Source organism: Coleofasciculus sp. F4-SAH-05 (assembly GCF_040222985.1).
GTDB lineage: Bacteria > Cyanobacteriota > Cyanobacteriia > Cyanobacteriales > Coleofasciculaceae > Coleofasciculus > Coleofasciculus chthonoplastes.
In genome coordinates, this window is record NZ_JAVKBY010000116.1 from 1 (window position 1) to 52,105 (window position 52,105).

The 52,105-nt window shown below is 43.8% G+C and carries 38 protein-coding genes and 2 pseudogenes; 30 read left to right on the forward strand and 10 right to left on the reverse strand.

Translation table 11 applies throughout. From position 1 onward, the window contains the following. Positions 1 to 116: 116 nt before the first annotated feature. The 6 genes from RIG27_RS14015 to RIG27_RS14040 all read right to left on the reverse strand — a co-directional run bounded on the left by RIG27_RS14015 (position 117) and on the right by RIG27_RS14040 (position 8,522). Positions 117 to 1,145 (reverse strand): hypothetical protein, encoded by a 1,029-nt coding sequence (locus RIG27_RS14015; RefSeq protein WP_446346045.1) that lies wholly within the window; start codon positions 1,143 to 1,145, stop codon positions 117 to 119. Continuing rightward, positions 1,129 to 2,307 carry a glycosyltransferase family 4 protein gene (locus RIG27_RS14020; RefSeq protein ID WP_446346047.1) on the reverse strand — a complete coding sequence of 393 codons (1,179 nt, stop codon included), beginning with the start codon at positions 2,305 to 2,307 and terminating at the stop codon, positions 1,129 to 1,131. Before RIG27_RS14020 ends, RIG27_RS14015 begins: the two co-directional genes overlap by 17 nt. Beyond that, the gene (locus RIG27_RS14025; RefSeq protein ID WP_446346049.1) at positions 2,307 to 3,248 is read right to left on the reverse strand and encodes a class I SAM-dependent methyltransferase; all 942 of its coding nucleotides are present in this window, start codon (positions 3,246 to 3,248) and stop codon (positions 2,307 to 2,309) included. Before RIG27_RS14025 ends, RIG27_RS14020 begins: the two co-directional genes overlap by 1 nt. Before the next feature lie 10 nt (positions 3,249 to 3,258). Then, complete coding sequence (locus RIG27_RS14030) at positions 3,259 to 5,877, reverse strand: glycosyltransferase (RefSeq protein ID WP_446346051.1); 2,619 nt, start codon at positions 5,875 to 5,877, stop codon at positions 3,259 to 3,261. Then, positions 5,874 to 7,094: a class I SAM-dependent methyltransferase gene (locus tag RIG27_RS14035; protein ID WP_446346053.1), complete on the reverse strand. Its 1,221-nt coding sequence runs from the start codon at positions 7,092 to 7,094 to the stop codon at positions 5,874 to 5,876. Before RIG27_RS14035 ends, RIG27_RS14030 begins: the two co-directional genes overlap by 4 nt. A 138-nt stretch (positions 7,095 to 7,232) precedes the next feature. Further along, the gene (locus tag RIG27_RS14040) at positions 7,233 to 8,522 is read right to left on the reverse strand and encodes an ABC transporter ATP-binding protein (protein ID WP_446346055.1); all 1,290 of its coding nucleotides are present in this window, start codon (positions 8,520 to 8,522) and stop codon (positions 7,233 to 7,235) included. A 266-nt stretch (positions 8,523 to 8,788) separates the two neighbouring features. Here RIG27_RS14040 and RIG27_RS14045 point away from each other — a divergent pair, with 266 nt between their 5' ends. Continuing rightward, the gene (locus tag RIG27_RS14045) at positions 8,789 to 11,260 is read left to right on the forward strand and encodes an O-antigen ligase family protein (protein WP_446346058.1); all 2,472 of its coding nucleotides are present in this window, start codon (positions 8,789 to 8,791) and stop codon (positions 11,258 to 11,260) included. Positions 11,261 to 11,321: 61 nt separating this feature from the next. On the opposite strand, the gene RIG27_RS14050 is transcribed toward RIG27_RS14045, so the two are convergent. Both RIG27_RS14050 and RIG27_RS14055 read right to left on the reverse strand, forming a co-directional pair. Next, entirely contained in the window at positions 11,322 to 13,343 is a 2,022-nt protein-coding gene (locus RIG27_RS14050) for a polysaccharide biosynthesis protein (RefSeq protein WP_446346060.1), read from the reverse strand. A 39-nt stretch (positions 13,344 to 13,382) separates the two neighbouring features. Further along, positions 13,383 to 14,237 carry a hypothetical protein gene (locus RIG27_RS14055; RefSeq protein WP_446346062.1) on the reverse strand — a complete coding sequence of 285 codons (855 nt, stop codon included), beginning with the start codon at positions 14,235 to 14,237 and terminating at the stop codon, positions 13,383 to 13,385. 289 nt (positions 14,238 to 14,526) lie between these two features. Between RIG27_RS14055 and RIG27_RS14060 the strand changes: the two genes are divergently transcribed. From RIG27_RS14060 to RIG27_RS14080, 5 genes and pseudogenes are all read left to right on the forward strand, one after another. Next, complete coding sequence (locus tag RIG27_RS14060; protein ID WP_446345013.1) at positions 14,527 to 14,994, forward strand: DUF29 domain-containing protein; 468 nt, start codon at positions 14,527 to 14,529, stop codon at positions 14,992 to 14,994. 140 nt (positions 14,995 to 15,134) lie between these two features. Then, on the forward strand, positions 15,135 to 15,926 hold the full coding sequence (locus RIG27_RS14065) for a DUF4058 family protein (RefSeq protein ID WP_446346064.1): 792 nt from the start codon (positions 15,135 to 15,137) through the stop codon (positions 15,924 to 15,926). A gap of 373 nt (positions 15,927 to 16,299) precedes the next feature. Then, on the forward strand, positions 16,300 to 16,743 hold the full coding sequence (locus RIG27_RS14070; protein ID WP_446346115.1) for a DUF29 domain-containing protein: 444 nt from the start codon (positions 16,300 to 16,302) through the stop codon (positions 16,741 to 16,743). 870 nt (positions 16,744 to 17,613) lie between these two features. Beyond that, the gene (locus tag RIG27_RS14075) at positions 17,614 to 18,309 is read left to right on the forward strand and encodes a Uma2 family endonuclease (protein ID WP_446346117.1); all 696 of its coding nucleotides are present in this window, start codon (positions 17,614 to 17,616) and stop codon (positions 18,307 to 18,309) included. A gap of 147 nt (positions 18,310 to 18,456) precedes the next feature. Further along, positions 18,457 to 18,702: pseudogene (locus tag RIG27_RS14080) on the forward strand (UPF0175 family protein); the annotation flags it as partial. A gap of 547 nt (positions 18,703 to 19,249) precedes the next feature. On the opposite strand, the pseudogene RIG27_RS14085 reads toward RIG27_RS14080, so the two are convergent. Further along, positions 19,250 to 20,699 (reverse strand): annotated as a pseudogene (locus RIG27_RS14085) (NF041680 family putative transposase). A gap of 83 nt (positions 20,700 to 20,782) precedes the next feature. On the opposite strand from RIG27_RS14085, the gene RIG27_RS14090 reads away from it, so the two are divergent. Together RIG27_RS14090 and RIG27_RS14095 are read left to right on the forward strand one after the other, a co-directional pair. Then, positions 20,783 to 21,139, forward strand: coding sequence for a hypothetical protein (locus RIG27_RS14090; RefSeq protein WP_446346066.1), 357 nt, complete (start codon positions 20,783 to 20,785; stop codon positions 21,137 to 21,139). A 160-nt stretch (positions 21,140 to 21,299) separates the two neighbouring features. Further along, a complete protein-coding gene (locus RIG27_RS14095; protein WP_446346068.1) occupies positions 21,300 to 21,440 on the forward strand; it encodes a hypothetical protein in 141 nt (46 codons plus the stop codon). Between the two features lie 85 nt (positions 21,441 to 21,525). Here the strand turns inward: RIG27_RS14095 and RIG27_RS14100 are convergent, their stop codons facing one another. Further along, entirely contained in the window at positions 21,526 to 21,732 is a 207-nt protein-coding gene (locus RIG27_RS14100; protein ID WP_446346070.1) for a hypothetical protein, read from the reverse strand. A 378-nt stretch (positions 21,733 to 22,110) separates the two neighbouring features. Here RIG27_RS14100 and wecC point away from each other — a divergent pair, with 378 nt between their 5' ends. The 22 genes from wecC to RIG27_RS14210 all read left to right on the forward strand — a co-directional run bounded on the left by wecC (position 22,111) and on the right by RIG27_RS14210 (position 51,826). After that, positions 22,111 to 23,328, forward strand: a complete 1,218-nt coding sequence (wecC, locus tag RIG27_RS14105) for a UDP-N-acetyl-D-mannosamine dehydrogenase (protein ID WP_446346072.1) — start codon at positions 22,111 to 22,113, stop codon at positions 23,326 to 23,328. Next, positions 23,325 to 25,469, forward strand: coding sequence for a bi-domain-containing oxidoreductase (locus RIG27_RS14110; RefSeq protein WP_446346074.1), 2,145 nt, complete (start codon positions 23,325 to 23,327; stop codon positions 25,467 to 25,469). Before wecC ends, RIG27_RS14110 begins: the two co-directional genes overlap by 4 nt. Positions 25,470 to 25,540: 71 nt before the next feature. Further along, entirely contained in the window at positions 25,541 to 27,445 is a 1,905-nt protein-coding gene (gene asnB / locus RIG27_RS14115; protein ID WP_446346076.1) for an asparagine synthase (glutamine-hydrolyzing), read from the forward strand. Positions 27,446 to 27,556: 111 nt separating this feature from the next. Then, on the forward strand, positions 27,557 to 28,873 hold the full coding sequence (locus tag RIG27_RS14120) for a flippase (protein ID WP_446346078.1): 1,317 nt from the start codon (positions 27,557 to 27,559) through the stop codon (positions 28,871 to 28,873). Continuing rightward, positions 28,863 to 29,603: a class I SAM-dependent methyltransferase gene (locus tag RIG27_RS14125; protein WP_446346080.1), complete on the forward strand. Its 741-nt coding sequence runs from the start codon at positions 28,863 to 28,865 to the stop codon at positions 29,601 to 29,603. The genes RIG27_RS14120 and RIG27_RS14125 overlap by 11 nt, the downstream gene beginning before the upstream one ends. Continuing rightward, positions 29,557 to 30,696 carry a methyltransferase domain-containing protein gene (locus tag RIG27_RS14130; protein ID WP_446346082.1) on the forward strand — a complete coding sequence of 380 codons (1,140 nt, stop codon included), beginning with the start codon at positions 29,557 to 29,559 and terminating at the stop codon, positions 30,694 to 30,696. Before RIG27_RS14125 ends, RIG27_RS14130 begins: the two co-directional genes overlap by 47 nt. After that, a complete protein-coding gene (locus RIG27_RS14135; RefSeq protein ID WP_446346084.1) occupies positions 30,693 to 32,225 on the forward strand; it encodes a glycosyltransferase in 1,533 nt (510 codons plus the stop codon). The genes RIG27_RS14130 and RIG27_RS14135 overlap by 4 nt, the downstream gene beginning before the upstream one ends. Next, entirely contained in the window at positions 32,222 to 34,534 is a 2,313-nt protein-coding gene (locus tag RIG27_RS14140) for a heparinase II/III family protein (protein ID WP_446346086.1), read from the forward strand. Before RIG27_RS14135 ends, RIG27_RS14140 begins: the two co-directional genes overlap by 4 nt. 12 nt (positions 34,535 to 34,546) lie before the next feature. Next, on the forward strand, positions 34,547 to 35,896 hold the full coding sequence (locus tag RIG27_RS14145) for a hypothetical protein (protein ID WP_446346088.1): 1,350 nt from the start codon (positions 34,547 to 34,549) through the stop codon (positions 35,894 to 35,896). A 39-nt stretch (positions 35,897 to 35,935) separates the two neighbouring features. Continuing rightward, complete coding sequence (locus RIG27_RS14150) at positions 35,936 to 37,243, forward strand: hypothetical protein (RefSeq protein ID WP_446346090.1); 1,308 nt, start codon at positions 35,936 to 35,938, stop codon at positions 37,241 to 37,243. A gap of 20 nt (positions 37,244 to 37,263) precedes the next feature. Next, positions 37,264 to 38,391, forward strand: a complete 1,128-nt coding sequence (locus tag RIG27_RS14155; RefSeq protein ID WP_446346092.1) for a glycosyltransferase — start codon at positions 37,264 to 37,266, stop codon at positions 38,389 to 38,391. A 51-nt stretch (positions 38,392 to 38,442) separates the two neighbouring features. Next, positions 38,443 to 38,775: a hypothetical protein gene (locus tag RIG27_RS14160; RefSeq protein ID WP_446346094.1), complete on the forward strand. Its 333-nt coding sequence runs from the start codon at positions 38,443 to 38,445 to the stop codon at positions 38,773 to 38,775. Next, entirely contained in the window at positions 38,772 to 40,391 is a 1,620-nt protein-coding gene (locus RIG27_RS14165; protein ID WP_446346096.1) for a Gfo/Idh/MocA family oxidoreductase, read from the forward strand. Before RIG27_RS14160 ends, RIG27_RS14165 begins: the two co-directional genes overlap by 4 nt. Continuing rightward, positions 40,363 to 42,534 carry a bi-domain-containing oxidoreductase gene (locus RIG27_RS14170; RefSeq protein WP_446346098.1) on the forward strand — a complete coding sequence of 724 codons (2,172 nt, stop codon included), beginning with the start codon at positions 40,363 to 40,365 and terminating at the stop codon, positions 42,532 to 42,534. Before RIG27_RS14165 ends, RIG27_RS14170 begins: the two co-directional genes overlap by 29 nt. Next, positions 42,531 to 44,462 carry a heparinase II/III domain-containing protein gene (locus RIG27_RS14175; RefSeq protein WP_446346101.1) on the forward strand — a complete coding sequence of 644 codons (1,932 nt, stop codon included), beginning with the start codon at positions 42,531 to 42,533 and terminating at the stop codon, positions 44,460 to 44,462. Before RIG27_RS14170 ends, RIG27_RS14175 begins: the two co-directional genes overlap by 4 nt. Before the next feature lie 194 nt (positions 44,463 to 44,656). After that, the gene (locus RIG27_RS14180) at positions 44,657 to 45,901 is read left to right on the forward strand and encodes a glycosyltransferase family 4 protein (protein ID WP_446346103.1); all 1,245 of its coding nucleotides are present in this window, start codon (positions 44,657 to 44,659) and stop codon (positions 45,899 to 45,901) included. Continuing rightward, on the forward strand, positions 45,856 to 46,767 hold the full coding sequence (locus RIG27_RS14185; RefSeq protein WP_446346105.1) for an SDR family oxidoreductase: 912 nt from the start codon (positions 45,856 to 45,858) through the stop codon (positions 46,765 to 46,767). The genes RIG27_RS14180 and RIG27_RS14185 overlap by 46 nt, the downstream gene beginning before the upstream one ends. 365 nt (positions 46,768 to 47,132) lie before the next feature. After that, a complete protein-coding gene (locus tag RIG27_RS14190) occupies positions 47,133 to 48,131 on the forward strand; it encodes an MraY family glycosyltransferase (RefSeq protein WP_446346107.1) in 999 nt (332 codons plus the stop codon). 453 nt (positions 48,132 to 48,584) lie between these two features. Beyond that, entirely contained in the window at positions 48,585 to 48,917 is a 333-nt protein-coding gene (locus tag RIG27_RS14195; protein ID WP_446346109.1) for a type II toxin-antitoxin system Phd/YefM family antitoxin, read from the forward strand. Further along, positions 48,914 to 49,231 carry a type II toxin-antitoxin system RelE/ParE family toxin gene (locus tag RIG27_RS14200; protein WP_446346111.1) on the forward strand — a complete coding sequence of 106 codons (318 nt, stop codon included), beginning with the start codon at positions 48,914 to 48,916 and terminating at the stop codon, positions 49,229 to 49,231. Before RIG27_RS14195 ends, RIG27_RS14200 begins: the two co-directional genes overlap by 4 nt. A 437-nt stretch (positions 49,232 to 49,668) precedes the next feature. Beyond that, complete coding sequence (locus tag RIG27_RS14205; protein ID WP_446346113.1) at positions 49,669 to 50,574, forward strand: CoB--CoM heterodisulfide reductase iron-sulfur subunit B family protein; 906 nt, start codon at positions 49,669 to 49,671, stop codon at positions 50,572 to 50,574. A 547-nt stretch (positions 50,575 to 51,121) separates the two neighbouring features. Next, positions 51,122 to 51,826, forward strand: coding sequence for a response regulator (locus RIG27_RS14210; RefSeq protein ID WP_446346119.1), 705 nt, complete (start codon positions 51,122 to 51,124; stop codon positions 51,824 to 51,826). The last annotated feature ends 279 nt before the right edge of the window (positions 51,827 to 52,105 follow it).

Genomic DNA, 52,105 nt, shown 5'->3' on the forward strand with positions numbered 1-52,105 from the left:
TGCTGGGCTTTACTCCTACTACCAGTTCTATGATTGATAAAATTTTGGCTGTAGCTCTTGATTTAATCAATCCTAAACATTTAAGAAATTGGTTTGCTCATTGTTGTTACTGTACCTCATAGCAGCGCGAAGCGCTGTATAAAGGAGTAAAAGCATAATACAGAAACATAGGCTATCTGCAAAGCTTGCATAGATAATACGTTTACTTTTTTACGTAAAACTATTAAAATAATTGGGATAGCGAAGATTAATGAATATACAGGGGAATTGGAAATTAGTCCCACTTCCAAATTAAACATATGATAAGAAAATTGATTAAAGAATGTTTGGGGATTAATAAAGTTGCCCTTTTGTGAACCCACGAATATATCTCCCCCAAACAAATAGGGAGTCACTATCCATAGGAGGTAGACAAGTGCAACGGCAAAAAAATCACGCTTACTGAGTCTATTGTAATGATTTAAAACTAGATAAATAACCCAGGCGACTGAAATAATTAAATAAGTGTGATGCAAAAATTCCAGCGTAGCTATGGTTAATAGCGAATACCCTAAATAAGCGCTTTTGTCTGTTCTCAAGAACTTACAATAAAAATATAAACTCAGTAAAACTAATACTGTACCCGGTACGGAGGGATAGATGGTAATTGAAGAACTGGCAAAAGGTACAATAAAGGCAAAGGCTAAAGAACTTCCGTAAGCCAAGTACTGTTTGTCTGGGGCTAATAGAAAACACATTATTTTGTTGATTAGATATATGCTAACCGCTAAAAGCGAAGCCAGAAAAAAGTATATACCGGGCAGTCCAGCAATTAGATAGAATGGGAGGAGCAATAAACTAAACCAATAGCTGTGTACAGGAAATAAGATACCTTTTTGATATTCTCGCACATGCATGTCTAAAGTAGCATATTGACCAAAATCCAGATAATCTTGCTCGATATAATTATTAAGGAGATTGAGATCATGGTCTTTGATTAGACTGATAGTCGCTAAGACATAATGAGGCTCATCACCTGTGGGAGTTCTATGACTTGCAAAAGAATAGTAAAAATATACAATCAATACAATCAATGCAATAATGAATGAAGCAAATGGTTTAACTTTGGTTCGGTACAGCTTATTAATTTTAGTTATAGCAGTCATCTTGAGGAATTATACTTAAATAATCACAATCTATCTTAGACCAAACATAATGGCTTTTGACAAAGCGTTGCCCTTGTAATCCCAACTGAGAGCTGACGGAGTTTTGGATCATGCCTACAGCCACGATAAATTCATCCTTATTCTTATACCAAAGTCCCCCTTGCGCCCGCCTACACTGTCCCACTAAAACATCACATTGCCCATTAACTAAAACAGGTTTACCCAAAGCCCAAGCTTCTAACAAAACCAGGGAAAGACTTTCATAAGGCGATGACATAACTAAAGTATCACAAGCCGCGATCGCATTCCACTTAGTTTGCTCATCCACAAACCCCAAAGCGAGGATATCTGGATGCTGAGGAATCGGCATAGTGGGCTTTCCCAGTAAGACTAACTTTCTGGGTTTTGTCTCCTGCGATCGCAACTCGATAAAATAGCGAAATAGCTCCTCGCATCCCTTAGACGGATCGATTCTGCCAATATACAACAAAAATGGCTCGTCAATCTTATAGTTGTGCCGAAACGCTGCTGTACTATAAACATCGGGGGGTTCTACCGCCACTCCCACAATTGCTCCTTCACAGTTAGCATGAGGAAAGCGGGCTTGGAGCAAATCCCGTTCTTCCGGCGTATTAAAGATAAACCCACGCGGTTTCTCAAATAACCCATCCCACATACTCAGATATAGCGTCCACTCATTATGAGCTAAAGGCGCTAAATACGCTTTTTGAGCCACCCAGGGTAAGATAAAATAAGTCGTCGCATATAAATACGTGAAAAAGATAAACGCATCATACTCATCTTGACACGCTTTGACATAGTTGATCAGGTCAGGTGACCAAGGTCCTTGAGCTTGCATCCAAGCTTCCTGCTCCTTTAGCGAGACGGTTTTGAGCCGAGAGTAAATTTTATCAGATAACCGATTGAAACTGGCAATATCTCTGGGTTTTGCTACCGGAAACCGCCGCACTTTGACACCCAATACGTCTGAAATTCCTGGCGAATAGTAATTCTGCCACGTCATATAGTCCAAAGCACAAGTTGTCAGGATTTCTAAATCCCAATACTTAGACATCCTTTGGGCAATTTTAAGGCAAAGGGATTCTGCTCCCCCATTAACCTCTAATCCGCAGCGTTGAACAACAAAGGCGACTTTAGGCATTACTCTAGCTGATCGTCAGGATAACTCCGGTATAAAAAAGCAGGCTTTTTCGTCCTGGCTTTTTGCTGGTTTATTGCTCGCACAAAAATATATTGACCTAAATCCAGTTCTCGATGCTTCAAAAAAGGTTTTAATTGAGCGACTGAACAGTAATGATTGGCATTGTTTTTATGAACATCCGCCGTCAACATCGAGTCCATTGTAAAACCCATATAATCCAGTAACAAATTCAACTCGTGCTTATTATATTCTCGATTGTGTCTGCCATAATAACCATAACCCGAATAGGGGTCGTAAATATTAGCCCCAGCAATCATTTTACTAACGTTTTCTAAACGGCTGACATTGGGAGTTGTCAATATTAGCACACCATTTGGCTTTAATACTCGTTTGATTTCCTGGATAACGGCGACCGGATCTATGAGTAAGTGTTCGATAATTTCACAAAATAGAACGACATCAAATTCACCATCTTTAAATGGGAATTTTTCAGTTTCTATGTTGAAATGGAACGATTCAAGTTTTAGGGAACAATGTTTGCTTGTGTAAAAATCTGTGTAGCCTACTTCTTGGACAATGTCCTCTTTAATATGAGAACCAAAATAGTTGGCTAAAACTAATTCGAGTTGAGTAAATGTTTTGAGCAGCAGAGTGGTGAAATAGGGGTTAGCACCTAATTCTAAGCACTTACCCGATAAATCCCGGACTAATCCGTAGGTATACACAAATCGTCTAAAGTCTTGGTTGCAGTAATTCGCCATTTCTTGAGGAGGAGCATCAGCGACTAAAACCGACTTTAAATAATCCCGGAGTTCCGTCTCACTCACTCCTTCAGGCAGAGGTAATTCGGGGTTCAAAGGAAAGACAGTGTTTCCTGTTCTATTTGATGAGTTTTGAAGTTTATGTTTAATTTTTTTTGCCGCTCTAATAATTTGGTTCATTGATAAAGATTTATTGATTTTCTAATTCAACACATAGATTAAGTATCTTTTGATTCACTTCATTTGGGAGAAAACTATCTCGTCTTTTCTGTTGAGCTTTGATTATAGTCTTTCGCAATCTCCAATCTTTGACCATTAACTTGGCTAAAGCAGCAACCTGAACCAAATCATCTTTATTGGTAAACAGAATTCCCGCTTCGCCCAATGTTTCCGGGACAGCACTACTCTTATTTGCCAAAACCGGAACATCAAACCATAGTGCTTCCACTAATGGAACACCAAACCCTTCATGTTCACTCATCGACCAAAATAGATGTGCTGTTCGGTAAAAGGCTAGCAATTGATCCGAGCTAACCAGTCCTGAAACTAAAACATAATCCTTTAAACCGAGTGCTTGTATTCTATCCAGAAGATGACAGCAATACGGATCATTCACATCTCCCCATCCAGCCAGAATTAGCCTCGCATCTTGATCCATCGTCAGGTAATGGTAGAATGATTCTACTAGATGAATCTGGCATTTGTTTGGGCTGATACGACCCACAAAGAGTAAATTTGATTTGCCATCCTGCAATTGCTCCATCAACGTAGCATCTGCGGGCATATCCCACTTGCTTGGGTTTACGGCGATGGGTAAAACTCCGGGTTGATGAAACCCAACTGCTGCGAGTTCCGCTGCATTATAGGCAGAATCGCCTACGGATAAAGGAAAAGATTGAGCCAATTGCTTGAGTTCAGCACGTCCCTTTTCCAGCAGCTGAGCAAAGTCAGGTCTATAGGGGCGAAAAAATTCTGCCGGTGTGATATTATGATAAATTAAGCACTTAGAGCCAGGATGCGCGATCGCATAGTCGGTGAGTTCTGATCCAATCGAGTGGTGGTAGATGATCCCAGCTTGCTCACTAATGTCATTTGGGTTAAATAGTTTGGCTTCATGGGCAACTCGCTCATCAATATAGCGGACAAAAATATCGGATTGATAACCGCAGCGACGCAGATAATCTCGAATGGCTAGTGCTTGATTCGAGATAGCATCACCATAAGCTAGATTGGGAAGGAGTTGATGGATTTCCTTTAGCTTTCCGCGTCTGGTTGGCTGTAGATGCTGTTTGACGGGTGTATAGATTTCGCTGCAGGTAACCGAGCTTTTGTCATGGTTCGCCCAACCCTTCACAACCTTCGAGAACAAGCTCCATGTAGGGAAACATCTGGTGAGATTCTTCACTCCGCTATCGCTACGTTCAGAATGACAGACTTTAACCGGGTGAGATAATCCTAGGGCGACTTCATACCTTTGAATAACCTTATCCCATACGGCATGTTCTTTGGCATAGGCTTGACCCCTCCTCCCATAGGTTACCAGTTCCTCTGCTCCCATCTGGTTAATTTGAGCAAATAATTCTGCCCATTCTACCTCACTGCCGGCTAACCAACCCCCTTGACTAGATTCCACTGCCATCGCCGTTGCTAAACAGTCTCGATTAGCCGCCACAGGCTTCCCGTAAAACCAGGCTTCCATCATCACACGAGAGAAGCTTTCGTTACGGCTGGGTTGAAATAGAGCGATACAGTTGGTAAGTAATGCTGCTTTTTGCTGCTCATCCACTAAACCTAAATCAATGATACCCTGTTCTGAGTGATCAAATGATTGATTACCCGAACCAGCCAGGACTAATTTTAATGTCGAATCTAAATAATTCTGCTTGAATTTTAGATAAGACGTCACTAAAAAATTGGTATTCTTTGTAGGATCACGACGCCCCAAATAAAGAATGAAGCGTTCTTGAGGGAGAGGGAATTTGCCGATAGGATTAGACTGTTGATAGTTGGTTCCGTTTATACCTGCTATTTTCTTCTCTTTATCCCCCCTAGTTTCTTGCTTCCAGACGTTCCACCGGAAGACGTTCCACCGGAACGTCTCTACAAGTGTCGCAGGCTCCATTGAACCCCTATCGGTTACAACATTTTTAGGCTGATTTTGATTAACTTCTATGCCTTCCCCAACGACTAAACTTTTGGGAATAATCCCGGCACTATATAATCGTATCGCCAGTTGAGCTTCACCGTCGCTATTGAATAATAAACCCTTTGCCTGATGAAAAATATTTTCAATTTCCGGCAAACAAGCATAAACTTCATCATGTAAACAGGGCTGCAAAAAAGCATTGCTGGATACAAGGGGCAATCCGTTTAAGATGATGCCATAAAGATAAGGAATAAATAGAAACGCTTGATAGCTTTGGGATTTTTTGGACAAATAATTCAGCAATTTGGGGGAATTAATATTTTCCGAGGAGAAAATAGCCGATTCCCCAGATTTAACCGGATTAACCCCTGGTTTAAGTTGGCAAGGGGGTAAACTTAGCATAACCCGATTAACCTGATCAAACGCTACGCGATCGCGACGAGTCACTGGAAACCGCCGAATGAGTAACCCCGCCTCCCGACTGACTCCAGCTTTAAAGTGGTTCACCGCCCAGTCATCATGAAAGGAACGACAGCAGGTGGTTAGCACTTCAATTTTATGCCCCCGACTCGCCAAACGGGTAGCCACTTGCCAAGCTTGTTGCTCGGCTCCTCCTGTTAGATTTTTACCAAACCAAGGTGTTACTATAGCGAGGGGTTTCATGGTTTATACCCAATCACTGCATAATCTTGTGCACCATAAAAATACTCATTAAAGCGTTCTGCCACTGGAGAACCACTCAGTTTAAACGATTCGTCATAAGGATGGAGATTGATAATATCCACTTGCTCGAATCCACTGTGTTCTAGCATAAATTTTACCAATGCACTAGGCAAGGGTTTGAGGTGGCTCGGATCAATGTAAAAATTATGCGTTCCCACTAAGGCATTCTGAGGATTTGGAGTTTCAAAAATTACTAACCCTCCTGACTGGAGGACTCTAACATTTTCCTCAATCAAGTTTATTAAAACAGGAAAAGGTAAATGTTCAATCAAGTGAAATCCTGTCACCGCACCCAGGCTCGCATCGGGTTGAGATTTCAGATAAGTCAATGCATCAGCTTCAATAACGTTTAGACCTTTAGTCTTACACTGATATAGCATCACCTGATTAATATCTAACCCGCGTGCCACATATCCTGTATCTCGCAACAACTCTAACCATTCCCCCCGCCCACAGCCTAGATCGAGAATAGGCAAGTTTTGGGTGCCAATTTTAGCTTGTTCAATTCGTGGCAAGTAAACCTTTAATCGCTCAAGAATTTCCTCTCGACTACCCCTAAATTTGTCTTCTAGGGCAACATAAAACGAATCAACTAACCTTTTCTCTTCATTGATAAAACTTTGCAGTTGTTCTGACTTCAATAGTTCAGACAATCGGTATTTACCCTGTTTACCCTTATCTAAAATACAATTAATAAGTTGCTGCTGTTGAGCCAAATCATTTTTGATGTCGATGTGATTTTTGATATAACGCTCATCAATCAACTGAAGTTGAGCTTGAAGAGCCGCAATTTGCTCACTCAACTGCTGATTTAGTGTAAAAGATTCTCTTAGCGCTTGAATTAAAGAGAAATTGACAGCGCGTTGTTCCTTGAACAGAAAGGCATACAGTCTTAAAACGAACTTCTGTAATCGTCTACTGAGTGTAAACGGAAAACAATTCAGCTTTTCGGGAAACTCTGTGCGAACTTGAGACTTAGATTCGGCGTTATTGAGAAAGGCTTGTATCTGGTGAGCAAGAAGAGGATTAATGCCAATGCTAGGTTGCCGATTTACGTTTTCTTTACTGAACAGTTTAGTTTGACGTTTGGCTACTTCTTCCCGCACTTTTTCCATTAACTCATCAACATTAATTTCTGGGTTGTTTGCTTCAATCATAAGCTAAAACGCACTTAATATTGTGTATCTCCTGTTGCTTTTTGCCTTCCTGGGGATTGAGTTATCTCAATCTACATGCCGAACAGATTACTCACGATTTAGGAATAATTGAGAGTTCATTCGGGTAATTTCATTAACTTATTGAGCCAGACAAAAAACTGCATCAGCTTTTACCTGGACATCAGCTTGCAAATCGACAACGCCTTCACAATGATTTCCATTAATCACTTCAAACACAACTAAATCATCAATCCAGTCATAACTCAATCCTTCTTGAGAATGCACTCCGACAGTTACCGTATAAATTCCCTTATGCAAATTACACGGGAGTTGAAATTCTACGGTCAAGTCTTGTCCAATGTCAAGGCAGGGTAATTGACAATTTAATAACTGAGTATTCGTACCATACATAACCAACCCCATTAAATTCCGAATAGAAATGCCGACAATGAGATCAGAGAGCTTGGCATTAACGGCTAACTTGACTTTAATGTTAAACTGAGAACCCGTTTCTATCGTCTCTACTTGGCGGTTATAGATATTGGTAATTTTGACCTCATGAATGACAGCGAGTCGGTTTCCATGTCTGTGTTCCTGTAATCCAGGTATAGTTGGGTTGGATTGAGTTTCAGGTTGGCAATGATTGAACTCTAGCCGTTCCCTAGTCGAAAGAATCTCTTGATTGCTACGGGGGTTGTCGGAACTCAATAGCGCCGTATAATGATCAATAACTGGTTTGGGTTGACCCACATCAATGATTGAGCCATAATTCATCAGGACAGCACGAGTGCAAAGCATTTTAACGCTAGCTGAATCGTGGGAAACAAAAAGGATAGTCACTCCTTGGTCTTTAAGCTGACGAATTCGTTTCATGCAACGAGCTTGGAACCGAGCATCACCGACGGCTAAGGCTTCGTCTATGATTAGAATACTGGGATCGATATTCGCTACCACAGCAAAGGCGAGGCGGACTACCATGCCACTAGAATAGGTTTTGACCGGTTGGTCGAGAAAATCGCCGATATCAGCAAAAGCTGCAATGTTATCAAACTTCACGGCTATCTCTTCCCGACTCAATCCGAGAATTTGACCATTAAAAAAGACATTTTGCCGTCCGGTAAACTCTGGGTTGAACCCACTTCCAAGTTCCAGCAAGGCGGAAACTCGACCATTCAGCCAAACCTCACCTGTTGTTGGTGTCAACGTTCCGGCTATGATCTGCAACAGGGTACTTTTCCCCGAACCATTCTGCCCCACAATGCCCAGAGTGTCACCTTGGGCGACTTCCAGGTTAATGTCGCGCAATGCCCAAAACTCTTGGGCGCGGCTTTTTCCTGGCAGTACTATTTCTTTGAGTCTATCTAGGGGACGGTTATAGCATTTATAGCATTTGGAGACATTTGTCAATGAAATCGCAATCTCACTCATCACACCAGTACGGTTTTAGTAACCTCTAGAGGACATCAGCTCACGCTAATCGCGTCGCTGTTCAATTCACACACCACACTAAAACACTACCAAATAAATCACAGTTGCTACACGCGACTGCTTCACCGATTGACCTTTCTGGGTAATATCAGGTTCCGACAAGGCGAGATAAGTTGCCGAAGTGAACAAAACATCCGGTTTCAGAGGTTCTCTTAGGGTAGGATAAACTAAACTAGCACTGTCTTAACGAATACACGGTATATCAAGTGAGTCAGCCTAGATTACGATGGCAGCCGCTTAGCATGGGATTGATATTAGGAATCGTTATCGTATTCCATTTGCTTGTTCCCATCAATCCCGACCATACTCTCCCCGCGATACCTGAGCTGGTGGGAATAGCGCTGTTGAGTGGTATTCTTTCGGGTAGCTTGAGTTTTGGCAAAACACTCCAGCGACGCGATTGGTCATTTCGACGGGGTGAGAGCGTTGTCTTGAGTTTCGTGTGGCTAAGTGTAGTGGGTGTGATGGGATTACGGGCAGTTTGGTCTATCTTTCACACACCCAATCAATCTTGGATACCCTGTCGAATTGTTCCAGGTATAGCCACTAAACTGGAGTGCCTATTGCAGGCGAGTATCACTCAGCACTATGGGTTACGGACATTTTTTATGCTGTTGACAGCAGCAATGATAGGAACCCTAGCGTTTCTGATTGCCCGGATTGTGCGTCGGGGTTGGCAGTTACTCTTCGGGGCTGTAGTTTTTGGTCCTGTGGTGGTTACGGGGGTTGGGTTTTGGTGTATTGGGTGGGGAATTGAACAGGCGTTGCCCAAGAGCTTACTGCATAATGCTTATGGGTTTGAACGGCTAACTCAAATTTTTGGCAATCCCGGTTGGGTGTGGCCCTATTTAGCATCCGGACTTGCCATTACTTTATGGGCAACGATTGCAGCATCGACTTGGGCAAGTCGGCTGATTGGGGCGGGAATCTCTGCTTTATTGGTTCTAGGCGTTCTGGCTACGCAGCAACGGGGCGGACTGTTGCTCTGTATGGTTTATGTGACCATCTGCCTCTTTTATTGTTTAGCTTGTGGTTTGAAACGCAGAAGCCTTTCTATCTTGGCACTTGGGGGAATCTTGTTGGCGGTTTTAGGCAATGTTCTTTACTCTCTTTTTAACCATCAGGAGGGTTTACAGGACATTGCTCAGTCCATTGGCTATAACTGGAGAGCCAATCCTTTATCTTTGGATACAGCAAGACTGGACATCTGGAAAGCGGGGTGGGAGATATTCAAAGAAGCACCGATTTGGGGACATGGATACGCGAGTTGGTTCCAAGTGATTTCAGACTATGGGTCAAAACACAACATGACGTATGTGTTGGATACGGCTCACAACTTATTAATGCAAATGCTGGTAGAACTTGGGTTACTACACAGCTTACTTGTTCTGGGTATTTTGAGTCTGATTGCTGTAACAGTCTGGCAAAATTCCTGTTTGCTGCCTAGAGGCAAATTACTGTTCCTTTTGGCACTGAGTTCTTTTATTATCCCGTCACTGGTACAAGAAATTTACTATATCCGCCCAGTTTTTTACCTGCACGCTCTTTTCTGGGGAACTCTAGCTGGTTTACCGTTTTGCTCCGATTACTCCCAATCAAACTACTTACCAGTGATTCACCACTCTGAATTAAATGTTTGTCATGAGCGTTTAAGCGCTGGTGGCACTAAAGTGCAGACTACAAACCCAAATTATGTCGGTATTATTAAACCTAACTTTGATGGTGAGGTAGGGAGTAGATTAGCCAAAAAGCCTCAACATCAGTGGCGTGAAAGACTGGATCAATTCTGGTGGCAAAAAGAAGGGTTGGTGAGTCAAACAGGTTTTATTTTTAGAGGGACTTTTTCCGGGTTAGCAGGGATTTGCCTGTTTTTAATTTTCTTTTGTACGTTGATCTTTAGCTTTGGCGGATTTCCATTTGAAGCTAATTTGACACAGCCTAGTTCAAGTCTAATGCGTTGGTTAGCCCCCTCTGTCAAGCTGGCAGCTTTCGCCACGCCAGAGGGAAAAACCTATTCAGTTTTTACCACTTATCCCGTCGAGAAACCCATAAGCGTAGATTTTATGGAGTCTGACAATCAATTCCGGATTACGGTGAATGATAAGGCTGAACTCGGATTGCCCCTCGCAAATGGGAATCGGTATTTACCTAGGAAACATAAACTATCCTTCTCAACGGCTCAACCTGATGGCACTCGTTGGATCAGTACCCAAGTCTTTTATCCCCCTGTACAATCTAATCTGGGTATAGGGTGGTCGAGAAATATGTATGATTGGGAAACAAATTCAGGGCGGGCTGGACGGTGGTGTGATAAAAATTGTACATTTCTCGCCAAGAGTTGTGAACGGCGCGATCGCTTAGACTTTACGGTTCAAGCTCCTAGACCTGACTATTCTCAGGCTCAGCCTCTATCTTTCCAGATATCTGTCTACAGTTTGACAGACATGAGTGAGTTTTCAGCCAAAGTTTTACAGAACTTACCTCAACCCCTGGCAACTGTTGAAGCGCAGTTAGAGGCGCCGGATGAGGAACAGCCTTTTCAGTTCAATAGTACACAACAAACCCTCTGGTATTTGGTACAGATTCAAGCTCACTCAGTCTTCAATCCCAAGTTACAAGGGTTTTCCCAAGATGATCGGGATTTGAGCGTATTCGTTGGTGACGCCGATTGTTCCTAGCACAAAAAGGCAGACGGCAGATGGCTTCACAGACGGAATATTTCCATTTATTTATATTTTTCTATTTCTTCTGAATTATTAATTTTTTGGATGATTCTAGAATCGAGACAAAATCTTGTGACAGTAACCATAACTGATCAGCAGGCAAGTTATTATTTTTTGTCTCTGAGAGGGTTTTAATAACGGTTAGGAAAGCTTCAATTGATGGCAATGGACTGGACACTTCCAAAATTTTAGGATGATCGGTCTGCGCCACTTTTTCATGAGAATTCACTAAGGATTCATGCAGTTTCTCTCCAGGACGCAATCCGGTAATCTTAATTGGGATGTCCAGTTCTGGCATGAAACCCGCTAACTGGATCATTTGTCGTGCCAAGTCTAAGATTTTTACAGGTTGACCCATATCCAGGATTAAGGTTTGACCGGATTCTCCCACCGCAAGGCTTTGAATCACAAGCTGAGAGGCTTCAGGAGTGGTCATGAAATAACGAGTCATATTGGCATCAGTGACGGTAACAGGACCCCCTCTGGCAATTTGTGCCTGGAAAATTGGGATCACACTACCACGACTCCCTAAAACGTTGCCAAAGCGCACCACAAGAAAGCGGGTTTGGCTTTTGGCGGCGCACGCTTTAACCAGGAGTTCGGCTAACCGCTTACTTAAACCCATAAAGTTACAGGGATCAACGGCTTTGTCGGTAGAAATGAGGACAAACGTGTCTACACCCTGTTGTTCCGCCAGTTGTGCTAGGTGAGCCGACGCTAAAGCATTGTTCTCTAGGGCTTCAGTGGGGTTATGCTGCATCAAGGGAACGTGTTTATGAGCCGCCGCATGGAAGACAATTTCCGGTTGCCAGGTTTGGAAGATGTTCTGGATACGACGCTGATGGCGGATATCGGCAATAATTGGTGTCGCCTTCAGGTTGGGGAAATCGCGGCGCAATTCTTGCTCAATGTTGAAAATGCTATTTTCCCCGCGTCCCAGTAATAGGAGGTGGTGGGGTTCGAGACGGGCAAGCTGGCGACAGATTTCTGAACCAATCGTACCGCCTGCACCCGTAACTAGAACCGTGCGCTGATAGACTTGCGATCGCGCGGAGGGAAATTGCTGATTAAATTCATCGGCAAAGTCCAGTTTAATCTCCGGGCGTCCCAGGATATCCTGGATTTGGATGGGTCTAGCTTGGGGAGTCAGGGAGCGATCGCACAACAGTTCGGCTTGTCCCGGTAACACTTTCAGTTTCAGGGCGCTACCCTGGGCGAGATCCACCAATTTACGGATTTGGGATGCCTTAGCCGAGGGCATAGAAATTAGCACTTCATCGGCGTTGAGGCGTTTGGCAATGGGTACAAGCTGGGATGTCGTACCGAGAACCTGTATACCCTCCACTTTACGTCCTATCTTCGTGGGATCATCATCCAGAAAGCCGAGAATTTCTAAGTTAAGCTGGCGATTTTGGTTGACTTCCTGGACAATTTGTGATCCTGCCCGCCCCGCACCGACTAATAGTACCCGCTGGGGATCTTTGGGTGAAGCTGTGCGATCGCGTGGGTGATACCGAACCAATCGACGACGGGCGTAGCGTAGGGCGATCATCCCCATCACACAAAAACTCCAGTCAATCACCGCCACACCCAAGGGAATTCCCGAAAAGGAGGTAAAGCGGGGAATCAGTAAGCGAGTGATGACTAGAAGCAGTAAGGAATAGAGGGTGATCGACTGGCAAAGGGTGGTGGCATCTTTCAGTCCAAATAAACGCCAGACTTGCTTGTACAGACCAAACATGGCGTGCAACAGCAGACGCCCTGGAATCGCCAATAGGGGCACCATCCCAGCCAGAGTTTGGTGAGAAGCGGGAATCTGACCATCAAAGCGGAACCAAAAAGCAAGGCTACAAGCTGACCAAGCTACAAATCCATCGAGTCCGAGTTGTCCCAATCGATATGCGGAAGGAAAGAGCCTTTTTTGGGGCATGAACGGCACCTCTAAGGCAATACTGGCTGCAACAAGGTATGATACATTGGCTTTAACGTCCTGGCTAGGATCACTTTTGTTCCCCACAGACAAGCCTATCAGTTGCACAAAAGGTTCGTAGTGGGAACTTTAGTTCCCTAAGCGGAGCTACTTTTTCTGGGATAACTCATCCTTGAGGCGTCTGGCTTGATCGCGGATAATCGCAGCCAGGATGGCAACCATGAAACTAGCGATCGCAGCCAGTACTGCGATTTGTACTAGGGAGCGTGTCGGTTCAACTTTGGATTCGCTTAAGAGTTGGATAGAAATAATTTGAGAGGTAAACTCCGCTAGATTCTTCTGGGCGGGTTCCAGATACTGTTTATCAAATTCTAGGCTGGCAATGCGAGCCAGAACAGCTGCCCGTTGTGTCTCTAGCGCCTCCAGCCTGAGAGTCGTTCTAATCCGTTCGGGATCGATGATATTGGAGTCACGAACTTGAGCAATTTGTTGTTCGAGCTGTTCGAGAACTTGTTGCTGTTTGGTGATTTCCAGCTCGGTGCTGAAGAGACTATTGGCGATCGCTTTACCTAATGTATCTTGAAACTCCTGCTGGAGCAGGGTAGAGACTTGGGAGCCAGCTTCAGCTAAGAAACCCGTATCAGGCGATCGCACGGTGATGTCGATTTGCTGGGTTTCAGTGTTATAGGTGGGTTTAACCTCAGTTTCATCGATTTTGTCGTAATGATTCTCCAACAGTTTCACGGTTTGGTTACTGGCTTGCTGGATATCAACGCCAGGGATACCAGACACCGAGATGGGAACCGGGGTGACTGACAGGGTGAGCTGTTTCTGGTATTGTTTGGGCATCAACAGGGAGAGCGCGATCGCGACGGCTGATAGTCCCAGGGTTCCCCATGCCATAAACCGCCAGTTGCGGCGGAAAAACTGAATAATATCGAGTAAGGAAATTTCATCTTCATCCTCAATCGTTCTCAGTTCTGTATTTTGCGTCAATTCCATAGTTCTCCTACACCGAGCGAGCATGATTACCATTAGCATACAGCGTCGAGCTGTAGCGTCATGAGAGTGAATTCAATGGCTGATATCAATCAAATCTTTCTAGACTTAACATGGAAAATCAGCAACTCTGGTGCCATTGTTGATGGGGTAGGGATATGGAGTTCTACTGGACTGGCATAGCTAAAATGGTGGTGTCAACTTAAGCTGAAACCCCCTCTCCCCCAGCCCCTCTCCCACCAGGGGAGAGGGGGTGAGTTTTCTTAACTACTGTGATAATAGGGAGGATAAAATGGCAGGAGAAGCCCTTTATGAACGGGATTTTTATAGTTGGGCATTCAATCAAGCGAATTTACTCCGTCAGGGTAGGTTTGAGCAGTTGGATTTGGGTCATCTGGTTGAGGAGTTAGAAGACTTGGGGAATCGTCACTACGATCAACTAGAATCTCGATTGATTCAGTTGATCGCTCACTTGTTGAAGTGGCAAGTTCAATATTGGAAACAAACGAACAGTTGGCGAGCGACGATTCGGGTGCAAAGAACGGCGATTGCCAAGCTGCTACGGCGTAATCCAGGGTTGAAATCCCGCTTAGATGAAGCGATGGAGGAAAGTTGGCTTGAAGCCAGGGATTTGGCGATCGCGGAAACGGATTTACCCGATGAACAGTTTCCTGATGTTTGTCCGTTTTCCTTCGAGCAGGTGATGTGCGAAGACTTTTGGCCGAATTCTCAGATGGAGACAGAAGGTTCATCAACCTAGCCCTACTTCGTGAGGACGGGGATTGGAAGAGATAACTTTCCATTTGGGTGATGAAGGATGATATAAATTGAAATTAGAACAGAGTGTGTAAATGGAAGTTCCGATTGGCTGCTTAAAATACCTACGTTGAGGTCATTCAGATGCCTTCTCCCTTTCCGGGCATGGACCCTTATTTAGAACATTCCGAATTATGGGCGGAGGTTCATAGTCGGTTAATCGTGAACCTAGCCGATTTTTTGGGTCCACAACTGCGCCCTAAATACCGAGTCGCTGTCGAAAAACGAACCTATACTGATCTGTCAGACGCCGCGTTAGTCGGACTTCCTGATGTGGCTGTTGTGTCTAGACGTTCAACCCCAAATCAGAACTCATCAACGACTTCATCAACGGCGACTGTGTTAACTCAAAATGAACCTGTAACGGTTAAAATACCGATGCCGGAAGAAGTCAGGGAGAGTTATTTAGAAATTCGAGAAATTGGAACCGGGGCGGTGGTGACAGCCATAGAAATCCTGTCCCCGAAAAATAAGCGTGCGGGTGTGGGGCGTCAGGCTTATTCTCGCAAACGCCTAGAGGTTTTAGGCAGTTTTACCCATTTAGTCGAAATTGATTTGTTGAGGGGGGGAAAGCCAATGCTAATTTTGGGAGAAAGACCACGCAGTGATTACAATATTTTAATCAGTCGTAGCGACAAACGACCCCTAGCTCAGTTGTATCGGTTTGGGGTTCGTGAGAAAATTCCAGTTTTTCCACTACCTTTGACGTCAACCGATGTGGAACCCATTGTGGATTTACAGGAGTTATTCACCCAAGTCTATGACAGAGCCAGTTTTGACTTAGCTGTGGATTATGGGAGTGAACCTGTACCCCCTCTCAAGGCAAATGACGCTGTTTGGGCGGCTACCCTGTTGCAAGAGAGTGGATGGCGATAATTGTCAAGAAGAGGATGACCTAGTGTAAGCTGTCACGTATTTAAATTGGGAATGGGTAGCGAGCAAGATGCTCGCACTACAAGGATGAGAGCCATTATTCTATCTATATCATGGGAAAATGTACCGTCCTATAGACCCCAATCAACCGTGACCCGTAGGGTGGGTTAGGCGGTATTAAATTTAGGAAATGAACCGTTCAATAATAAATCCGCCGTAACCCACCAAGTTATCATTGATTCCAGAGGAAAATCAAATACCCAGCCGGATTTATACCAGCTAAAATAGTATTTTATACAGCCTGATCGATAATTTGAATTGTGCCGATTAGACGACGGCTAGAAAATAGATTTATATTGATTGGAGCATGAGAACGATGAATCTAGAGGCTGAATACGATCTGGACTTCTATGCTTGGATTCGTAAAAATGTAGAATTACTGCGGCGAGGCTGTTTGTCCGAAATTGATGTGGAGCATATTGCTGAAGAGCTAGAAAGTATGGGCAAGCGTGACCTCCGTCAACTTCGCAGCCGCTTACAGGTTTTAGTCATGCACCTGCTCAAGTGGCAATATCAACCCGACAAACAAAGCAAAAGTTGGCTAGTGACGATTGATCATCAGCGTGATGAAATTGAAGCCCTATTGCTAGATAGTCCGAGTTTAAGAGGCGAGTTGGAGCAGGGATTAGCAAGGGTGTATCCGAAAGCTGTGCGAGATGCCTGTCGAGAAACGGGTCTTCCTGAGACGGCATTTCCCTTATCCTGTCCTTTTGAGATAGAAGAGATTTTGGCTCAAAATTTTCTGCCGGATTGTCGTTAGTTTTCGTAACTACTGTGATAATGGGGAGGAGAAAATGGAAATTAGAACAGAGCGTGTAAATGGAAACTCCGATTGGCTACTTAAAATACCTAAATTGAGCTAATTCAGACCTACACTGATCTGTCAGACGCCGCGTTAGTGGGGCTTCCCTCTCCGAAAAATAAGCGTGCGGGTGTGGGGCGTCAGGCTTAGAGCTGGCTGCAGAAGTATTTATTCCCCCTACCGTTTACCGATAATTATTGGCGAAATTTGGAGCCGAATCGGAGCAGATTGAGCAAGCTCTTACTGATTTTATTTGGGTAACAAATGGTAATCGCGGCTAAAAAAATAGAATTAGGGATTGACTTTTATGGAGATTTTAGGTAATTTTATATCATGGGAAAATGTGCCGTCCTATAGACCCCAATCAAGCGTGACCCGTAGGGTGGGTTAGGCGGTATTAAATATAGGCAATGAACCGTTCAATAATAAATCCGCCGTAACCCACCAAGTTATCATTGATTCCGGGTTAAAAAAAGATTCAGGTTCCTCAAGAAAATTAATGGATTTGCCCGTAGTATTGGCAAGGGGTGAACGAACAAGGATGAAAATGTACTTTGGTTAGATAGGAGTCTCCCCCAAACGCGATCGCACCCGTTAGGGATGAGCCAAAACACCTGGGGTCAGGTAGGGGCGGGGCGCTGGCACTAATGAACAACTCCAGAAACAGAGCGGGTTTACATAAGTTATTAGTTTTGAAGAGCATGTTATCGGTAAAACCCGCCCCTACAGACGGTTGGGTCGCCTACCCTCTCTTCTAATGGATGGAGCAGAGGATTGATTGTGTGACAAAGATATCCTGAAGATGTGACGCTTACTGGAGGTGCGATCGTGAATTATGGTAGTCTTGCCCAACAACTGATTCCCGCTTTAGAGAATGGCGATCGCTTGACTCGTGCTGAGTTTGAGCGACGCTATTCTCTGATACCTGATATCAAGAAAGCCGAGTTAATTGAAGGAGTGGTTTACGTGGCATCGCCTCTACGCTATAACCGACACGGTAAACCCCATAGCCAAGTGATGACCTGGTTAGGGGTTTATGTGGCTGGGACACCGGGTGTTGAATTAGCGGATAATGCGACGGTACGCCTGGATTTAGACAACGAACCGCAACCCGATGCGCTGCTGCGGCTAGATGAAGAGAGTGGGGGGCGATCGCGGATTAGTGAGGATGATTATGTGGAAGGAGCGCCAGAGCTAATTGTTGAAATTGCTGCCAGTAGCGTGTCTTATGATCTTCATGATAAGTTACAGGCTTATCGGCGCAATGGGGTACGGGAGTATCTGGTGTGGTTGGTGCAGGATAGGGAGTTTCGCTGGTATGTTTTGGATCAGGGAGAGTATCGACAGCAGCAACCGGATTCGTTAGGGGTGTTGAGTAGTCCGTTTTTGCCAGGGTTACGGTTGGATGTGCAGGCACTGTTGCGGGGAGATATGTCGCGAGTTCTGACTGTGCTACAGGAGGGAATCGGTTGCCCAGAGCATCAGGCATTTGTAGAGGAATTGTCTAGAACATCGCTCCAGTAATCCCAGTTAGCTGTTACAATCTGTGGCGATTAGGTGTAGAAATTGGTAGTGTAGATTTATGTTGCCACCGTCGATTAAAATTTGATCGCAAATAATCAAGATTTAAACATGGAATAATTAACGGTTCGTTTAAATTTACCCCGTGATTTACTTGGGGTACTTGATGTCTCGGAAACTGGCTTAGAAAAGCGTATCAGAGAATTGATTGCAATTGAGTTATTTCGAGAAGGCAGGATTTCTTCTGGTAAAGGTGGAGAATTATTGGGGGTCTCTAAATGGGATTTTATTCAGCTTTTGAGCCGATACAAAGTCCCTTATTTTAATCAGACTCCAGAGAATTTAGTTGCCGAGGTAAATCTCTTAGAAACCCTATTAAATACAACTGAACAATGATTGTGGTTTCTAATGCTAGTCACCTAATCGCTTTAGCCAAAATTGGGCAATTGCAACTGTTGTGTTCGGTTTACAAAAAGATACATATTTCCCCAGACCCGTAGGGTGGGTTAGGCGGTATTAAATATAGGCAATGAACCGTTCAATAATAAATCCGCCGTAACCCACCAAGTTACCATTGAATCCGGGTTAACAAAAGATGCGGGTTCCTCAAGAAAATTAATGGATTTGCCCGTAGTATTGGCAAGGGGAAACGAGCAAGGATGAAATTTGGTCAGATAGGAGTCTCCCCCGGACGCGATCGCACCCGTTAGGGATGAGCCAAAACACCTGGGGTCAGGTAGGGGCAACCCGCTGGCACTAATGAACAACTCCAGAAACAGGGCGGGTTTACATAAGTTACCAGTTTTGAAGAGATTGGACTTTGGACAAAATCAATATATTTTGCGGAAATATTACGCAAATAAAAAAAGAAAAAATGGCTCCTCTATCTCAGCTCGAAGAAAAGCTCAGAAATACCGACGGAGTGAGGGTTACAGAGTAAAGCTTAGAAGACTTGGCTCTTTTGATTTTGACAAAATGGCTGTTTTTTTATAACTTTATGGCGGGTTCTCGGCTCTTTTTTTTCACCTTTAATCCGTCCGGGAGAATAACCTCGACGTTTGGGGGATTGAGCCGGAGTACCCAAAGACGAAATAATTCGATAGAAGTCCCGTTGAACTAAGCTGGGTGTAACTTTGAGCGATTCAGTTTGAGTCAAATAACTCTCCCAAGGACGGGGTAAAACAGTAGCTAATTTCCTGGCTTTCCACAAATTGAGATAAGCTAACAAGATCAGTTGGAACCAATTTTCCTCATGATGAACTCGACTGAGTAAAATAGGTAGTCATTAACAATTTTTGTTTACCAAAACGAAAAAAATGTTCTAAATCATAACGTTGTCCGTAAGCTTGATGACAGTCTTGAAGGCTCAACTCATGACGGCGAGAACCAATTACTATCAGCCACATCGGTTTCCAGACAGATTTCCCCGTGTCATCACTCACCACAACTTGAAGTAATCGAAAAGGATGTTTGTGCATCTTATAATTTTTAGTTCCTTTCATTAACAGTTGATTCCAACCGGAAATTTTGAGATTCAGGCTCCGTCCTCTTTTAGTTGTCAAGGTTGATTGAATGACTTCATCGGGTTCGCCCCAACTTGTCTCATCTTTGAGATCAAATCTGTCTCCATACCAACGAGGATGACCCGATGATTTTTTAGGAGAATCTGAGAGGATAAATTTTCGGTAGAATACTCGATTGCTTTTGACTCGAATGATGGAAACCAAATTATCTTCATTGACTTGTTGATTGAGAAAAGCTCGTTGACTATAGAGACTATCAGCTACGAGAACGGATAACTTATGTTTCCAGGGAGCTGATTCATAATTCAGGATTTTTGTCAATTGAGTTTTAGCGACATCAACATCTTTTTTATCGGCAGAAACTCGTTGTGCAGACAAGGGAATTGTCCAAGAGACATTGAAGGCTTCACTAGCTTCTGGCAAGGCAGCAACTACCGAGTAAGAGTGACCAATGTTCACAGGTTTATTTCCTTTAATAGCATTGGGTTGATAGATGTAGCTTTTGTCAGACAAAGTGGCTGAATAAGGTCTGGGACAGGGAGTTGCATCTACTCCAAATAGGTAGAAATGCTGCTGAACGGGGTCAGGAACTGTAGCCGAAATTACCGAAAATAAGTCATCAATAGCTTTGGGATAGTCGGGATGACTTGGAGTCGGCAAAAAATCTTGAATACCTTTATACAAACTGTTATAATCTCGGCGGAACAAAGGATTCAATGATAGTTCAGCGACTGAAGAAGCTTGTAAGTTAGATGAAAGAGAATCGAGTAACTCCATGACTGAACAGCGGCGCGAACCAAGAGCTTGATAGAGATGGTTTCTCCACGCTCTGAAATCCTGGACATCGGCAGCCAATTTTTGATTAGTCATTTGCTAAAACACCCGGCAATTTGGTTAGCGTAAAATATACGCAAACTTAATTATAATATAGGAGTGGTTCAATCTGTAAGCTAATGACCCAACCAAATTCCTTGAAGACCACTCAAGAAGTCTCGATCAGAGTCAAACAAATCAAGGCGACTATTCGTAAGCTAAAGCGACAAATCCAAAAAATAGCTTCAGAAGGAGAAGTGGCTCCGCCTCATTGTCATGTGATTCGTTATCAGACGAAGCAAAATAAAAAAATTTACTGGTATTATAAACTACAAGCCATTGAGCCGATTTTTCCTAGGGCTAGTGACAATAATAAAAAAAGCAAATACTTATATTTAGGAAAAGCTGGCAGTGATGCTCATATTGATGCTGTGGAGAAAGTAACAAGAAGGGGACTTATCGATGAATTGGAAAGAGTTATTAATTCTCTCCAGTAAAGTTATTTAGATGTTTGTTTTGGGGGAGAAACTGAGCCGGATCTCTCTGGAGAAAATGAGGGAGTTAAAGACGAGTAGAACTTTTCGGTCATAGTCAAATTAATTCCTCTTAATTAAGTCCAAACTACATTTGCGTAAAAGTTACGCAAATGTAGTTTTTTTGTCCAAAGTCCAAGAAGAGAATGTTATCGGTAAAACCCGCCCCTACAGACGGTTGGGTCGCCCACCCTCTCCTCTAATGGCTGGAGAAAAACTGGCGATCGCATCCAGTACTACTATTTGTACTAGGGAGCGGTTCTAATCTGTTGGGGATCGATGCTGTTGGAGTCGCGAACTTGAGCAATTGGTTGGTCTAGCTGTTCGAGAATCTGTTGCGGCTGGTTGATTTATAGCTCGATGGGGCATAGACTATTAGCGATCGCGTGACCTAATGGGGCTGGGAACTGCTGATGGAGCCGGGTAGAGACTTGGGAGGCGGCTTCAGCGAGAAAACGGGTATCGGGCGATCGCACGGTGATGTTGATTTGCTGCGTTTGGGTGTTATAGTTTGGTTTGACCTCAATCTCGTCGATTTCGTCGTCATGATTCTTCAACAGTTTTACCGTTTTGTGACTGGCTTGCCGGATATCAATACCAGGGATACCAGATACGGATATTGGAACCGGGGTGACTGACAGGGTGAGCTGCTTCTGGTATTGTTTGGGTTGGAGTAGGGAGAGAGCGATCGCGAGCGCAGAAAGTCCAACTGTTATCAGTCTGATCGATGTACTGTGGATTCGGAAAAACAGAATACTATCGACTAAAGAAATTTTATCCTCATTTTAATTGAGCCTGTGTTCAGTATTTTCTGTCAATCAACCTATACTCCTTTGTTCCATCTAAGCTATATTAACCAAAGCAATCTTACAGGCAACTTTCAGATAGGATCTACCAACTGAGAGAATGATTAAAATTTGGTGTGGGGAAATCAGATGGATAAGGTTTGCGTCGTTGGTTTAGGATATGTGGGCTTGCCAACAGCGAGTTTGCTGGCGAACAAGGGTTTTCAGGTGCAGGGTGTGGATGTCAACCCTCGGATTGTGGACACTATCAATCGTGGTGAAATTCACATTCATGAGCCAGATTTAGATGTTTTGGTCACGTCAGCGGTCAACAGTGGCAATCTGACGGCGAGTTTGTCACCAACCTCGGCTGATGTGTTTATCCTGGCTGTACCAACACCGTTTCAGGATGGGTATGTGCCGGATATCTCTTATATTGAAGCGGCGACACATGCGATCGCGCCTTACCTAGAATCGGGGAATTTGGTTATCCTGGAATCCACCAGTCCTGTGGGAACCACTGAGGCTATTAGCGACTGGTTAAGGGAACTGAGACCGGATATCGAGGCTGATGCTATTTATATCGCCCATTGTCCAGAACGGGTGCTACCAGGTCAAATTCTCAAAGAGTTAATTGTTAATGATCGGATTGTGGGTGGCATCAATCCAGCGTCAACGGCTAAAGCGGCGGCTTTTTATCAACAGTTTGTTACGGGTGAGATTGTCCCGACTCAAGCCCGCACCGCCGAACTATCAAAGTTGACCGAAAATGCCTTCCGGGATGTTAATATTGCCTTTGCCAATGAGTTATCTTTGATTTGCCAGGGGTTGCAGATTGATGTCTGGGAACTCAGAGAACTGGCAAACCGACATCCACGGGTAAATATTTTGCAACCGGGACCGGGAGTCGGAGGACATTGTATTGCGGTTGATCCTTGGTTTATCGTCCACTCAGCACCAGAACAAGCACTGCTAATTCGGACGGCTAGGGAAGTTAATGATAGTAAACCGGATCAGATCGTTAATCAAGTTAAAGCAGCTACTGCTGAGTTCCAGCACCCGGTCATTGCTTGTTTAGGATTGGCTTATAAGGCAAATATTGATGATCTGCGTGAAAGTCCGGCTGTGGAAATTGTTAGAGAGTTGGTAAGGGAGTCGGTAGGACATCTATTAGCAGTAGAGCCTCACATTCCTAGTCTTCCTGCTAGTCTTGATAGCTGGGGTAATATCCAACTGGTTGAGCTGGACATGGCACTCCAGAAGGCAGATATTATCGTGCTACTAGTTGACCACCAAGTTTTTAAGGATATTGATAGAGAACAGTTGCAAGGGAAAACAGTCATTGATACACGGGGGATTTGGCGGTGAAGCAGGTACTGATTCGCCAGGGTCAAGCAATCGTCGAAGAGATTCCTGTTCCTCAAGTTGAACCAGGTACGATTCTGGTGCAGGTTAATCATTCCTGCATTTCAATTGGTACGGAAATGAGTGGTATTAAAATGAGTAGTCTGCCACTGTGGAAACGGGCACTCAAGCAGCCAGAAAATGTGAAAAAAGTAGTCGATATGGCAGTTAACCAGGGGGTGTCGCGTACTGCCAGTTTAGTGCAGGGGAAGCTGGCTGGCGGTCAGCCGACTGGGTACTCTGCCGCTGGGACGGTGTTGGAAGTGGGTGCTGGAATTGATGATCTGCAACCAGGGGATCGGGTTGCTTGTGCTGGGGCGCAATGCGCTCACCATGCGGAAGTGATTCGCGTGCCGCGTAATCTGATCGTACCGATACCAGAAAGCTTGGAATTTGCTGAAGCGAGTACAGTAACCCTGGGTGCGATCGCACTTCAAGGTATCCGCCGCGCTCAACCCAGTCTGGGGGAAGTGTTTGTGGTGCTGGGATTAGGGATTTTGGGTCAGCTTACTGTCCAGATGCTCAAGGCGAATGGCTGTAGAGTCATAGGTACTGATTTGGAGCGCCAACGGATTGCGATCGCTCAGCAGCTAGGTATGGATATTGGTATTCATCCAGACGATGGGGATACGATTGAGCAGGTGGCACGGCTGACGGATGGTTTAGGTGCTGATGGGGTGATTATCACGGCGGCTACACCTTCGGATGAGGTGGTTTCTACTGCCTTCCGGATGTGCCGCAAAAAGGGACGAGTGGTGCTGGTTGGGGATGTGGGACTCAATCTCAACCGGGCTGATTTTTATCAGAAGGAACTGGACTTTTTTATCTCGACGTCCTATGGTCCTGGTCGCTATGACCATAATTATGAAGAACAGGGTTTAGATTATCCGGTTTCCTATGTACGTTGGACAGAAAACCGGAATATGGCAGAATATTTGCGTCTAGTCGCTGAGGGGAGAGTGCGAGTTAAACCCTTGATTCATGCTATCTATCCGATAGAGCAGGCGACAGACGCCTATGAGTCACTCAAAAGTCCTGGAGAAAAACCCCTCATGGTACTGCTTGCCTATCCCCAATCCCAGGAAACCAGTAATGTGGTTAGAGTAGTCCCTAATCCGACAGCTAAACCTGCGGGGACAAAGCATATTCGGGTAGCATTAGTGGGTGCGGGTAGTTTTGCCAAGGGGATGCACTTACCGAATCTGCAAGGGTTGGCTGATCACTATCATTTACAGGCGGTTGTCAGCCGAACGGGGCATAATGCGATGGTAACGGCTAAGCAATTTGGGGCTAATTATGCTACGACGGATTATCAGCAGGCTTTGCAGGATACAGAGGTTGATGCCGTTATTATTACAACTCGGCATCATCTCCATGCTTCAATGGCTTTGGCAGCGATGAAGGCAGGTAAGCACGTTTTAGTTGAAAAACCCTTGGCATTGACAAAAGCGGAACTGAGTGACATAGAAGGATTTTATGCTTCTGCCACTGATAAGTCTTTACCCATTCTAGTCACTGGCTTTAACCGTCGCTTTTCTCCCTATGCTCGACGGATTTATGAGATAATTCAAGACCGAAGCAACCCCATGATTCTGAATTACCGGATGAATGCAGGGTATATTCCCTTGGATCATTGGGTACATGGAGAGGAGGGAGGTGGACGTAATCGGGGTGAAGCTTGCCATATTTATGACCTGTTTACTTACCTGACGGGTAGTAGAGTGGTGACGGTGAAGGCTCAGGCGATCGCACCGATAACGGGTCATTACAGCCGTAGTGATAATTTTGTGGCGACGATGACGTTTGCCGATGGTTCAGTGGCGACTCTTACCTATACGGCTCTGGGGACTAAGGATTATCCTAAGGAACAGTTAGAGGTATTTGTCGATGGTAAGGTGATAATCTTAACTGATTATAAGCAGCTTGCGATTAGCGGTTCTCTGGCAAAAGGGATGGAAACCAAGGTGGTCAATAAAGGTCAGAAAGAAGAGTTAGCCGCGTTTGCCTGTGTCATTCAGCAAGGAGGGGAATGGTCGATTCCATTATGGCAGCAGGTGCAAGCAACAGAAATTAGTTTGGCAGTGGAAGCGGAATTAGGAACTTGATTAAGGACTTTTTCAATGATCCGACCAATTCAAGTGACACCTCATACCCAAGCAAAAGGAGAATGATATAAATGTGCGGGATTGTGGGCGTCTTAACTTTCAACAACAGCCATAGCAGCTTTACCGTTACAGAGAAATACCTTACCCGGATGCGGGATACAATGGTCCACCGTGGACCTGATGGTGCAGGGATGTGGATTGCTCCAGACGGCAAAGTGGGTTTGGCTCATCGTCGCCTATCAATTATCGATTTATCGGAAGCGGCGGCACAACCAATGTGTAATGAGGATGCCACATTGTGGGTTTCCTTCAACGGTGAAATCTACAACCATGCTGAGATTCGTAGTGAATTGGAGAAACTTGGCGGACACCGATGGAAGACCGACCACTCGGATACTGAGGTAATTCTTCATGCTTTTGAGGAGTGGGGGATTGACTGTTTGCACAAGTTTCGGGGAATGTTCGCGATCGCGCTCTGGGATGCTAGAGAACGGGAGTTATGGCTCATCCGCGATCGCATTGGCATCAAACCTCTCTATTACAGTATTCATAACGGTCGTATCACCTTTGCTTCAGAAATCAAAGCGCTTCTGCAAGATCCTGATCAAAAGCGTGCTGTTCACGAAGAAGCTTTTTATCATTACCTTTCGTTCCTGACTACCCCAGCCCCCCAAACCTTATTTGATGGGATTAAGAAATTACCAGGGGGTACTTGGTTGCGGATAAAGGAAGATGGGCAAATTCGAGAGCATCGTTACTGGGATGTCTGGGATCACACCACACCATTAGTGGGTGTTTCTGAAGCCGAGATTGCCGAGCAACTAATAGCCGAACTTCGTACTGCTGTTAAGTTGCGTAAGTTGAGTGATGTCCCGGTTGGGGTATTTCTCTCCGGGGGGATTGACTCTAGCACCAATGCCGCTCTATTTTCTGAGGAAGAAGGGCGACCGATCAAAACTTTTACCATAGGGTACAAGGGAGATTATCAAACCTATCAAAACGAAATGCACTATGCCTACCAGATGGCTAAGGCGGTGGGGGCTGAATACCATGAGCATCTACTGACTATTGATGATCTGCTTAACTTCCTACCGCAAATGGTATATCTTCAAGATGAGCCGATTGCTGATCCGGTCTGTGTTCCGGTATACTATGTGTCTAAGTTAGCCAGGGACAACGGAGTGATTGTTTCTCAGGTAGGAGAAGGATCTGATGAGCTATTTTGGGGTTATCCGTTTTGGCAAACAATGCTCCGGCTACAGCGTTATGATGATTTACCACTACCCAGAGTCTTAAAATACTTAGGGCTTGGAGGATTACAGGTTTTAGGGAAAGCGCAAAAAGGTTATTATGAGTGGCTGCGTCGAGGTGCGGATGGAGTGCCTATTTTCTGGGGAGGGGCTGAAGCATTTACTGAAGCTCAAAAGCAGCAACTCCTCTCGCCTCGTTTACGCCGAACGTTTGCTAATCTAACGTCTTGGGAAGTACTCAAGCCGATTCGCCAACGGTTTGAAGAGAAAGCCTGGGAGAAATCTCATCTCAATTGGATGAGTTATCTTGATCTGAATCTACGCTTACCTGAACTACTCCTCATGCGCGTGGACAAAATGAGCATGGGAGTTAGTTTGGAAGGACGTGTACCTTTTTTGGATCATAAGTTTGTAGAATTAGCGATGAGTATTCCGGAGTCAATTAAAACCAGAAATGGTAATCTTAAGCATATTCTTAAGAAATCGGTGCGAGGATTGATTGCGGATGAGTTGATTGACCGCAAGAAGCAAGGGTTTGGTGTGCCTGTGTATGAGTGGTTCTTTGAGCGTTTAGGAGAGAAGACTAAACATGAACTGGATAGCTTCTGTGACCAAACTGATTTTCTGAATAAGTCTGAGGTTATGGATTTGATTGAACAAGGGCGAGGTTCACAAGTTTGGTATTTGCTAAATTTTGCCCTGTGGTGGAATAAGTTTATTTCATAGAAATGCAAATTATTTTTTTATTTTTAGATACCTACTGACTGAGGTTGCTGTTTAATGATATTTGCCAATAATCGAGTGTCCTAGTTACTAAATTATCTACTCTAAAAAACTATGGCTTCGGAATTTAGCTTATTTGTTTATAGCAAATTTAAGGCATGTCGATCGTTATATCGCAGGGGAATCCGTTCCGACTTTATCCGCAAAGTTGCTGAAACGTTTGCGACTAGGGTTGCTCTAATTGGAATCGGGCTGATGACTTCTGTAATTGTAGCTAGGACACTAGGACCAGAGGGACGAGGTATTTACGCAGTAGCTACAGCTATCGGTGCTATCGGTATACAGGTAGGTAATCTGGGACTACATGCGTCAAATACGTACTATGTAGCTCGCGATAGAAAATTACTTCCACAACTAGTTAGTAATACTCTTGCACTTAGCTTTGGATTTGGTTGTATAATCGCTGCTTTAGTCGGGTTTGTTTTTATTATAAAACCTAATTTAGCGCCAATTCAGGGATTGATTTTGGTATTAGCTTTACTGGGAATTCCCTTTGGATTAGCTTATATGCTCCTCAAAAATATTTTGCTGGGAATATATAAAATAGAAGACTATAACAAAATTGAATTAGCCAATAAACTAATTGCTCTCAGTATTATTAGTTTTTTATTGTTAATTAAAGTAGTGGCGATAGAAACTATATTTTTTGTTAGCTTGATGGCTACAATTATTAGCTTATTCGGAGTTACCTGGAAATTAAAACAATATATCCATAAGCTTCCATTGCCATCATTGAAATTATTTAAAAAAACTATTAATTATGGAATTAAAGCTTATATGGCAGCATTTTTTACGTTTTTAGTGTTGCGTAGTGACTTGTTTATGGTTCAATATATGCTGGGTTCACTTCAATCTGGTTATTATTCAATAGCCGTTATGATAGCAGATATGATATATATGTTACCTGTAGTCATTGGATCTATATTATTTCCTAAATTATCAGCCATGCCTAATAACCAGAATAAATGGAGGTTGACAAAAAAGCTGTCTCTAGCAGTTTGTCTGTTGATAGTATTTATATCTATTTGGGCAATTCTTTTCGTTGAACCAACTGTTCGCTTTTTATTTGGAGTAGAATTTTTACCCACAATACCAGCATTTTATTGGTTAATACCTGCGATGTTATTTTTGTCAATTAATAGAGTTTACATGAATTATTTTGCCGCCCAAGGCATGCCTCTAATCACAGTTTATTCACCAGGTATAGCTCTGGTAATCAATATAGTCTTAAATTTCAAAACTATACCTTTATGGGGAATTGTAGGAGCATCCATTTCTTCAATATTTTCCTATGGATTAATGCTAGGAATTAGCATGGTTTATCTTAAAACTCATTCTAGACGTAAACAAGGATATTTAAATGTCAAATAACTACACCAAAAGGCTATTTTTAGCTTATAGCAAAACCCATATATCTTATTTAGATAACGATGATAAACTGAAAAAAAATAGATTTATAAAATATGCAAGAACCAATTATTTAAGACATATTAATCACCTAGATAAAAATTCAGCAAAGATTCTTGAAATAGGATGTAACAGAGGTTACTTGCTGTCTGCCTTGAGTGGCTTTGGATTTAGTAACTTGTATGGAGTTGATCTGTCACCAGATGACGTAAAAAATGCCAAAACATTACTTCCTAATGTAGATATTATATGCATTGATGCCTATGATTACTTAAAGGAATATAAGGAAGAATTTGACTTAATTATTCTCAAAGCAGTATTGGAGCATATCCCTAAAAATGATATTATTTATTTTCTAGAACAAATTAGAAATAGTCTCAAACACGGGGGATTAGTTATCATTGATGTACCCAATATGGATTGGTTATTTGCTCAACATGAAAGATATATGGATTTCACTCATGAAGTTGGATTTACTCGAGAAAGCCTTGCTCAAATTATGAGAAATGTATTTAATGAAGTGTTTGTGTGTAAAAGCAATTTCATTGTTTCAGATACTTTGAAATCAAAAATTGCAGCTTTAGTGAGACCAGTATTAATTCATATAATGAACATGGCATTTAGGATAATTGGTGAAGGTGCATCAGATGTTTGGTGGGATAATAGAAGTATTATTGGCGTTGGTAAAAAATAGAAACGGTAATTTAATGAAAAATAATCTTTTTCAAACTTATCTACAAAATAAACTTCCCTTGGATCGAAAAAAAGTGTTAGGTCTAGGCTATGATATTGGTTATTGCTCAGATCAGATTGCCAAGCTGTATCCTTGGATGGAAGTGACGAATGTAGACTACAGTAAGCACCTTATTACTACAGTACCATTTAATTCAGAGCAAGTATCCTTGAAAAATGCTGATTTTGCACATCTACCATTATCTAATGAGTCTTTTGATTGTGTCTATGTGAATAATACATTAGAACAGACTGGCGATGTCGAGCAAATACTGCAAGAAGGTCATCGGGTTTTATCCTGGGGAGGAGTTCTAGTCGCAGCTATTCCCAGTAACGCTTTTAGTGATCACGAACTTCGCATTCTGCTTGATGACTTGGGATTTGTCAATATTGAAATTCAAGAAATTTATACGTTTTGCAAACTGGGTATGATTTCTTACCCACCAGCCAGCGACAAGATGATGTACATTGTAGCCTGGAAACGCTGCCAAAAAATATCTAGATTGGAGCGGGCTATAGAGGCTATGGATTGGGTTTACCAAACTATCAGTCCAGAAAAGCCAAATGAATCAGGAATTCCGCCAGACATCATCAAATCAGGTTATGCTTGGTGCGGTGGGTATGCATTAGTTCTGCAATTTGTATTAGAACGCGAAGGTTACAAAACACGAAGGGTTGCTTTCTGGATGAAACCTCATCCCAAGGGACATGGTATTGAGAAAGTGGACTCCCACGCTTTACTAGAGGTTTACCTCGATGTAAAATGGCAATTACTCGACCCAACTTGTAATATCTACTTTAACGGAAATTCTCTTGATGATTTGGTGCGTAATCCTGATTTAGCTTTGCCTGTCTTTGCGGAGCATGAACCTGACATAAGATTTAGGGAACGGCGGTATGATCTATATTGTACAAAATGGGCATTTGAAAAATGCTACAAAACCTACTATGAAAACCCTGTGTTTACTAATTTCAAGAAAAGCTTAAAACAATATAATAAACTATACACTATAGCTAAGTTTATGAAACACAGAATATTACTTTATAAAGTATGAATGTAAGAGTGACAAAGAGAGAAATTGTAGCTACTCTGGCTGAAAAAAAGTTTTTCAAAACAGATAATTTAGCAATTTCCTGTGAAAATATATCATCAATTTCTTACAAAGATGTACTGGAATGCTACTTGGCACTCTCTCTAGTGAGGAAATGGTATTGGGTTGACGTGAATTATAAAATTGCGAATCATCAGCCGATATGGATAGCCCTTTTAAATATTGTTAGAGATATTATTTTGTGGGTATTTATTTATCTTAATTATTTTCAAAATGTATCAATTTTATTTAAAAAAATAAATGATTTTATTATTGTTGATATCGTTAAAAGAAAATGGGTGTGTTTGTTTTTGAGAACAGATCACTGGTTTAACGTAAAAAGTGGAGGTTCTGTTGGCCATATAAGTGGAGTGATTAATGGATTACGTTCGCTTGCAGACAAGGTTCACGTTGTTAGTACTGATGATTTAGTAGGTGTTCAACAAAATAGTTGGTTTTATCTTTGCCAACCTTTATATGAGATCGGAAGAAATCTGCCACAGATTCCTGAACTGCTATATAATCATCAACTTTTTGAACGGATAGATAAACAATGGGAACAATGGTCACCATCTTTTATTTACCAAAGATATAGCCTAGGAAATTACGTTGGTGTCTCACTTAAGCTGAAGTATCAAGTTCCCTACATTTGCGAATACAATGGTTCGTTTCCTTGGATGGCGCGTAACTGGGGTGGTCGAAAGCTTTTTCATGAAAAACTGCTGACCCGTATCGAACTGCTTAATCTGAAAGCGGCTGATGTGGTGGTTGTCGTTAGTCAACCAATGAAAGATGAGTTAATAGCGCGTGGGATTGAAGCAGATAAAATTCTGGTTAATCCCAATGGTGTAGATCCAGAACAGTATTCACCAAATGTGGACGGTTCTGGCATTCGCCATCAATATGGTTTAGAGAATAAAACAGTCATTGGCTTTATCGGAACTTTTGGCAAGTGGCATGGAGCCGAGGTACTCGCAGCAGCATTCGGACGTCTGTTACAGGACTTTCCAGATTATCGAGAAAAGATACGGTTACTGTTAATCGGAGATGGTGTAACTATGCCCCAAGTTAAGGAACAGCTAACAAAATTTAATGTAATGGATGCATGTATCTTTACTGGACTCATTCCCCAAGAAGAAGGATCGAGCCATCTCGCTGCTTGTGATATTCTGGTTTCACCCCATGTCCCTAATCCTGATGGCACACCCTTTTTTGGTTCTCCCACTAAGCTTTTTGAGTACATGGCAATGGGTAAAGGTATAGTCGCATCTGATTTGAATCAGATTGGAGAAATATTAAAGCATGATCACACAGCCTGGATGGTCAAGCCAGGAGATATTGATGCCCTCAAGCTGGGTTTAAAAGTGTTGATTGATGATCAACAACGGCGGGAGAGACTAGGGGAAGCAGCACGGCGTGAAGTCGTCGCTAAATATACCTGGAAAGAACACACACGCAAGATTATTGACAAACTGAAGGAGCGTTGCGGATGAACCTGAAACACTACCTTCAGAAAGCCATATCCTTGCCCCCCCATCTGATCATCCAGAAAATGATTGGCAAGGCTCAGCGAAAGTTAAAATTTCTCTACCAGCGCCAACATGATACTTGGTATTCAACCTATTTAACACCTGACTCGTTTCCTTGGGGTAGGCTTGATCGTCATTTTCAGCCAGTATCGATTGATTCTTGGAATTCGCGTTCTAAACTGTTAGGCTCTGTTACGTCTTATTATCTCAATCATCGCTTCGATCTTCTGGGTTCCGGATGGGTGCAAGTCAAGCACGGAATGTACTGTCGAGGTTTGGAAGGCTATCGCTATGAGATGGGTTCATCCATTGAGCTAGACTGCAAAGGTAGATGGTTGGAAAATCGCATTAATTCAGCAAACTTAGCTAAGTCCCAACGTATCTGGCATCTAGTAGATAAAAACTACACCCCTATCGATTGGCATCTCGATTTTAAATCCGGCTATCGCTGGTCTGAAAATACTTGGTATTTGAATATACCTTATGGTCACAAACTAGGTGTCGATATCAAAGTGCCATGGGAATTAGCCCGAATGCAGCACTTACCTCAACTTGCCTGGGCTTATGTTTTAGCGGGAAAGGCTCAACCCGGTTTTGCACCTTCCCAAACGTATCCCCGTGAATTTCGCAATCAAGTGCTGGATTTTATTGCCACCAATCCACCCCGCTTTGGGGTAAACTGGCGCTGCACAATGGATATAGGAATCCGAGTGGCAAATTGGTTAGTGTCCTACGACTTGTTCCGAGCCTACTGTGCAGAATTTGATACAGAATTCGAGACAGAGTTCAGTCGCAGCATATATCAGCATGGTTGGCATATTATTAACAACCTAGAATGGTCGCCAAAACTCAGATCAAACCACTATTTGGCTAACGTAGTCGGTCTATTATTCGTAGCCGCGTATTTACCCTGCACGCCAACAACTAACGCTTGGTTAGCCTTTGCCATTCAGGAACTCATCAATGAGGTGGAGTCTCAATTCTATCCAGATGGAGCCAACTTTGAAGCATCGACCAGCTACCATCGCCTTTCCGCCGAGATGGTAATCTATGGCACAGCTCTAGTAGTCGGTATGCCACCGGAAAAATATTCAGCTTTGAAAGAAGAATACGATTATCGCCTGCACAAGGTTCGTCCCCCACTCCAACCAGCACCACTTGCTCTTTATCCCTTGGCGGGAAGCGATCGCCTCATTCCCTTTCCGGATTGGTACATCGAACGGTTGGAGAAAATGGCAGAGTTTACGATGCATATCACCAAGCCCAATAATCATGTTCCTCAAATCGGTGATAATGACAGCGGACGCTTTCTGAAACTCCAGCCACTGTATCATCAGATGAGTGTCGCCGAAGCGAAGGCAAGTTATGCTAATCTGGATGGCTATACCGATCTTCGGGATGATGCCATCTATTGGGATGAAGACTTTCTAGATCACCGACATCTGGTTGCTGCGATTAACGGACTCTTTGGACGGGATGATTTTGCCCGGTTGACAGGAGAAGGCTGGCTGGAAACTGACCTGATCCGACATTTGGCTAAAGGCACTCGCCTACCTTCCTACTTACAACCGGGTCAACATCCTGCTGCGGAGGAGGTGCGTATCGGCACAAAAGAAGATTGGCAGAAATTTAGTGCTAAATTAGATTCGCTGCCACAGACGCAAGCCCAGTCAAGGCAAGTTCTAGATATTTCCGTACCGGGTAGTGACCTAGACAAAGACCTCAAGCTTTATGCCTATCCAGACTTTGGCTTGTATCTCTACCGCTCCCAGCGACTCTACCTAGCAATCCGCTGTGGTTATCTTGGTCAAAATGGCAACGGAGGTCATGCCCACAATGACCAGTTTTCTATAGAGTTAAACCTAGATGGTGAGGATTGGATAAGTGATCCAGGAACATATCTATACACACCGCTACCAGAACGCCGGAACGAATACCGCTCCAGTCAGGCACACTTTGCCCCTCAGCTTCTTGCTGAACGAGAAAAAAAGTACCTCAGCCAAGGACTGTTCACCTTGAACAATGCTCCAGAAGGAGAATGTGTCTATTTTGGGTCGGATGGATTTATAGGAACTCTCAGATTAAACAAAGAACCTACCTATCATTCCCTAAAAATAGGAAAACACTCTATCGATTTGGTTGATACTAATTCTAGGGATGAATTGAGTGGGCAACCCAGAATACTATACTGTAGTCAAAGTGAACCAAATAAAAAAACAACTACCTATTTTTCCAATGGCTACGGTAAAAAAACAATAGGTCAAAATAAGTAGAGGATTATTTCTGTGTCTACTTCATTGGGGTATACTGAAAAAAAAATCCCTGTTCATCTGATTCAAAATAAACCTTCTTTAAGGCGACTAGACCTCTGTATATTTTTTATTTTATTTGCATTAATTTTGTTTTATCAATTGCAGTTGGCATCGCCTTTGATGCTTTTCATATTCAAGGCAAGGTATGCACTCTATGCTTACCTGTACTTACGAATAGCTATATTTTACAGATTGCGTTTAACCCAAAAGCAGTTATTATTGTTCACATTCTTACTCTATGCTGTGTTTGTAACTTCACATACTTATTTTCTTTACGGTTCACAGGTAGCATTAGCGGGTTTTACGCGATTTGTAAATGTAGCTTTGATAGCACCTATAGCCAGTATTCTTTTCAAGAGGATAAATGAATCAAAAATCTTTGTTTACTTTTGGTTATTAGTGGTTTGGCTAGGTTCATTGACGCTAGTTTACCAGTTATTGGGAGGAGAACTATCGTGGCTAGTCAGAGATTACATAGCAATTCGGGGTAGTCTTATTCGCTTTAAAAGCTTACTAGGAGAACCAAACATAGGAGGTATGGCATCATCTATTATTTATGCATTTGCAATATTGGCGATTCGTTCTTTTGCTGTCCAGATAGCTTTACTCGTAGTCGCCTTAATTTTCCTCGTCTTCAGTCTCTCGAAAGCAGCAATGGCAGGTTGGATTATAGCCACAGTTATTATACTACTTTTAAAACTAACTAAAAAAAAATACACTTTAAAGCTTAAAAAAAATATCATAAATAAATATACAATCATCCTTATATTTTTTTTGTTGCTTTTTGTTTTTAGCGTTACCTATCCATCAGCAGTGCAGGAATATTTTGTAAAATATGGACAAACTGCACTTATAGCCTTTACTGGTGGGGATACAGGTGAGGGTACTGCCTACAGTGTTTTGGAAGATCTTTCAATGCGTATGATTGGCATAACCCAGCAAGGAATATCATTAGCTATGGAAAAAAGTAGCTTTTATCCCCTAAATTTTTTAGTTGGCAGTAGTTTTGGATTAGCTGGTAGTGCTGCATTAGAGCTAAAAGAAGATGCGCTTTTACCACACAATACATTTTCAGAAATTTATTTTGTAGGGGGATTTTTTATGCTATTATTATTCTTGCTTATTTTAACGAAAACTTTATTTGCTTTATGGTTAAGGCGAACTGTCAATCATTATTACCAAGCCTTATTTGTAACTTTTTTTGTAATTGTCGCATTTATGCCATCTTACCCAATTATTTATGAACCAATATTGGGCTCCTTATTCTGGCTAATAGTCGGCTTAGTTGCCAACTCTTGTCTTTCCATCAAAAACATAGTCTAATAATAGTCACACCAGTAGTCAGCAGATAATAATTAATCAATGAGAATCCTGATTATTAGTTACTCTTACACGCCAGCAATTACTCCACGCGCTTTTCGCTGGAGCGCGATCGCAGAATATTGGGCTAGACAAGGTGATCACGTTGATGTTGTCAGTGCTTGGAACCCTGGGCTGTTGCAGAAAGAAGTTATCAATGGTGTTTGTGTGCATCGAGTTGGAGGTGCTGTAACTGAGGCGCTACGCAGCAAACTTCAGACGCCTGGTATACCTCCGAACACCATTGTTGATAAACCTACCGCATTCGATGGTTTAAGGGTAAAACAAAATCTAACATCTTTTGTAAAATGGGTTCATGATCAAACGTGGAAAAAGATATATTGGCCCGACTACGCCTGCTTGTGGTACTTCCCAGCTTTGAAAGAAGTCAAACGGTTACTCAAGTTATATAATTATAATGCTATAATTACCGTTTCTCACCCTTTCACAGGGCATTTGGTCGGTCTGAAGTTAAAAAAAGATTATCCAACAATACCATGGCTTGTAGATATTGGTGACCCATTTTGCTTTTTGGAACACAGACCTCCAAATAACTATCAATTGTACAAAAAGATGAATTATAACTCAGAATGTGAAATTTTCAGACGTGCTGACTTAATTGCCGTTACCACAAAAACGACTTTAGAAAAATATTCAAGTTTATTTCCTGAAAGTGCTGAAAAATTATGTGTAATTTTACCTTTAATATCTATACCAGAAAATAATACAAGTCTTGGCTCAATTTTTCCGAAAGATGAAAAAGAGAAAGTAAGGCTTGTCTTTCTCGGCACTTTATATAAAAGCATACGAAGTCCTAAATTTTTACTTCAACTATTTAGAGAGCTATTACAAACACATGTTTCGGATACATTAGAACTTCATTTTTTTGGTAGTATCTATGATTGTGCAGAATTTTTTGAACCCTATCAAAAATTATTGGAAAATAAGATATTTATTCATGGAATTATTAGTCATGACAAAGTTTATCAGGTTATGAAAGAAGCTGATATACTTATAAATATTGGCAACAACACACCTTTCGAGTTACCCAGCAAGCTGGTAGAGTATGCAGGTATGAGTAAACCAATACTAAATATTCTTAAGGATGAAAACGATATATCTGTGGATTTTTTAGACCCATATTCAGGAGTTTTTCATGTTTTTCAAAGTTTAAGTTTGGACAAGCAGTTAATAAAATTAATCTCTTTCATAGAAAATCCACCAAAAATTGAAAAAGCTAAACTGCAACAATGGCTCAGTAGTTTTAAGTTAGAAACTATTGCAGCCCAATATAAACTGGGTATAGATTGATAGGATAAGAGAGTAAAAGAATGACAAAGTTGTGGCATATATACTACGGTACTAGAGGCACATCAGGTGCTTATATTGATGCGCTACAGTTGGCTTTTAAAGAAAAAGAATTAAATTCTTGGGCTTTTGTAAGTTGCAATTACCCGTTTAAAAGCTGGCAAGTAATAAAATTATTTTTCCCGATGACTGATTTCACAGAGAAACGTAATTTTGTTATTAAAACTATACGGGGTTGTGAATTAATATTAGCCTACACAATTATTTTTATCGCAGCTTTGTTATTTAGACCAAAGGTTAACCTACACCTAATAGATGATTTTAAGGTAACATATATTTTATATCAAGCCTTTAAAGTTATAAGAATCCCAATCTATGTGACCTGTCATGATGTTATTGCCCATGATCAAGCGCTGAATCCCAGAAGGTTAAAGATATTAGAGGAGGCAGAAAAGCTAGTTGTGCATAGCGATTTTGCTAAACAATTACTTTTACAACAGATTGGTGAGAAAAATGCTGAAAAAATTATTCAACATCCTTACCCCTATAGTTCTTATGAACCTATACTATCATCAACTAAAATAAATTATTATAAAGAATTAATCCATGATAAATACAAAATTGAAAGTAGTTTTTTCTTGTTTTTAGGAATTGTCAGATTTTCCAAAGGTATCGAAGTTCTTTTGGACGCTTGGAATAAGTCTAAAGCAAGTACTCAAAGTCAATTAGTAATTGCTGGGAAGTGGCCAGCTAATGTTAAGCCCCAAAAGTCAAAAATAAGAGAAATAAACAATTGTCAGGTGATTGACAAATATCTAAGTAGCGAAGAATTCGTTATTTTAATTCAAAAAGCCAAATTTGTTGTCTTGCCTTATCTAGACTATTGTCACAGTGCGTTATTAATGGCATGTGCCAGACATGGGGGTGCTGTTATTGTTAGTGATATCGATTTATTTCAAGAAATTATTCCTGATTATCCTTTGATTTTTACCAAAGGAAACAGTCAGGATTTAGCCAAATTACTTGAAAAGACTATGACATTAACAAATGAAGAAGTAGATAAGTATAGAAGATTGTTGCAATGCTCTGTAGAGAGTCTAGATAAAGAACTGATCGAAGGAGTCTATAAATCTTATCAAGAGCTGTTATAAGTGTGTAGAATAGCTGGTTTTTCAGGGAATTTTAATCATTCTCTTCTCAAGATGATGAACAGGGTGATCGCCCATCGGGGATCTGATGACGCTGGCATCGGTCTAGCTCATCGCCTACTCTCGATCATTGATTTGTCTCCCGTTGGTCATCAGCCGATGTGCGATACGACTGAAACAGCGATGATTGTGTTCAATGGGGAAATCTTTAACTACCGAGAGTTAAGAGCAGATTTAGTGGCAACGGGGTACAAATTCAAGAGTCAAACCGATACAGAAGTGCTACTCAACTTGTATATCCGGGATGGCGAAGCGATGCTTTCTCAACTCAACGGGATGTTTGCTTTTGCTATTTGGTATACCCCTGAAAAGGAGGAAAATAATTGAGAGTTTTAGTAGGAATAAAATGGAGAGATGACTTCTTAGACGAGCATCGCCATCCAGAGGAATATCGTATCCAAGTCCTTGCATGGAAAAACTTAGATAAGCTCGATAATCTGTATTTTATTCGTCCCAAAAGCTTAAGGCTGCTCTGGAATTATTGGCGTGAAATTGGTTTAGTAGAACTCTGGCGAAAAATAGTATCCCGCAGTCAAGAACAATACCGCAATCAAAAATATATCTCTTGCGGCTTGGGTCGTATACTCGAATCCGCAGATGCACAAAAGTTTCCTATGGGACAAATTGTTGCTTTTCTAGCACCAAGACATTCACCCTGCTTGGAACGAGTAGTCCTGCCTTCAGAATTTCTCATTAAAGTGGATCAGTCTGATCTTCCAGCTCTATCAGCAAGTACTATTCTGTATCAACCTGTATTTACGCAAGAATTGGTCGTAAATTTATGGTGGGTAAATATACGGGGTTGGAGTTTTTATTCAGGTAGAGTTTTATCCTATCGCACAAGTGCTACCTTGATGAAAAATGTTTTGGAATCCATCCGTTTTACGGATTGGCACAAAGCGCTTATACTACAAGTCCCTGAACCAAGTCGAATTACAGAGGTTAAAGAGTACTCTTTAGCCAAGCGTCCTCTAGACCGGAAGAATGCAGTTCTGTTTGGCTATGGCAATTACGCTAAGACAATCATTCTGCCTAATTTAAAATCCTATCTGTCAATTGACTGTATACATGAAATTGATCCCACACAGATTTCACTTCAAGAAAATCTTGTCAGAAAATGGGACACATCTCCAAGCTGCCGAGATGATGAAGATTATGACGTGTTTTTAATTGCCGGATTTCACCATACCCATACGCCGCTAGCTATCCAAGCTTTGCAGCGAAATGCCTATGCTGTCGTAGAAAAGCCTATTGTTGTGAGTAACACTCAGTTGGCTGAACTCATCAGGGCAATGCAAAATTCAAAGGGACAGCTATTTTCTTGTTTTCATAAACGGTATTTACCATTTAATGAACTCGCTATTTCAGATTTGAAAATAGATAGAGATGAATCTATTAATTACCACTGTATTGTTTATGAAGTACCTCTACCCGAACTTCACTGGTATCAATGGCAAAATTCCAAGAGTCGCTTGGTTTCAAACGGCTGCCATTGGATTGATCATTTTCTCTATCTGAACAATTTTTGTCAAGTAAGCTCATCGAATTTGGTGATTGCTAAAGATGGGACAATTAACTGCTCGGTAGAATTAGAAAACGGGGCTTTATTGACAATGGTTTTAACTGATATAGGCAGTGAACGTATTGGCGTCCAAGACTATATTGAACTCCGAGCAAACGATGTGACAATTAAGATGATTAACGGTTCAGCGTATCTAGCAGAAGGAAAAGACCGAATTATCCGACGAGCGAAAATCAACAAAATGCAAAGCTATAAATTGATGTATCAAAAAATTGGACGCAAAATAGTTGCCGATGAACCAGGGGATTCGCTACAGTCAGTAAACGTTTCTGCTGGACTACTAATGACCCTGGAAAATCAGCTAACCGAACAACTGAATCAGCAAAGATTGTATGAAACAAATCCTTCAATCCCTGAGTAGCGGTATTACAGAAATCGTAGAGATTCCTTGTCCAAGCGTGAAATCAGGTCATCTACTGATCTGTACTCGTAGCAGCTTAGTTTCCGCTGGTACGGAACGAATGTTAGTGGAGTTCGCCCAAGCTAACCTCCTGGATAAAGCCCGCCAGCAACCGGAAAGAGTTCGCCTGGTGCTGGACAAAATGAGGACAGATGGCGTAATCCCCACTTTAGAAGCAGTACAAAGTAAACTCGACCAACCCTTACCCATGGGTTACGCTAACGCCGGAGTCGTTCTGGACGTTGGCGCTGGGGTTGAAGAGTTTAGTGTTGGCGATCGCATCATCTCCAACGGTTCCCATGCTGAAGTCGTCTGTGTCCCGAAAAACCTCTGTGCCAAGATTCCCGATCCAGTCACCGACGAAGCCGCCGCCTTTACCGTACTTGGCGCGATCGCACTCCAGGGGATTCGTCTTGCCCAACCCACATTGGGCGAGACGTTCGTCGTCACCGGACTGGGTTTAATTGGTTTAATCACCGTCCAACTCCTCCAAGCCCAAGGTTGTCGTGTCTTGGGGATTGACTTTGACCCGAAAAAGCTTGACCTGGCTCGAAAATTTGGCGCCCAAACCGTAGATCTTTCCCGTGACGAAGACCCAATTTCTGCCGCTGCTTCCTTGTCTCAGGGACGAGGGATTGATGGTGTTTTAATTACCGCCGCCACCAAAAGCAACGAACCCGTTCACCAAGCCGCCCAAATGTGCCGCAAGCGAGGACGAATCGTATTAGTCGGTGTTGTTGGCTTAGAACTGTCACGGGCAGATTTTTACGAAAAAGAGCTATCCTTTCAAGTATCCTGCTCCTATGGTCCCGGTCGCTATGACCCAGCTTACGAAGCGGAGGGTCAAGACTACCCCCTCGGATTTGTCCGCTGGACAGCACAACGAAATTTTGAAGCCGTCCTCGATATGTTGGCGACAGGCAGATTAGACGTAGCTCCCCTGATCTCCCATCGCTTCCCCCTGGAGCAAGCCCCCGCCGCTTACCAACTCCTGAACAGTAGTGAACCGTATCTGGGCATTATCCTAGAATACCCCGATCCTCAGCAGCCCAATGACCTGCTCAACCCAACGATTCAGCTTGAACAGGAACATACACAGACAAAGGCATTCCCGTCTGAGAGTCACACAAAAGCCCCTATCCCCCATCAGCCAGTTCTTGGTTTCATTGGTGCGGGCAATTACGCCACTCGAATTTTAATCCCCGCTTTCAAACAAACCAACGCTACCCTAAAAGCTGTAGCCACCACAGGGGGTATCAGTGGTGTCTATGCGGGTCGCAAATTTGGTTTTGGTCTCGCTACAACCGATCCAGATAGTCTACTGAATGACCCAGAAATCAACACCTTGGTGATTGCCACCCGCCACGATAGCCACGCCGATTATGTCTGTAAAGCTCTCAATGCTGGGAAATATGTCTTCGTGGAAAAGCCTCTCGCGATCGCGCCTGACCAACTTGACGCGATCCAATCCACTTATACCTCAATCCTCAATTCTGGCACGTCACCCCTACTCATGGTGGGCTTCAATCGTCGCTTTGCCCCCCAAATTCAGAAAATCAAAGCCCTCCTCGCTAACCTCAAAGAAGCGAAAGCCATGATCATGACGGTGAATGCGGGAGCAATTCCCCCAAACCACTGGACTCAAGACGCGGCGATTGGCGGGGGGCGGATTATTGGTGAAGCCTGCCACTTTATCGACCTGCTAAGATTTCTGGCAGATTCCCCAATTGTCTCGGTTCAAACCACCAGCTTAGGTGGCGTCGAACTGCGAGAGGATAAAGTCAGCTTTACCCTGAGTTTTGCCGATGGTTCCCTGGGTACGGTACACTATTTAGCCAATGGTCACAAATCATTTCCCAAAGAGCGATTAGAAATCTTTTGTGCGGGTCGTATTCTCCAACTCGATAACTTCCGCAAGTTAAAAGGCTATGGTTTTTCTGGATTTAACTCGATGAACTTGTGGCGACAGGATAAAGGCAATACAGCTTGTGCCGCCGCTTTTATCAATGCCATTGAATCGGGTCAAGCCGCACCCATTCCCTTTGAAGAATTCGTTGAAGTCACGCGGGTTAGCTTTGAAATTGCGGAGGCGGCGAGACATTGAACCTAGGTCGTTGGTGGCGGACAATTCGCGATATTCCCCCGCGTCAACTAGCCGCACGGGTACAATTTGAAATTAAAGCGCGATCGCTTCCCCATCTGCCACTATCCCTGCGCCGTTCCCTAGCTTTAGGGAACCCAATTCCCACACCTCCTTTACGTCAAGGCTATCTTAAGGCGTTAGAATTCCCAAAAATCCCCCAGCATTTTGCCCCCCCTGAAGCCACCTATACCTTCACCTTCCTCAATCAATCACGCCAACTCGCCTTTCCTATCCCTTGGAATAGCCCAGACTATCCGCGCCTGTGGCAATTTAACCTCCACTATTTTGACTGGGTGCGTGAGGTTTTGACGAGAGGATATCAACAGGGGCAAGTCGATGGCGCTAGCCTGAGTCAGCTTAAGCACTTCATCGACAACTGGATTGCAGCCAATCCCCTCTGTTCATTTGACGGCTGGCATCCATATACCACATCTTTGCGAATTGTCAACTGGACATTTGCCACTAGAGCCATCCCCACTCTAGCTAAGCCAGAAATTATTACTTCTGTGTGGTTTCAGGTTAACTATCTCCATCGCCACAAGGAGTATTTTGCTGGGGGCAATCATCTGTTGGAAAATCTGAGAGGATTGATTATTGGGGGGTTAAACTTTGATTGTCCTAAGGCTGAATCCATCGTCCGCTTGACACTCGATCAACTGGCACAACAACTAGCCATCCAAATTCTACCCGATGGGGGACATTACGAACGTAGCCCCATGTATCATCTCATCGTTCTCAACCTCGTGGCTGAAACAGTCGCCTGCTTACAGAATGCGGGTTGGTCGATACCAGACACCATTAATGAACCCCTGCACCGGATGCTGCAATTTGCCGAAACTATCCGCTTGTCCAGTGGACTCTTTCCCCTGTGGAATGATGCGGCTTACGATATTGCTAATCCCCTAGATGAGGTCGTCAGTTGGGTGCGCCAGCTTTTGGCACAGCCTTCCACCGATGCGACTGATGCTTTGCATGAGCGCTTACTTCAGGCAAGTGGTACGTGCCAAGCCGCATCTATCCTCACCCAAACGAGTGTAACAACAAGCAGCCTGCTGACTGATTCTGGCTACTATATCCTACGAAATGCCACGGGTATAGAACTAACCTTCGACTGCGCCCCACCCTGTCCCTCTGAACTTCCCCCGCACGCTCATGCGGATTGTTTAACCATCGACTTGTACTGCAAAGGTCAACCCGTGATTGTGGATACGGGTACGAGTGAATACAGCAGTGGTACGATTCGGTCTTACGAGCGCAGTACCTTAGCTCATAATACAGTTGCGATCGCGAATCAAAACCAATCTGAAATCTGGGGAAGTTTCCGGGTTGGTCGCAAAGCTCAACCTAACAATGTTCAATCTGGCACGTTCCAGGAATGGCAGTGGGTCAGTGCGGCTCACAACGGCTATGCTAATCCCCCTCTCAAGGCTTGGCATCAGCGCTGGGTGGGTCTGGAAACCAAAGCAATTGTTATCCTGGATCGCCTAGAAACTGCCCTTGCAACTGAGTATACCTCAAGGCTTCACTTTGCTCCTGGTTTACATCTGATTTATGAGCCAGAAACACAGGTGTATGCTTGCGAGTTAAAGACAACCTGCTTGTATATTCAATGTCTCGGTTTAACAGCCGACGATGAGGTGAAATGGTTGGATGCAGATACCTCTGAATCCTGGTATGCTCCTGAATTTGGACGGCGCTATCCTCGCGGATACCTACAAATTAAAGGCTCATTACTCCCTAAGGGCAAGATTTTCTGTCTGGTTCTGACGCTTGATTCTCGACCGAAGATGACCTGGACGTGGCACAATCAACAAGGAAAACTTCAGTTTGAAAATGGAGAAATCCTGACATGGCACTTCCAGCCACGTAATTTAGTTGTCTTAGAGTGAATGGCACTGAAAAGCGTGCATTTTTGAATCGCCTCCACCCTTGATATACCGTAGGGTGGGCATTGCCCACCAGCCTTAAGTCAGCCATTCGATTTAAGGGTTTGTAGTGAGCAATGCGAGTGTTTATGGCGAAGACAGCGCAACTACAAACCTGATTGAGCAACGGATTTTGTAATGGATGTAACCAATGACCAATGACCCATAAAATTTGGATTATTAATCAATTTGCCAATACTCTAGACGTACCGGGTCATATCAGACAGTATGAACTCGGTCAATTTTTAGTCAAACAAGGCTGTCAGGTGAATGTGTTTGCCTCCGATTACAACTTGACCCAACGACAGTACTTAAAACTAAAATTTCCTCAATTATGGCATCGGGAAACCTTAAACGGTTTGCAATGGAATTGGCTCTATGCGGCTGCCTATCAAGCCAATAACTGGCGACGCTATTTAAATATGTTGTCATTTTGCCTAACCTTATTAATTATCGGTTTGTTTAAACCGAAGCCAGACTTGATTATTGGCTCATCACCGCAACTATTAGCCGCCTTCACCGCTTGGATACTAGCAAAATTACGGAGAGCCAGGTTTTACTTGGAGGTACGCGATCTCTGGCCCCAAGTCCTGATTGAGCTTGGGGGTAAGTCACCCAATAGTCTGATGGTGCGTGTTTTGGCGAGGATTGAACACCTACTGTATCAAAAGAGCGATCGCGTGATTGTTCTGGCGGCGGGATTAGTCGATTACATAACCAAGCATGGTGCTATCCAGGTCAATTGGCTACCGAATGGTCCTGATGTTGAACAGTTTAAGCTGGAAATACCTGTTGAAGTAGCCAAAGCTGATTACCACATTGATCCAGAGCGAATTTGCCTGATGTATACTGGGGCGCACGGTACGGCGAATTCCCTCGATACTATCGTTGAAGCGGCGCGATTACTTCACCAAAGCCATCCCCAGATATTTCAAATTTTATTAGTCGGTGATGGTCCGGAAAAATCCCAGCTCATCGAACAAGCTTCTGGCATTGAATGTCTAGAATTTAGACCCGCAATCCCGAAAGGGGAAATGCCTCAACTCCTAAAAGCGGCTGATGGTCTAATTCTAACGCTCAAAGATATTCCCCTCTTTCACTATGGTGTCAGCCCCAATAAACTCTATGATGCTTATGCGGCAGGTAAGCCAGTGATAGTGGCGGTTGGCGGGACAGTGAATCAAGAGGTGGAAAAGTATCGGCTGGGCTTCACCGCAGCACCCGAAGATGCCAAAGGTTTAGCCGAGGCAATGCGGCAACTGGCTCAGATACCATTATCGGAACGGCAAGCCATGGGTCAACGGGGTCAGGATTTGATTCGTTCAACCTACTCCCGCACCAAAGTTGCTGCAAAACTATGGCAGTTAATCCAGGAGGATTTATGTGTGCGGATATCTTACTAACTGGTGCGACTGGATTTACCGGAGGCTTTGTTTGTCAGCAATTGCTCCAGCGAGGTATTGAGTTTGATTGCTTAGTTAGACCCACGGCTAAGACAGAAAAACTAAAACGGTACCACCTGAGATTAGTCGAAGGCGATCTCAATGATATAGAATCACTGCGTCGGGTTTTTCCTGGGTATCATACCTTAATTAATGTCGCATCTATCGGATTTGGTGCTGCCCCCAATATTGTTAAGGCTTGCCAAGAATCGGGAGTAAAACGGGCAATTTTTGTTAGTACGACAGCAATTTTTACGCAACTGAACGCCAAGAGCAAAGTGGTGCGTAAAACAGCTGAGAAAGCGATTCGGGAGAGTGATTTGGACTACACGATTTTGCGTCCAACCATGATTTATGGCACACCCGAAGATCGGAACATGATTCGATTAATGCGTTTAATTGAGCGATCGCTCCTGATCCCAATCCCCGGTTCCGGAAAATCTTTACAGCAGCCCGTTCACGTTGAAGACGTGGCTTGGGCAATTTGTGAAGTTCTCAATCAGCCGAAAACCCATCGTCAAGATTACAATATTTCCGGCGGACAAGTCCTGAGTTATAACGATGTGGTTCAGATTGCGGGTTATGCCCTAGGTAAAAAACCGATTCTTTGGCACATACCTATCAATTTATTTCTCAATCTAATCCAAATGGCGAATTCTATAGGTCTAAAAATGCCCGTAAGTCAGGAGCAGGTCTTACGATTAAATGAAGACAAAGTGTTTGACTATAAGACAGCTAAAGCAGACTTTAACTATTCACCCAGAAGCTTTACAGAAGGAATTGCTCAAGAAGTCGCGTTGCTGAGAGCGAATCAATCATCTGAGTAAAATTCCTCAAACTAGCAGGTCATCTAGGAGATATAGCAACCGCCATAGCGGTTAGGACACATCATTTGGTAGAGACGTTCCGCCGGAACGTCTCTACTTGTCCTAATCGATGTGTCTACTGCTATACCATCGAGCAATTCGCTAAACGCCCCCTACCGCTCAATAGTTCAACCATTGACCGCCTGCTAGGTTCCCTAATCGTTGACAGCAGCCACATCCGAAACACCCTCAACTGGCAACCTCCCTACACCGTTGATGAAGGGCTCTCAAAAACCTTGCGCTGATGCACCTCTGTCACGGAACTCACCGGAAACGAATAGGTCATATAGTAAAAGATGTGTGTGTGAGAAGTGTAATAGACAAGCATGTTAACTGTTCTTGCGGCTGCCAGTTTTCTGGCGAGTATCCTCCTGACTAATCTCATTAAACGACGCTTCAGCAACCACTTACTGGACATCCCCAACGATCGCAGTTCCCATACCCAACCCACTCCCCGTGGTGGTGGCTTGGGTTTCATCCTGGCGTTTGCGATAACGAGTTTAATTGCCACTCTATTCGCCAGTTCTTTCCCTCAACTCCTATCCCACCCCCAAATTAACCCCAACCCAACCTTCCTGTGGCTGATCCTCACTCCCCTAGCCATCATTGGTATCATTGATGACCGCCAAGGGCTTCCGGCGAGAATACGCTACCTAGTGCATCTGTCCGTCGCCAGCCTCGCGATCGCGTGTTTCGGTTCCTTCCCCCTACCCTGGCTCCCTAACTTCGGTATAGTCGGTCAAATGCTCGCGATCGCACTCACCCTAATTGGCATCACCGCCCTAATTAATTTCTACAACTTCATGGATGGTTTAGATGGTCTAGTTGCCAGCGTCACCGCCCTCCAGATGGCATTTCTAGCACTTTACCTCAACCAACCCCTATTCTGGCTGCTTGTCGCCGCCCTCCTCGGTTTTCTCTGGTGGAATTGGTCTCCCGCGAAAATCTTTATGGGCGATGCAGGTAGCACCGTCTTGGGAGCCAGTGTCGCCATCGCCCTGCTCAACAGCCATAACCCCGTACAAGCCTGGTCTGCTCTCGCCGTGACACTCCCACTCACCGCTGATGCCATCTACACCCTAATCCGTCGCCTGATCCGCCAGGAAAACATCTTTAAAGGGCATCGTAGCCACATTTACCAGCGGCTTCAACAATCCGGTTGGACTCATCGCCAAGTCGCTCTCACCTACCTGATTGCCACCAGTATCATTGTCTTATTAATCACCACTCTCGGCACTCTGGGGAATTGGTTCAGTTTAGTCGGGGTACTGATAGGACTTGCGATCGCGGAAATGTATCTCCAGGCGACAAGTGCGATCGTTTAAAATGTCGCCCCTACCAGATACCCGACAACTCCTAAGAAGTCGGGTATCTAACTCACATAATCAGATGGGTGATTCCAGGCTCAATCCATCATCTCGCGATCGCTGAAATTTATCTCCAAGCGCGATCGCGGAGCCTAATACCAAGTTGCAGTCTAATGTAGAATCTGTCATGCTGAGCAAAACGCAGTGAAACCCTTCACTTCGTTCGAGGGCAGGCTCCGTGACGCTCGCGCATCTGTCCAGATTCTTCGCTTCGCTCGTCCTAGACATGATAGAACGCAACTTGGTATAACCACCCGTAGGCTACGATAGCAGCTCTGACAAGGGTGTTGTCTGGTTCTCCCCAGATGGTGCGATCGCCAATCCTAGCTTAGATGTCCCATTGACGACCAATCAGGAAACTTGTAGCATCTAATTAGAGTCTTAATCGGGATTTTAATTTAGGTCTATTCCATGGTTAACCTTCAAGATATCCACTCACTCACTGATTTTAAGCGCAACGCCAGTAACTATATAGAACGCATCCGAGAGACGAAAGCACCAATGGTACTGACAATAAACGGTGAGGCGGCTGTGATTGTCCAAGATGCCCTCAGTTTCCAGCATCTGCAAAATCGCCTCAAGGAACTCGAAGCGGAATTAGAGAACGTTAAGCTCAAAGCATTACAGACAGAAATCCGTCAAGGAGTTGAGAGCGGAGAAGCCACACCACTTGACATTGAAGACGTGATCCGTCGAGGTCAAGCACGAAGTATTGAACGTCGAAGCACAGAGCAAGGTGTATGAGCGAGATTTTCAAGCGTCCTCTTGCTCAGACAGATTTAGATGCTATTTGGGACTATCTCGAAGAACATAGTAGTCAAGAGCAGGCAGCAGATTTTCTGAGAAAGCTTTATGCCAAATTGGAGACCCTTGCCCAAAATCCTTATATTGGGCGTATTCGTGACGAGTTGTTACCAGAACTGCGGAGTTTTCCATTTAGGGACTATCTGATTTTTTACTTTCCCTTGACGAATGGAATTGAGGTGGTGCGTGTGCTTTATGGGAGACGGGATATAGAGCGTATTTTCGTCGAAGAAGGGGAAGAGGAAGAAATGTGAAGATCTAATCGTAGACTAGGCGGCGTTTTGTCACCGTAGGTTAATGTTGGCACAATCCAATCATTGTCCTCAGTCGAATCGCACCCTGATTAAGGATGGTGGGCAGTGCCCACCCTACGGTATATCAAGGGTGGAGGCAATCTCAAAGACTTATTTCAGTGCCATTGTTCGTGTAGGGGCGACCCGCTTGCACCAATCAACGACTGTATTCACTCAATTGGCTCGGGTCGCCCTTTACTCAACGGGAGCATGTTAGGGACAGTATATAACGTTCCAGTCGGTTGGGTAGAGCGTAAGCGTTACCCAACAGGCTAACGATGACGTTGGGTTACTCTTTCGAGAAGGCGAGAACCTACGTCCCTCAACCCGACCTACTCTCGTTGACCCCATTAGGATTAGCGATGGGATAATTGATCCTGACATCCAGATTAACTGCTATGCCATCTCAAACCTTAAAATACGCTTACTTCCCCGGTTGTGTCGCCCAAGGCGCTTGCCGAGAATTGTACCAATCCACCGCCGCCCTGACTCAAGCCTTGGGCATTGAACTGATTGAACTGAAAAAAGCTTCCTGTTGCGGTTCTGGCACATTTAAGGAAGATTCCCGATTGCTGGAAGATACTGTAAATGCCCGTAATATTGCCTTGGCGGAGGAACTGGCTCTCCCCCTGTTAACCCATTGCAGTACCTGTCAGGGGGTTATTGGTCATGTGGATGAACGCTTGAAGGACTTTCAACAGAGTGATCCGGGCTATGTCGATCAAATTAATGGCTTACTGAAAAAAGAGGGCTGTTCTCCTTATAAAGGGAATAGCGAAGTCAAGCACTTGCTGTGGGCGTTAGTCACCGATTATGGACTAGACGCCTTACAAGAACGGGTCACCCGAAAGCTAAGCGGGTTAAAATGTGCCGCCTTCTATGGCTGTTATTTGCTCCGAGGACAAACCACAATCCCCTATGACAACCCGTTTCACCCCGAATCGATGGAAAATGTATTCCGCTCCGTTGGCGCAACTCCGGTCTATTATCGCGGACGAACCCAATGTTGTGGTTGGCCCATTGCTAGTTATGCGACTGAGCAATCCTTCCAAATGGCGGGGAAAAATATCCAAGAAGCTATTGACGCCGGGGCAGATTGTATGGTAACACCTTGCCCATTGTGCCACCTGAATCTTGACTCTCGTCAACCGGAAGTGGAAAAGGTAATTGAGCGTAAGCTGGGATTACCTGTGTTACATTTACCGCAATTGGTGGCTTTGGCGCTCGGTATTCCACCCAAGGAGTTGGGATTGAGTAAGCATATTGTCTCGACACGACCTGTTTTAGAGAAATTGGGCTTGTAATCTATTCCCCTACCCGATCCTCGACTTCTTGAAGGTTGGGGATCTAAATTGAATGTCACGCTCCTGGTATGCTGGTGGGCAATGCCCACCCTACGGTATATCAAAGGTTTTGGCAATTTCATAATGATTAAGGAGCATGCTATTCGATCTAAATTAGCGATCGCATCCGCAACGGATGAAATCAACATTTATATTCCCCTGTAGGGGCGACCCGCTTGACCTAATTAACAACACCAGTCCATTCAATGGGGTCGGGTCGCCCTTTACTTAGGGTTTGCTGTTCCCTGTTCCCTGTTCCCTGTTCCCTATTCCCTATTCCACAAAGACCAACTCAATATGATAACTTATATCCCTTGCAGTAGTGTTGGGCTTCCTCGCTGTCGTCTGATGAATGGGGATGAGGTATCGTAGAAACAAGCACAGGCAAAAGCCATCCCCAATGCGGCGTCTAATACCAAACCCGGATTGACTACCCCCTTTATAATTCAGTCCGCACAGGCGGACGAAAGTTTGTGTAGCTGTGACGTCCAGTCGCCAGAGTTCCTGTATGGATATTTTAATCGTTGAAGACGAAGCGGAAATCGCCAAACTCATCCAACTTACCCTAGAACGGGAAGGATTCACCTGCTACTCCTATCGCGATGGATTAGCCGCCTTGCAAGCCTTCCAAACCCAGCAACCGGATGTGATTATTCTCGACTTAATGCTACCGGGATTGGATGGATTGGAAGTTTGCGCCCGAATTCGCCAAAAACCGGGACCCAAAGACCCGTATATTCTAATGCTGACGGCGAAGGGAGAGGAAATTGACCGCGTGATTGGGCTATCAACAGGTGCTGATGATTACCTCGTCAAACCCTTTAGCCCTACCGAACTGGTGGCTAGAGTCCGGGCGCTATTGCGGCGTAGTTTGCGTCATGGCGGACAGTCCCTTGTCTACCGTACCCAACATTTTACTGTGGATGTGGATCAGCATACGGCTAGTCGCCAACTCGATTCTGGGGAATCAGAACCCCTGGATTTAACCACGTTAGAATTTAATCTGTTGGCAACCTTTATCAGTCAACCCGGTCGAGTTTGGAATCGTACTCAACTGATTGATAAACTGTGGGGGAATGACTTTTTTGGCGATGAACGGGTGGTTGATACCCATGTCGCCCGATTGCGGAAAAAAATAGAACCGGACTCCAGTAATCCGACCTTTGTTAAAACGGTTATCGGTGTTGGTTATAAATTTGAAGACACCCCGTAGGGGTTTGGTCTCCAACACCCGTGTCAACTTAAGCTCAACCCCTCACCCCTGCAACAAAAGCTCTCGCATCCTCTGTCCTCCCCCGTGCAACAAAAGCTCTCGCATCCTCTGTCCTCCCCCATGCAACAAAAGCTCTCGCATCCTCTGTCCTCCCCCATGCAACAAAAGCTCTCGCATCCTCTGTCCTCCCCCCTCTTGTAGCAGGGGGAACGAGGGGGGTAGGGGGGAACGAGGGGACCGGAGTTGGGGTTAGGGGATGAGGGGGAAATGTTGAGGAGT

What these genes read in the sequence shown, in the direction of transcription:
- RIG27_RS14020 (WP_446346047.1), bottom strand. Translation starts at nt 2,307, where the DNA reads ATGCCTAAAGTCGCCTTTGTTGTTCAACGCTGCGGATTAGAGGTTAAT.
- RIG27_RS14135 (WP_446346084.1), top strand. Translation starts at nt 30,693, where the DNA reads ATGAATGTAAGAGTGACAAAGAGAGAAATTGTAGCTACTCTGGCTGAA.
- RIG27_RS14030 (WP_446346051.1), bottom strand. Translation starts at nt 5,877, where the DNA reads ATGAAACCCCTCGCTATAGTAACACCTTGGTTTGGTAAAAATCTAACA.
- RIG27_RS14125 (WP_446346080.1), top strand. Translation starts at nt 28,863, where the DNA reads ATGTCAAATAACTACACCAAAAGGCTATTTTTAGCTTATAGCAAAACC.
- RIG27_RS14090 (WP_446346066.1), top strand. Translation starts at nt 20,783, where the DNA reads ATGACCCAACCAAATTCCTTGAAGACCACTCAAGAAGTCTCGATCAGA.
- RIG27_RS14070 (WP_446346115.1), top strand. Translation starts at nt 16,300, where the DNA reads ATGAATCTAGAGGCTGAATACGATCTGGACTTCTATGCTTGGATTCGT.
- RIG27_RS14015 (WP_446346045.1), bottom strand. Translation starts at nt 1,145, where the DNA reads ATGACTGCTATAACTAAAATTAATAAGCTGTACCGAACCAAAGTTAAA.
- RIG27_RS14210 (WP_446346119.1), top strand. Translation starts at nt 51,122, where the DNA reads ATGGATATTTTAATCGTTGAAGACGAAGCGGAAATCGCCAAACTCATC.
- RIG27_RS14170 (WP_446346098.1), top strand. Translation starts at nt 40,363, where the DNA reads ATGAAACAAATCCTTCAATCCCTGAGTAGCGGTATTACAGAAATCGTA.
- RIG27_RS14055 (WP_446346062.1), bottom strand. Translation starts at nt 14,237, where the DNA reads ATGGAATTGACGCAAAATACAGAACTGAGAACGATTGAGGATGAAGAT.
- RIG27_RS14150 (WP_446346090.1), top strand. Translation starts at nt 35,936, where the DNA reads ATGAGAATCCTGATTATTAGTTACTCTTACACGCCAGCAATTACTCCA.
- RIG27_RS14185 (WP_446346105.1), top strand. Translation starts at nt 45,856, where the DNA reads ATGGCAGTTAATCCAGGAGGATTTATGTGTGCGGATATCTTACTAACT.
- wecC (WP_446346072.1), top strand. Translation starts at nt 22,111, where the DNA reads ATGGATAAGGTTTGCGTCGTTGGTTTAGGATATGTGGGCTTGCCAACA.
- RIG27_RS14195 (WP_446346109.1), top strand. Translation starts at nt 48,585, where the DNA reads ATGGTTAACCTTCAAGATATCCACTCACTCACTGATTTTAAGCGCAAC.
- RIG27_RS14025 (WP_446346049.1), bottom strand. Translation starts at nt 3,248, where the DNA reads ATGAACCAAATTATTAGAGCGGCAAAAAAAATTAAACATAAACTTCAA.
- RIG27_RS14190 (WP_446346107.1), top strand. Translation starts at nt 47,133, where the DNA reads ATGTTAACTGTTCTTGCGGCTGCCAGTTTTCTGGCGAGTATCCTCCTG.
- RIG27_RS14060 (WP_446345013.1), top strand. Translation starts at nt 14,527, where the DNA reads ATGGCAGGAGAAGCCCTTTATGAACGGGATTTTTATAGTTGGGCATTC.
- asnB (WP_446346076.1), top strand. Translation starts at nt 25,541, where the DNA reads ATGTGCGGGATTGTGGGCGTCTTAACTTTCAACAACAGCCATAGCAGC.
- RIG27_RS14035 (WP_446346053.1), bottom strand. Translation starts at nt 7,094, where the DNA reads ATGATTGAAGCAAACAACCCAGAAATTAATGTTGATGAGTTAATGGAA.
- RIG27_RS14120 (WP_446346078.1), top strand. Translation starts at nt 27,557, where the DNA reads ATGGCTTCGGAATTTAGCTTATTTGTTTATAGCAAATTTAAGGCATGT.
- RIG27_RS14200 (WP_446346111.1), top strand. Translation starts at nt 48,914, where the DNA reads ATGAGCGAGATTTTCAAGCGTCCTCTTGCTCAGACAGATTTAGATGCT.
- RIG27_RS14160 (WP_446346094.1), top strand. Translation starts at nt 38,443, where the DNA reads ATGATGAACAGGGTGATCGCCCATCGGGGATCTGATGACGCTGGCATC.
- RIG27_RS14130 (WP_446346082.1), top strand. Translation starts at nt 29,557, where the DNA reads ATGTTTGGTGGGATAATAGAAGTATTATTGGCGTTGGTAAAAAATAGA.
- RIG27_RS14155 (WP_446346092.1), top strand. Translation starts at nt 37,264, where the DNA reads ATGACAAAGTTGTGGCATATATACTACGGTACTAGAGGCACATCAGGT.
- RIG27_RS14205 (WP_446346113.1), top strand. Translation starts at nt 49,669, where the DNA reads ATGCCATCTCAAACCTTAAAATACGCTTACTTCCCCGGTTGTGTCGCC.
- RIG27_RS14040 (WP_446346055.1), bottom strand. Translation starts at nt 8,522, where the DNA reads ATGAGTGAGATTGCGATTTCATTGACAAATGTCTCCAAATGCTATAAA.
- RIG27_RS14140 (WP_446346086.1), top strand. Translation starts at nt 32,222, where the DNA reads ATGAACCTGAAACACTACCTTCAGAAAGCCATATCCTTGCCCCCCCAT.
- RIG27_RS14180 (WP_446346103.1), top strand. Translation starts at nt 44,657, where the DNA reads ATGACCCATAAAATTTGGATTATTAATCAATTTGCCAATACTCTAGAC.
- RIG27_RS14065 (WP_446346064.1), top strand. Translation starts at nt 15,135, where the DNA reads ATGCCTTCTCCCTTTCCGGGCATGGACCCTTATTTAGAACATTCCGAA.